Origin of the sequence: Leisingera sp. SS27, assembly GCF_028368855.1 — a bacterium.
Lineage (GTDB): Bacteria > Pseudomonadota > Alphaproteobacteria > Rhodobacterales > Rhodobacteraceae > Leisingera.
The window spans coordinates 1-54,181 of sequence record NZ_JAQNCY010000017.1 but is presented as its reverse complement, the minus strand read 5'-3'; the positions used below and the strand labels follow the sequence as shown (position 1 = coordinate 54,181).

Annotated in this window: 56 protein-coding genes, 1 tRNA gene and 1 pseudogene (1 of these 58 cut by a window edge); 20 read left to right on the top strand and 38 right to left on the bottom strand. The window is 62.2% G+C overall.

Translation table 11 applies throughout. The features are described from left to right. Together N6L27_RS22100 and phaZ are read right to left on the bottom strand one after the other, a co-directional pair. On the bottom strand, positions 1-386 hold the 5' portion of the coding sequence (locus N6L27_RS22100; RefSeq protein ID WP_271909589.1) for a DUF6151 family protein. Its footprint begins 187 nt before the window's first position; 386 of the gene's 573 nt are visible here — the first part of the coding sequence; the start codon lies at positions 384-386; its stop codon lies off the left edge, out of view. 4 nt (positions 387-390) lie between these two features. Beyond that, positions 391-1,665: a polyhydroxyalkanoate depolymerase gene (phaZ, locus tag N6L27_RS22095; RefSeq protein WP_271909588.1), complete on the bottom strand. Its 1,275-nt coding sequence runs from the start codon at positions 1,663-1,665 to the stop codon at positions 391-393. Between the two features lie 133 nt (positions 1,666-1,798). On the opposite strand from phaZ, the gene N6L27_RS22090 reads away from it, so the two are divergent. Together N6L27_RS22090 and N6L27_RS22085 are read left to right on the top strand one after the other, a co-directional pair. Continuing rightward, on the top strand, positions 1,799-3,601 hold the full coding sequence (locus N6L27_RS22090) for a PHA/PHB synthase family protein (protein WP_271909587.1): 1,803 nt from the start codon (positions 1,799-1,801) through the stop codon (positions 3,599-3,601). A 132-nt stretch (positions 3,602-3,733) separates the two neighbouring features. Continuing rightward, entirely contained in the window at positions 3,734-4,183 is a 450-nt protein-coding gene (locus tag N6L27_RS22085) for a phasin family protein (protein WP_039186303.1), read from the top strand. Positions 4,184-4,295: 112 nt separating this feature from the next. On the opposite strand, the gene N6L27_RS22080 is transcribed toward N6L27_RS22085, so the two are convergent. Together N6L27_RS22080 and N6L27_RS22075 are read right to left on the bottom strand one after the other, a co-directional pair. Continuing rightward, positions 4,296-6,044 (bottom strand): adenylate/guanylate cyclase domain-containing protein, encoded by a 1,749-nt coding sequence (locus tag N6L27_RS22080; RefSeq protein WP_271909586.1) that lies wholly within the window; start codon positions 6,042-6,044, stop codon positions 4,296-4,298. Positions 6,045-6,159: 115 nt separating this feature from the next. Beyond that, on the bottom strand, positions 6,160-7,029 hold the full coding sequence (locus N6L27_RS22075) for an NAD-dependent epimerase/dehydratase family protein (RefSeq protein WP_271909585.1): 870 nt from the start codon (positions 7,027-7,029) through the stop codon (positions 6,160-6,162). A gap of 196 nt (positions 7,030-7,225) precedes the next feature. On the opposite strand from N6L27_RS22075, the gene phaR reads away from it, so the two are divergent. Then, positions 7,226-7,780, top strand: coding sequence for a polyhydroxyalkanoate synthesis repressor PhaR (gene phaR, locus N6L27_RS22070; RefSeq protein WP_271909584.1), 555 nt, complete (start codon positions 7,226-7,228; stop codon positions 7,778-7,780). Between the two features lie 94 nt (positions 7,781-7,874). Here the strand turns inward: phaR and N6L27_RS22065 are convergent, their stop codons facing one another. The 17 genes from N6L27_RS22065 to N6L27_RS21985 form a co-directional block, all read right to left on the bottom strand. After that, positions 7,875-8,069, bottom strand: coding sequence for a hypothetical protein (locus N6L27_RS22065; protein ID WP_065266616.1), 195 nt, complete (start codon positions 8,067-8,069; stop codon positions 7,875-7,877). Between the two features lie 53 nt (positions 8,070-8,122). Then, positions 8,123-8,644, bottom strand: a complete 522-nt coding sequence (locus N6L27_RS22060; RefSeq protein ID WP_271909583.1) for a hypothetical protein — start codon at positions 8,642-8,644, stop codon at positions 8,123-8,125. Between the two features lie 94 nt (positions 8,645-8,738). Beyond that, complete coding sequence (locus tag N6L27_RS22055) at positions 8,739-9,944, bottom strand: DegT/DnrJ/EryC1/StrS family aminotransferase (protein WP_271909582.1); 1,206 nt, start codon at positions 9,942-9,944, stop codon at positions 8,739-8,741. Positions 9,945-10,088: 144 nt separating this feature from the next. Continuing rightward, positions 10,089-11,399: an NAD(P)/FAD-dependent oxidoreductase gene (locus tag N6L27_RS22050; RefSeq protein ID WP_271909581.1), complete on the bottom strand. Its 1,311-nt coding sequence runs from the start codon at positions 11,397-11,399 to the stop codon at positions 10,089-10,091. 107 nt (positions 11,400-11,506) lie between these two features. Continuing rightward, positions 11,507-12,865 (bottom strand): glutamine synthetase family protein, encoded by a 1,359-nt coding sequence (locus tag N6L27_RS22045; protein ID WP_271909580.1) that lies wholly within the window; start codon positions 12,863-12,865, stop codon positions 11,507-11,509. Next, positions 12,865-13,545 (bottom strand): type 1 glutamine amidotransferase, encoded by a 681-nt coding sequence (locus tag N6L27_RS22040; RefSeq protein ID WP_271909579.1) that lies wholly within the window; start codon positions 13,543-13,545, stop codon positions 12,865-12,867. The genes N6L27_RS22045 and N6L27_RS22040 overlap by 1 nt, the downstream gene beginning before the upstream one ends. An 85-nt stretch (positions 13,546-13,630) precedes the next feature. Next, entirely contained in the window at positions 13,631-14,950 is a 1,320-nt protein-coding gene (locus N6L27_RS22035; RefSeq protein ID WP_271909578.1) for a glutamine synthetase family protein, read from the bottom strand. A 184-nt stretch (positions 14,951-15,134) separates the two neighbouring features. Further along, positions 15,135-15,941 (bottom strand): ABC transporter permease, encoded by an 807-nt coding sequence (locus tag N6L27_RS22030; protein WP_271909577.1) that lies wholly within the window; start codon positions 15,939-15,941, stop codon positions 15,135-15,137. Continuing rightward, positions 15,938-16,822, bottom strand: a complete 885-nt coding sequence (locus N6L27_RS22025; RefSeq protein ID WP_039186322.1) for an ABC transporter permease — start codon at positions 16,820-16,822, stop codon at positions 15,938-15,940. The genes N6L27_RS22030 and N6L27_RS22025 overlap by 4 nt, the downstream gene beginning before the upstream one ends. Before the next feature lie 111 nt (positions 16,823-16,933). Continuing rightward, positions 16,934-17,641, bottom strand: coding sequence for a transporter substrate-binding domain-containing protein (locus N6L27_RS22020; RefSeq protein ID WP_271909576.1), 708 nt, complete (start codon positions 17,639-17,641; stop codon positions 16,934-16,936). Between the two features lie 39 nt (positions 17,642-17,680). Continuing rightward, positions 17,681-18,460, bottom strand: a complete 780-nt coding sequence (locus N6L27_RS22015; protein ID WP_271909575.1) for an ABC transporter ATP-binding protein — start codon at positions 18,458-18,460, stop codon at positions 17,681-17,683. A gap of 134 nt (positions 18,461-18,594) precedes the next feature. Then, a complete protein-coding gene (locus tag N6L27_RS22010; RefSeq protein WP_271909574.1) occupies positions 18,595-19,368 on the bottom strand; it encodes a phosphate/phosphite/phosphonate ABC transporter substrate-binding protein in 774 nt (257 codons plus the stop codon). Continuing rightward, positions 19,365-19,805 carry a tellurite resistance TerB family protein gene (locus tag N6L27_RS22005; protein WP_271909573.1) on the bottom strand — a complete coding sequence of 147 codons (441 nt, stop codon included), beginning with the start codon at positions 19,803-19,805 and terminating at the stop codon, positions 19,365-19,367. The genes N6L27_RS22010 and N6L27_RS22005 overlap by 4 nt, the downstream gene beginning before the upstream one ends. Next, a complete protein-coding gene (locus N6L27_RS22000) occupies positions 19,805-20,266 on the bottom strand; it encodes a tellurite resistance TerB family protein (protein WP_271909572.1) in 462 nt (153 codons plus the stop codon). Before N6L27_RS22000 ends, N6L27_RS22005 begins: the two co-directional genes overlap by 1 nt. A 42-nt stretch (positions 20,267-20,308) precedes the next feature. Next, complete coding sequence (locus N6L27_RS21995; protein ID WP_271909571.1) at positions 20,309-20,617, bottom strand: DUF1330 domain-containing protein; 309 nt, start codon at positions 20,615-20,617, stop codon at positions 20,309-20,311. Between the two features lie 184 nt (positions 20,618-20,801). Beyond that, on the bottom strand, positions 20,802-23,885 hold the full coding sequence (locus tag N6L27_RS21990; protein ID WP_271909570.1) for a valine--tRNA ligase: 3,084 nt from the start codon (positions 23,883-23,885) through the stop codon (positions 20,802-20,804). A gap of 314 nt (positions 23,886-24,199) precedes the next feature. Further along, complete coding sequence (locus N6L27_RS21985) at positions 24,200-25,201, bottom strand: sterol desaturase family protein (protein WP_271909569.1); 1,002 nt, start codon at positions 25,199-25,201, stop codon at positions 24,200-24,202. Between the two features lie 136 nt (positions 25,202-25,337). Between N6L27_RS21985 and N6L27_RS21980 the strand changes: the two genes are divergently transcribed. Then, positions 25,338-26,219 carry a LysR substrate-binding domain-containing protein gene (locus N6L27_RS21980; RefSeq protein WP_271909568.1) on the top strand — a complete coding sequence of 294 codons (882 nt, stop codon included), beginning with the start codon at positions 25,338-25,340 and terminating at the stop codon, positions 26,217-26,219. 3 nt (positions 26,220-26,222) lie between these two features. Here N6L27_RS21980 and N6L27_RS21975 read toward each other — a convergent pair whose 3' ends face one another. After that, positions 26,223-26,660, bottom strand: a complete 438-nt coding sequence (locus N6L27_RS21975; RefSeq protein WP_271909567.1) for an Lrp/AsnC family transcriptional regulator — start codon at positions 26,658-26,660, stop codon at positions 26,223-26,225. Positions 26,661-26,765: 105 nt separating this feature from the next. Here N6L27_RS21975 and N6L27_RS21970 point away from each other — a divergent pair, with 105 nt between their 5' ends. From N6L27_RS21970 to N6L27_RS21960, 3 genes are read left to right on the top strand one after another with little or no spacing between them, the layout of a single operon-like run. Then, entirely contained in the window at positions 26,766-27,917 is a 1,152-nt protein-coding gene (locus N6L27_RS21970; protein ID WP_271909566.1) for a type III PLP-dependent enzyme, read from the top strand. A 48-nt stretch (positions 27,918-27,965) separates the two neighbouring features. Then, positions 27,966-30,263 (top strand): xanthine dehydrogenase family protein molybdopterin-binding subunit, encoded by a 2,298-nt coding sequence (locus tag N6L27_RS21965; RefSeq protein WP_271909565.1) that lies wholly within the window; start codon positions 27,966-27,968, stop codon positions 30,261-30,263. Further along, a complete protein-coding gene (locus N6L27_RS21960) occupies positions 30,241-31,317 on the top strand; it encodes a DUF2235 domain-containing protein (protein WP_271909564.1) in 1,077 nt (358 codons plus the stop codon). Before N6L27_RS21965 ends, N6L27_RS21960 begins: the two co-directional genes overlap by 23 nt. Before the next feature lie 61 nt (positions 31,318-31,378). Here N6L27_RS21960 and N6L27_RS21955 read toward each other — a convergent pair whose 3' ends face one another. The 3 genes from N6L27_RS21955 to metF form a co-directional block, all read right to left on the bottom strand. Continuing rightward, positions 31,379-31,897 carry a DUF2867 domain-containing protein gene (locus tag N6L27_RS21955; protein WP_271909563.1) on the bottom strand — a complete coding sequence of 173 codons (519 nt, stop codon included), beginning with the start codon at positions 31,895-31,897 and terminating at the stop codon, positions 31,379-31,381. A gap of 88 nt (positions 31,898-31,985) precedes the next feature. Next, the gene (locus N6L27_RS21950) at positions 31,986-32,471 is read right to left on the bottom strand and encodes a PaaI family thioesterase (protein WP_271909562.1); all 486 of its coding nucleotides are present in this window, start codon (positions 32,469-32,471) and stop codon (positions 31,986-31,988) included. Positions 32,472-32,534: 63 nt separating this feature from the next. Next, the gene (gene metF, locus N6L27_RS21945; protein ID WP_271909561.1) at positions 32,535-33,404 is read right to left on the bottom strand and encodes a methylenetetrahydrofolate reductase [NAD(P)H]; all 870 of its coding nucleotides are present in this window, start codon (positions 33,402-33,404) and stop codon (positions 32,535-32,537) included. A 100-nt stretch (positions 33,405-33,504) separates the two neighbouring features. Here metF and N6L27_RS21940 point away from each other — a divergent pair, with 100 nt between their 5' ends. Further along, entirely contained in the window at positions 33,505-34,410 is a 906-nt protein-coding gene (locus N6L27_RS21940; RefSeq protein ID WP_271909560.1) for a LysR family transcriptional regulator, read from the top strand. A gap of 97 nt (positions 34,411-34,507) precedes the next feature. On the opposite strand, the gene N6L27_RS21935 is transcribed toward N6L27_RS21940, so the two are convergent. Then, positions 34,508-35,527 (bottom strand): NADP-dependent oxidoreductase, encoded by a 1,020-nt coding sequence (locus N6L27_RS21935; RefSeq protein WP_271909559.1) that lies wholly within the window; start codon positions 35,525-35,527, stop codon positions 34,508-34,510. A 191-nt stretch (positions 35,528-35,718) separates the two neighbouring features. Between N6L27_RS21935 and N6L27_RS21930 the strand changes: the two genes are divergently transcribed. After that, on the top strand, positions 35,719-36,504 hold the full coding sequence (locus tag N6L27_RS21930; RefSeq protein ID WP_065266592.1) for an inositol monophosphatase family protein: 786 nt from the start codon (positions 35,719-35,721) through the stop codon (positions 36,502-36,504). 84 nt (positions 36,505-36,588) lie between these two features. On the opposite strand, the gene N6L27_RS21925 is transcribed toward N6L27_RS21930, so the two are convergent. The 3 genes from N6L27_RS21925 to putA form a co-directional block, all read right to left on the bottom strand. Further along, positions 36,589-36,966, bottom strand: coding sequence for a GFA family protein (locus N6L27_RS21925; protein ID WP_271909558.1), 378 nt, complete (start codon positions 36,964-36,966; stop codon positions 36,589-36,591). Positions 36,967-37,166: 200 nt separating this feature from the next. Then, positions 37,167-37,937 carry a rhomboid family intramembrane serine protease gene (locus N6L27_RS21920; RefSeq protein WP_271909557.1) on the bottom strand — a complete coding sequence of 257 codons (771 nt, stop codon included), beginning with the start codon at positions 37,935-37,937 and terminating at the stop codon, positions 37,167-37,169. A 53-nt stretch (positions 37,938-37,990) separates the two neighbouring features. Beyond that, the gene (gene putA, locus N6L27_RS21915; RefSeq protein WP_271909556.1) at positions 37,991-41,404 is read right to left on the bottom strand and encodes a bifunctional proline dehydrogenase/L-glutamate gamma-semialdehyde dehydrogenase PutA; all 3,414 of its coding nucleotides are present in this window, start codon (positions 41,402-41,404) and stop codon (positions 37,991-37,993) included. Positions 41,405-41,529: 125 nt separating this feature from the next. Here putA and N6L27_RS21910 point away from each other — a divergent pair, with 125 nt between their 5' ends. The 4 genes from N6L27_RS21910 to N6L27_RS21895 all read left to right on the top strand — a co-directional run bounded on the left by N6L27_RS21910 (position 41,530) and on the right by N6L27_RS21895 (position 43,758). Next, positions 41,530-42,000 carry an Lrp/AsnC family transcriptional regulator gene (locus N6L27_RS21910; RefSeq protein WP_271909555.1) on the top strand — a complete coding sequence of 157 codons (471 nt, stop codon included), beginning with the start codon at positions 41,530-41,532 and terminating at the stop codon, positions 41,998-42,000. Positions 42,001-42,138: 138 nt separating this feature from the next. After that, positions 42,139-42,654 (top strand): tetratricopeptide repeat protein, encoded by a 516-nt coding sequence (locus N6L27_RS21905; protein WP_271909628.1) that lies wholly within the window; start codon positions 42,139-42,141, stop codon positions 42,652-42,654. 108 nt (positions 42,655-42,762) lie between these two features. After that, a tRNA-Leu gene (locus N6L27_RS21900) sits at positions 42,763-42,848 on the top strand. A gap of 178 nt (positions 42,849-43,026) precedes the next feature. Continuing rightward, positions 43,027-43,758: a helix-turn-helix domain-containing protein gene (locus N6L27_RS21895; RefSeq protein ID WP_271909554.1), complete on the top strand. Its 732-nt coding sequence runs from the start codon at positions 43,027-43,029 to the stop codon at positions 43,756-43,758. Here the strand turns inward: N6L27_RS21895 and N6L27_RS21890 are convergent. The 6 genes from N6L27_RS21890 to N6L27_RS21865 form a co-directional block, all read right to left on the bottom strand. Continuing rightward, a complete protein-coding gene (locus N6L27_RS21890) occupies positions 43,735-44,424 on the bottom strand; it encodes a hypothetical protein (RefSeq protein ID WP_271909553.1) in 690 nt (229 codons plus the stop codon). The genes N6L27_RS21895 and N6L27_RS21890 overlap by 24 nt on opposite strands. A 235-nt stretch (positions 44,425-44,659) precedes the next feature. Then, a complete protein-coding gene (gene queF / locus N6L27_RS21885; RefSeq protein WP_271909552.1) occupies positions 44,660-45,124 on the bottom strand; it encodes a preQ(1) synthase in 465 nt (154 codons plus the stop codon). 16 nt (positions 45,125-45,140) lie between these two features. Beyond that, a complete protein-coding gene (queE, locus tag N6L27_RS21880) occupies positions 45,141-45,848 on the bottom strand; it encodes a 7-carboxy-7-deazaguanine synthase QueE (protein WP_271909551.1) in 708 nt (235 codons plus the stop codon). Further along, positions 45,845-46,198, bottom strand: a complete 354-nt coding sequence (queD, locus tag N6L27_RS21875) for a 6-carboxytetrahydropterin synthase QueD (protein ID WP_271909550.1) — start codon at positions 46,196-46,198, stop codon at positions 45,845-45,847. Before queD ends, queE begins: the two co-directional genes overlap by 4 nt. Further along, positions 46,198-46,899, bottom strand: coding sequence for a 7-cyano-7-deazaguanine synthase QueC (queC, locus tag N6L27_RS21870; protein WP_271909549.1), 702 nt, complete (start codon positions 46,897-46,899; stop codon positions 46,198-46,200). Before queC ends, queD begins: the two co-directional genes overlap by 1 nt. Positions 46,900-47,051: 152 nt before the next feature. Further along, positions 47,052-47,942: a LysR family transcriptional regulator gene (locus tag N6L27_RS21865; RefSeq protein ID WP_271909548.1), complete on the bottom strand. Its 891-nt coding sequence runs from the start codon at positions 47,940-47,942 to the stop codon at positions 47,052-47,054. Positions 47,943-48,052: 110 nt separating this feature from the next. Here N6L27_RS21865 and N6L27_RS21860 point away from each other — a divergent pair, with 110 nt between their 5' ends. The 3 genes from N6L27_RS21860 (at position 48,053) to N6L27_RS21850 (ending at position 50,124) form a co-directional block, all read left to right on the top strand. After that, complete coding sequence (locus N6L27_RS21860) at positions 48,053-48,811, top strand: class II aldolase and adducin N-terminal domain-containing protein (RefSeq protein WP_271909547.1); 759 nt, start codon at positions 48,053-48,055, stop codon at positions 48,809-48,811. A 23-nt stretch (positions 48,812-48,834) separates the two neighbouring features. Further along, positions 48,835-49,839 (top strand): sterol desaturase family protein, encoded by a 1,005-nt coding sequence (locus N6L27_RS21855; protein WP_271909546.1) that lies wholly within the window; start codon positions 48,835-48,837, stop codon positions 49,837-49,839. 96 nt (positions 49,840-49,935) lie between these two features. Then, on the top strand, positions 49,936-50,124 hold the full coding sequence (locus tag N6L27_RS21850; RefSeq protein WP_271909545.1) for a hypothetical protein: 189 nt from the start codon (positions 49,936-49,938) through the stop codon (positions 50,122-50,124). Positions 50,125-50,130: 6 nt separating this feature from the next. Here the strand turns inward: N6L27_RS21850 and N6L27_RS21845 are convergent, their stop codons facing one another. Beyond that, positions 50,131-50,889 (bottom strand): alpha/beta fold hydrolase, encoded by a 759-nt coding sequence (locus tag N6L27_RS21845; protein WP_271909544.1) that lies wholly within the window; start codon positions 50,887-50,889, stop codon positions 50,131-50,133. 103 nt (positions 50,890-50,992) lie between these two features. Here N6L27_RS21845 and N6L27_RS21840 point away from each other — a divergent pair, with 103 nt between their 5' ends. The 4 genes from N6L27_RS21840 (at position 50,993) to N6L27_RS21825 (ending at position 53,148) form a co-directional block, all read left to right on the top strand. Continuing rightward, a complete protein-coding gene (locus N6L27_RS21840; protein WP_271909543.1) occupies positions 50,993-51,358 on the top strand; it encodes a hypothetical protein in 366 nt (121 codons plus the stop codon). A gap of 66 nt (positions 51,359-51,424) precedes the next feature. Next, entirely contained in the window at positions 51,425-52,021 is a 597-nt protein-coding gene (locus N6L27_RS21835; protein WP_271909542.1) for a TetR/AcrR family transcriptional regulator, read from the top strand. 93 nt (positions 52,022-52,114) lie between these two features. Then, positions 52,115-52,792, top strand: a complete 678-nt coding sequence (locus N6L27_RS21830; protein ID WP_271909541.1) for a PspA/IM30 family protein — start codon at positions 52,115-52,117, stop codon at positions 52,790-52,792. Positions 52,793-52,860: 68 nt separating this feature from the next. Then, on the top strand, positions 52,861-53,148 hold the full coding sequence (locus N6L27_RS21825; RefSeq protein ID WP_271909540.1) for a hypothetical protein: 288 nt from the start codon (positions 52,861-52,863) through the stop codon (positions 53,146-53,148). Positions 53,149-53,215: 67 nt separating this feature from the next. On the opposite strand, the gene N6L27_RS21820 is transcribed toward N6L27_RS21825, so the two are convergent. Beyond that, positions 53,216-53,749, bottom strand: a complete 534-nt coding sequence (locus N6L27_RS21820) for an RNA 2'-phosphotransferase (RefSeq protein WP_271909539.1) — start codon at positions 53,747-53,749, stop codon at positions 53,216-53,218. Between the two features lie 269 nt (positions 53,750-54,018). Beyond that, a pseudogene (gene glyA, locus N6L27_RS21815) lies at positions 54,019-54,181 on the bottom strand (serine hydroxymethyltransferase); the annotation flags it as partial.

The following is a 54,181-nucleotide window of genomic DNA, read 5'->3' as shown; positions in this document are numbered from 1 at the left end:
GGGATGAAGGCCCTGGCGCGGATCTTGCCCAAGTCGGCTTTGTCCTGAAACAAGTCAGAGCGCATGCCCGCAAAGGGCAGTCCGGGTTTGGCCAGAGTATTGGCAAAGGGTGTGCCGCAGCAGGATGCATACCAGCGCAACGGCCCGCGGGGGCCTAGGCGGAGCGCCTTCAGATGCTCCGCACCTTGCGTGATGGAGATTGTATCAGGGGCAAGCTGAAAAAGATCGACAGGATCGGGGGCCGGATCGGGTTGGCCGTGGTACAGCTCATTGGCGCGGCAGTCTGCGCAATAGCAGACAACCCGGGTGCCGGTCTTGATGCCTTGCGCTGCGACTTCACCGCGCAAGGCCCCGCAATTGCAGGAAAACGCCAGCCCGTCTGCCATGCGGTCAGGCCGCGGTGTTCTTGTTGGCGGGTTTGCGGGCCGGCTTCTTGCGGCTGTTGGCGTTCATGAAGTCGATCACCAGCGGGCGGATATTGTTGCGCCAGCTGCGGCCTGCAAAGATGCCGTAATGGCCGGCACCCGGTTCCACATGGCTCGCCTTTTTTTCTTCTGGCAAGCCGGTGCAGAGATCCAGAGCGGCGATGCACTGGCCAGGGGCGGAGATGTCGTCCTTGGCGCCTTCGACGGTTTTCACTGCCACATCGGTGATCTTGGAGAAATCGATCTTATGGCCGTTCACGACGAACTCGTTGCGGGCAATCTCTCGGTTCTTGAAGATGCGTTCGACGGTGGACAGGTAGAACTCCGCCGTCATGTCCATCACTGCCAGGTACTCGTCATAGAAGCGGTTGTGGGCGTCGTGGTCGGAGGCTTCGCCGCGGGACACACGCTGGATCTGGTCCATGAAGGCCTTGGAATGCCTTTCGCCGTTCATCGACATGAAGGACGCGAGCTGCAAGAGGCCCGGGTAGACCTTGCGGCCCACGCCGGGGTATTTGAAGCCGACGCGCTGGATCATGGTTTCCTCGAGCTGGCCCATGGTGACGCGGCGCCCGAAATCGGTCACTTCGGTCGGGGTTGCGTCCGGGTCCACCGGGCCGCCGATCAGCGTCAGCGACGACGGTTGCGCCTTGGGATCCTGCTCTGCCAGATAAGCGGTGGCGGCCAGGGTCAGCGGCACCGGCTGGCAGACGGCAACCACATGGATGTCGGGGCCCAGCTCGCGCATGAAGTCGACGAGATAGAGCGTGTAGTCCTCAACGTCGAATTTCCCTGCGGAAACAGGGATGTCGCGGGCGTTGTGCCAGTCAGTCACATAGACTTCACAGTTTCTGATCAGACTTTGCACGGTAGAGCGGAGGAGGGTGGCGTAATGGCCGGACATCGGGGCAACCAGCAGCACCTTGCGCGGCTGTTCCTCGCGTCCGCTGACCTTGAAATGGATGAGGTCGCCGAAGGGGCGCTCCAGTACATTGGAGATTTCAACGACATGGTCCTTGCCGTCTTCGCAGGTGAAGGAAGGGATGCCCCAATCGGGTTTCACCACCATGCGCTGATAAGTACGTTCCGTCACTTCGCCCCAGGCGGCCATCCAGCTGAGGGCAGGGTTTGGCAAGGCGGAAAAGACCGGGTAAGATGCCATGGAGAGGGCGGTGGCGCCCAACCATTGGTTGGTGTTCCGGACGGTCTCCATCAGGTCGTAGGTCATCATGTATCGCATGCGCGTCTCCTTCGGGCTTTGCCCCAGCGTCATCGGACCAATAAATCCGACACATCGGACCAATCGCCGCTTTGCCCTGAAAAATGCAGAACAGTATTCTGCATAGCAGAAAGCCTATGAGGGATTCATTTATATGACAACTAGTGACGAACTATCCGCAGCGGCCAATTCTGAAAGCATTGAAAAGCTGAAGGAAAACATGAGCCGTGTGGAAGAGCTGAGCAAGCGCCTGGCCGATGTCATGTCCCGGAAGGTGCCGCACAACCCGGCTTTGGACGGTCCGAATCAAGAGCTTTATGCACGCGCAGCAACCGCCTATTGGGCGGAAGCGATGCAAAACCCTGCCAAGATCCTTGAGCAGCAGGTCGAGTACTGGAGCAAGTCTGTGCTGAATTTCGCCGAAGCGCAGAAGGCCCTGGCTGGAAAACTGGAAAATACGGACAACGGCGGCCCCAAGGACCGCCGTTTCTCGAATCCGTTGTGGGAAAGCAGTCCTTACTTCAATTTCGTGAAGCAACAGTACATGACCAACGCCGATGCGATCCGCAACGCGGTGCAAGACGCTGGGGATCTGGACCGCAAGGACAAGCAGCGGCTGTCCTACTTTGCCGATCAGATCATAGAGATGATGGCGCCGACCAATTTCCTGCCTACCAACCCGGATGCGCTGGAGAAGGCGGTGGAGACCGAAGGCCAGTCTTTGATCGACGGTCTGGAGAATCTGGTCACCGATCTGGAGGCCAACAACGGCGAGCTGGTGGTTCGGCTGGCAGATGAGAGCGCCTTTGAGCTGGGCAGCAATATCGCCACAACACCGGGAGACGTGGTCTACCGCAACCGGATGATGGAGCTGATCCAGTACAAGCCTGCAACAGAGACCGTGCATGAAACACCGATCGTGCTGTTCCCGCCGTGGATCAACAAGTTCTACATCCTCGACCTCAAGGCGCAGAACAGCCTGATCAAATGGGTGACCGAGCAGGGCTATACGCTGTTTGTTGTGTCCTGGGTTAATGCGGATGCCAGCCACGCGGATGTCGGGATGGAGGACTACATCCAGGAAGGCTTCCTGACTGCGATCGAGACCGCCAAGGAGATCTGCAAGGTCAAGCAAGTGAATGCGGTGGGCTATTGCATCGCGGGCACCACGCTGAGCCTGACCCTGTCGCTGCTGAAACAGCGCGGCGACAAGTCGGTGAAATCGGCGACCTTCTTTACCACCCTCACCGATTTCGGCGATCAAGGCGAGTTCACGCCGTTCCTGCAGAATGATTTCGTCGACGGTATTGAGGCCCAGGTGGAAGAGGAGGGGCTGCTGCGGTCTTGGGTGATTGCGCGCACCATGTCGTTCCTGCGCTCCAAGGATCTGATCTATGGTCCCGCGGTCAAAAGCTACATGATGGGTGAAACGCCGCCTGCTTTCGATCTTCTCTACTGGAACGGTGATGGCGCCAATCTTCCGGGCCGGATGGCGGTTCAGTATCTGCGGGGCCTTTGCCAGAACAACGAGTTTGTCGGCGAGGGGTTCGAGTTGATGGGCCACAAGCTGCATATCAAGGACGTGGATGTGCCGCTGATGGCGATCACCTGCGAAACCGACCATATCGCCCGCTGGAAGGACTGCTATGCCGGCGTGCAGCAGATGGGGTCGCGCAGCAAGAGCTTCATCGTGTCGGAGTCCGGCCATATCGCCGGCATCGTCAATCCGCCTAGCAAGAAGAAGTATGGCCATTACACGAACGAAGACTTGAAGGGCGACCAGGAGGCCTGGATGGCGGGGGCCGAGTTCCACGAGGGGTCATGGTGGCCGCGCTGGAACAACTGGCTGAAGAAACGTTCCGGCAAGCAGGTTCCCGCCCGCGAGGTGGGGGATTCGGGGTATCCCTCTTTGATGCCGGCCCCGGGATCCTATGTGAAGGTGAAGGCGAACCGTTGATTTTGCGGGTGCAGTAAATTTTTTTCTGCACTGCAGCAAAAACATCTTGAAATGCTGCAGTGCGGCACGCATATTCCCCCCATGCTAAGAGCGCAGGATGGTCCTGCTGCAGCTTTCTGAGGAATTAGAACTATGGCAAAGACCCAAGACTTCACCGCGATGATGAAAGACTTCATGGGCGCCTTCCCGGTCGACACCAAAGCGATGGAAGACGCATTCAAGAACACCGCAGCTCTGAACGAGAAGCTGTCCGCTGTTGCACTGGACGCAGCCGGCAAATCCGCCGAGATCTCCAGCAAGTGGACCAAAGAAACCATCGCCAAGCTGGGCGACGTTTCCAAAGTCAAGGCAGAGCCGGCCGATTACGCCAAAGCCGCCACCGACTTCGCTTCCGCTTCCGCTGAAGTGGCTGCCGAGAACATGGCTGCATTTGCCGAGATCGCCAAGAAAGTCCAGATGGACACCGTTGAGCTGCTGATGGCTGCTGGCAAAGACGCAACCGAAGAAGCAACCGCTGCCGTGAAAAAGGCCACCGAAGAGGTGACCACCGCAGCGAAGAAAGCTTCGGCAGCAGCCAAGTAAGAACGACCACGATCCGGCCCTCGCTCTCCTCCCTGAGGGTGCCGGACCGTGAAGAAGGGCAGGCCGCAAGGCCTGTCCTTTTGCATTTCAGGGATCACTCAGACTTCATCTCTCACTCGGGCAGCCCGGCACGGCGCAGCCCGTCGCAGTAATGGTCCAGATCTTCCGTTCTGGCAAAGGGCAGTGTCTCGCGAATGCGGCTGACGGAGAAACCGGGCTCCAGCTGCAGGATATTGATGCATTCCTGAGCCGCAGATTCCTTGTCGCCCAGCTGGCCGTAGCAGGCCGCCAGGTGGCGGCGTGGTGCCGGGAAGCCCGGAAACAGCCCGACGGCCTTGTGGACTTCTGAGATGCCGGGCTCATATTCCCGGCACATGTACAGCGCCAGTCCCTTGAACCAATGGAAATAGGTTGGATGGAACGGGTTGCTTGCGGTGGCCTCCTCAAGCTCGGCAAGCGCTTTTTCCGGCTTGCCCTCATAGACCATGGCGAGGCCGCGAAAGGCCATGGCGTCGGTATCATTCGGGTTAAGCGCCAGAGCGCGCTGGAAATGATCTTCCGCCAGGGAAAATTCGCCCTTGAACAGGTGCATGACGGCCAGGCGGCGCTGCACCACGCTGTCCAGGGGGTCAATCCGGGCGGCGCGGCGCAACAGCGGGAAGGCCCGGTCCAGGGTTTCGGCAGGCGACTTGCCCCAGCCGCTCATCCATTCCACCAGATAAGTCAGCGCGAGGCCGGAACAGGCCGCGGCATTGCCGGGGTCGGCGCCGCTGGCCTGCTGGTACAGGCCGCGGCACTGCAGCAGCGCGTCGCGGGTATCCAGGATCAGCGCCTTTGCCTTCAGCACAAGATCCCTGGCGGTCATTGGGGTTTCGTTTGCCGCAAGCGCGGCCGATTTCCGTTTTGCGGTGGCTTGCAGCTGTCCTGCCAGCGTCTGCGTGATCTGCCGGGTCAGGGCATCCTGCTGAGCAATACCGGTGCCGGCCTCCAGATGGTATTGTTCGCTCAGCAGCGTCGTGCCACTGATCCCATCCGCCAGTGAGACCGCCACTCTCAGTTTCCCAGGCAACTGCCGTACCATGCCTTCGGCAAGGTAACGCACTCCCAGCTCGACTGCAGCGAGAGAGGTCTCAGTGGCTCTGCTGGCATAGCGCAGCACTGTTGTCCGGGAGATTACGCGCAGTTCGCGAAAGCGGGAGAGGCCGATTGTGATGTCTTCAGTGAGCGATTCCGCTAGGGAGACTGAGCCGTCCGCAGCGGCGGGCTTGGTGTCAAACGGCAGCACCGCGACCGATATTTCATAGGCTGGGCCTTCTGGCTCCAGTTGCGGCATGGTGTTTTCAGCAATACGGAAGATCCGCACGGGATCGGAGATGTTGCGGATAACCTGAAGGCCCAGGTCATCAAAGGCTGCATTGATCCGCCCGCGGACCTGCTCCTGCACGGTGCCGGAGACACAGATTTCACCGGGCCCGGCAAGGCTTTCGAGCCTTGCTGCGATGTTGACGCAGTTGCCAAACAGATCGTCTCCGGATGAGATCACATTCCCAGAGTGGATCCCCATGCGCAGTGCCAGACGCATGTGGCCAAGGCTGGCGGCCCGGCCTGTAGCTTTTCGGGCTATCAGCAAGGCGGCTTTCACAGCCTGAAGGGAGGAGGGGAATTCCAGCAGGAACCCGTCCCCCAGTGTTTTGACAAGCTGGCCTGAATACTGACGCGCTGCGGGCACGATGATCTCGTCCGCCAGTTTGCGCACGGCCGCAACGGCCTTGGTTTCCCCGGTTTCCACCATCGCGGAAAACCCGGCCACGTCAGCGATCAGAATGGCAGCTTGTCTCTGTCTGTCCCCTTGGTCAGCCATATTCCCTGCCACCACAGACTCAAAGACCTGATGACTATTATATCATATTGAGAGTCTTTTCGAAAATTTAGATGCAAAAAATATGATACTTTGTTCAAGGGGTTCTGCACGGGTTTTAAAACTGCGCATCACGGAAGCTGCCGAATTGCGGTCGCCAGCCGGTTAGATTGCGCAGCTTGCCGGAGCCCATCTGCTGGTCCAGCGTGGGGCCTTCGGCCCAGTCGCCGTATTTGATCAGCACATGTTTCAGGCTGCGCACCACGTAGCCGCCGTCATGGCTGCGGCGGCGGGCGATCTCGCGGGTGATCTCAGCCACCGGCACGCCATCCTGGGCGCTGGCGTTGAAGTGGCCGGTGAGGTTCGTGTCTTCCAGCAGCAGCCGGTAGGCACGGGCCAGATCCTCGCGCTGGATCAGCGGCCAGCGGGTGGAGATGCTACCCCAGATCTCGAACGGTTTGGCTTCGCTGGCAGCCTCCAAATAGCGGGAGAAGGCGCCGCCGTCTTCGTGATAGACCAATGCCGGGTGGATCACCGCCGCCGAGACGCCCCGGGCGTCCAGCACCGTGCGGGCGTTCTGTAGCATCCAGGCAAACGGCTTGATCGGCCGCATCGGGCTGGTCTCATCGGCAACGCGGCTGCCAGTGGCGCCATAGAGCCAGCATCCGCCGGTGTAGATCATCCGCAGCGGCTGCGGGCGCAGGGCGGCTTGCCGCAGGATTGCGTTGATGGCTGCGGTATCGGCCTCAGCCATGTCATCTTCAAAAGTTGCGGCCAGCTGGATCAGGCCATCCGTAAGGGCCGCTTCGCGCACCCAGGCGCCGGGACTGCGCAGATCGCCCCGCAGGGGGCGGGCACCCAGGGTCTCCAGTTTCCGGTCCGAGACCTCGGACCGGCTGAGGCCGGTGACAGTGTGGCCGTGGCGGACCAATTCCCGTGTGACGGCAGTGCCGATGGAACCGGTGCTGCCAAGGATCAGGATGTTCATAGCTGTGTGCTCCCGCTCAAAAACCTGTTGCGGGGGTACTGGTAAAAGCTCAAGCCCGGTTCAGGTCAAGCGGCTTTTGATGCAGATGCTGCAAGGGTGTACAGAACAATTGTTGCGGAAAACACGCCAAGGCTTCCCTTTTGTTCTGCGCTGGCATAGGCTTCGCTGCAATGCGTCATGACCGGGGAGGGAACACATGGCAGATCAGGACAAACCCTTGCTGATCAAACGGTATGCGAGCCGGCGGCTCTATAACACCGAGACCAGCGATTATGTTACGCTGGAAGATATCGCGGGGTTCATCCGGGAAGGCCGCGAGGTGCAGATCGTCGACCTGAAGACCGGCGACGACCTGACCCGTCAGTACCTGCTGCAGATCATTGCGGAGCATGAGAGCCGCGGTGAGAACGTGCTGCCTGTCAATGTGCTGAACGATCTGGTGCGCAGCTACATGGTGCCGGGCGGCGGGGTGATGCCGCAGTTCCTGCAGACGTCATTTGACATGCTGCGCGAAAGCCAGTCGAAGATGATGGAAAACATGAATGCAATGAATCCGATGGCACAGATGCCGGGGTTCGAAGCGATGAAGGCGCAGCAGGAGGCATTCCTGAAGGCGATGACCGGCGGTTTCGGTGCTGCGGGCTGGACTGGCGGTGCTGAGGAAGAAAAATCCGACAGCAGTGGCGAAGATCTGGATGACATCAAGAAACAGCTGGCAGCGCTGCAGGAAAAACTGTCGAAGATGAAATGACGCGCAGCGCCCGGCGCTGAGATCCAAAGTTTCAGACAAGCCCCTGTCCGGTTCGGCGGGGGCTTTTTGATGCGCGGTTACTTACGGGTGCGGATCAGGAGCCTGCCTCTACCTTCAGCACATTGTGCAGGCGGTGATAGGGGGCGTTCTTCACGATCTTGTCCAGATCTTTTGCCGCTGGCTGCGGACGCGCACGCATGAAAAGATAGGCACTGGCGCCAAAAGACAGGGCGCAGGCGCCGATGATCGTGCTGACGATGACAGTCTCAAGTCCCATGGCTTCAAACATGCGTTTCTCCGGTTGCACTGCCAATATAGGGGAAGAAAGCTGAAAATTCCATATCACTTCCCCTCCTTCTTCAGTTTGCCTGCTTCCAGCACATGGCGGGCCAGCGAGTCGGCGCTGTCCCGGTCTTGCGCGCGGCGTCGCATCTTTCCCCGCCCGCCGATGCGGGAGGCGGTTGCGAAAACAAAGCCCGAAAATGACAGCAGTGTGAGGCCGAAGGCCAGCCCGCCGGTCACTGTGCCGGCAATTGCTGCACCAAAGCTTGCAAGCAGTGCGCCGGCGGCCAGACGCTGCGCCCACTGGCCGATTACCTGATCGGCGTCACGGGCCTGGGCCTCAGCTTCCGCCGCCTCAGAGGCATAGGCAGTCAGCAAGTCTGCAACAGCCAGACCGCAGTCCGGATCGTTGGCGGTTCGGATGGCCGCCAGCAGTGCGGCGCGTTCCGCGCGGTCGGACACAACTGCGGTGATGATCTGGCGCAGCTCCCCCCCGGGGACGGCATCCCCCATGCTCAAGGAGTTTGCCATGGCCACCAGCGCGGTGGCCGGGCGCCGTTTGAATTTCAATGGGCCTTTCATGAGCGGCACCGTGGAGGGCACAAGCCTGGATTGCAATCGCGAAAAAGCCCCGGCACGTGTGCCGGGGCGGGAACTCGCTAAAGCACTCTCGTTCTCAGGCGGCAGCTTTGCCCGCGGTCTCTTCTGCGGCCGCCAGCAGGATATCAGCAATCACGTCCAGCTCCGCCCGGGTCAGACGGACGGGCAGGCGCACGTCACAGGCTTTCATCAGCATGGCACGGGTCTGCGGCAGATCGGGCTGGTCGCCCAGAAACTGCCAGTTCCAGAAGGCGCGGGCGTTGTCGCTGGACAGGCCGAAGACCTGCACCTTGACGCCCTTTGCTTCCGCCGCGGCGGCGAAGGCGCGGGTCTGCGCCTCGGTGAGGCCGGTCAGGTTGAACTGGATCGAATCCGGTGCGCGGCGTTCCGGCCCAAGCGGTGCGGGCACGTCGAAGAAGGAGGAGGTGTTCAGCCGCTCCGCAACATAATCGTGGTTGGCCAGCCCGTCGCGCACCCGGCGCGCCAGTTCCGGCAGCTGCGGGCGGATCACAGCGGCGGAAAGGTTGCTCATCCGCAGGTTATAAAGCGGCAGCTGGTTCTGCCACTTGCCAAAGGCCTGTTCCAGGTCCGGGGTGTTTTCGCCGTGCGGGCCTTTGTGTTTTTTCCAGTTATGTTCATAAGCGCCGGACATGATCACGGCGCGGGCAATCAGGTCGGCGTCGTCGGTGATCAGGATGCCGCCTTCGCCGGCGTTGACCATCTTGTAGGACTGGAAGGAGAAGCAGCCGACCATGCCGATGGTGCCGATGTTCTTGCCGTTCCAGGTGGTGCCAAGCGAATGGGCCGCGTCCTCGACCACCGGGATGCCGCGGGCATCGCACAGCGCCATAATCGCATCCATGTCGGAGGTATGGCCGCGCATATGGCTGATGATCACCGCCTGCACGCTGTCCAGCTTGGCCTCGAAATCAGCCATGTCGATACGGTAGTTGTCCGCCACCTCGCACAGCACCGGCACACAATCGGCATGCACGACGGAGGAAGGCACAGCGGCAAAAGTAAAGGCCGGGATTAGCACGCGGGCGTCCCGCGGCAGGCCAAGCGCCTTCAGCGACAGGAACAGAGCCGCCGAACAGGAAGACACCGCCAGTGCATATTTGCTGCCCAGAAGCTCTGCATATTCCTGTTCCAGCAACGTGACCGGCGCATTCTCCGACGCGGTGTAGCGGAACAGGTCGCCCGATTGCATCAGGGCGTCGATGGCGTCGCGGGCGGCTGCGGGAATGGGTTCAGCGTCATGAACGTTGGGCGGCAGAGCCATATTTCAATATCCTGAATTGTTGTTTCAGGAAATGTAAAACTGGAATGTGGAGATTCCAAGGCCGGATACGAAGGAAACTCCAGCATCCGGCGAAATTTCACAGAATTGTTGCGGAGTTGCGCGGAATCCGGCTCAGGCCACTACTTAGACACCCAGACGGTCGCGCATGGCAAACCAGGTCATCGCCAGCACCAGCAGTGGCGAGCGCATCCGCGGCCCGCCGGGGAAGCGCGGGGCGGGGACGCGGGCCAGGGTATCAAACCCCTCGGCCTGGCCCTGAATGACCTGCGCCATCAGCTGGCCCGCATGGGTGGCAGTGCCGACACCGTGGCCGGAGTAGCCGGAGGCGGTCAGCACGTTGGGTGCCAGCCGAGCCAGGTACGGCATCCGCTTCATGGTGATGCCCAGCGTTCCGCCCCAGGCATAGTCGATCTTCACATCCTTCAGATGCGGGAAGATCTCGGCCATAGGCTTGCGCACGGTAGCCTGGATGTCGGAGGGGAAGCGGTAGCCATAGCTCTCGCCGCCGCCGAACAGCAGCCGCTTGTCATGGCTGAGGCGGAAGTAGTTGACCACAAACTTGGTGTCGGCGACGGCCACGTCACGGGTCAGCACCCGGGCGGCGTCATCGCCCAGCGGTTCAGTGGCCACCACGAAATTGTTGATCGGCATCACCCGCGCGGCGACCTGGCCGTTTAGCCCGCCGAGGTAGCCATTGCAGGCCAGGATCAGGTGATCCGCTGTCACAGTGCCGCCCGCGGTGCGGATGCGCAGCTGGCTGCCTTCCTGGACATCCAGAACCTCGCTGCCCTCGTGGATGACGGTCCCGGCAGCGGCGGCTGCGCGGGCAAGGCCAAGCACATAGGCGAGCGGGTGAAGATGGCCCGCGCCCATGTCGAGGGAGCCACCGGCGTAGGCAGGCGAGGGGCAGAGCGCCTGCATCGCGTCCCGGTCCAGCAGCTCGATCTGATCATAAGCGTAGCGGGTTTGCAGATGTTCGGCATAGGCGTGTTCGTGCGCGGTCTCGCCCTTGGAGAAACAGGCATGCGCGACGCCAGGCTTCAGATGGCAGTCGATGCCGTGGCGGGCCACCAGATCCTTGACCAGGTCCTTGGCATCTTCGGCCAGTTCCCACAGCTTGCGGGCATCATCCAAACCGACCAGCTTTTCCAGCCCGTCCTGTTCCATCCTCTGGCCGCTGCCCAGCTGGCCGCCGTTGCGGCCCGATGCGCCAAAACCGACCCGCTGCGCTTCCAGCAGCACAACGGACATCCCGGCCTCCGCCAGATGCAGCGCAGCAGACAGGCCCGTATAGCCGCCGCCGACGATGCACACGTCCGCCTTTGCATCGCCATCCAGCGCCGGAAATAGCTCCAGCGGCGCGGCGGTGGCCGCATACCAGCTGTCAGGATATTCACCCTTGCGGTCATTGGAATAGAGCAGGTTCATCGCCATCCCGCACCTCACCTGTTGGCGGCAATTCCCGGAAGGGATCCCGCTGTTCTTCTTTGCCCAAATTCTCAATTGCACAGGCGCTGCACCGGGGCGCAGCGCCTGCGGAGTCAGACGTTCATCAGCAGATGCTCGCGCTCCCAGGGGGAGATCACCTGCAGGAACTCCTCATACTCCGCGCGCTTCACGATGGAGTAGACGCGGGCGAAGTCCGGCCCCAACACCTCGTGCAGCTCCGTGGCCTCGTCGAACAGATCCAGCGCCTGGCCCATCACCTGCGGGATATCGCCTTCGCCCTCATAGGCGTCGCCCTTGAACTGCTTGCGCGGGCGTTCTTCGTTGACCAGGCCGAGATAGCCGCAGGCCAGCGACAGGGCGATGCCCAGATACGGGTTGCAGTCCATGCCGGCGATGCGGTTTTCCACCCGCCGGGCCTCGGGACCGGACAGCGGCACGCGGATGCCGGTGGTGCGGTTGTCGCGCGCCCATTCCAGATTGATCGGCGCGGCGTGATCCTTCACGTAGCGGCGGTAGGAGTTCACATAGGGTGCCATCACCGCGAGCCCGGCGGGCAGGTGGTTCTGCAAACCTGCGATGAAGTTGTAGAACGCATCCGTCTCGCCGCCCTGCGGGCCGGAGAAGATGTTCTGCCCGGTCTCCATATCAAGGATCGAATGGTGGATGTGCATGGCAGAGCCGGGCTCATCCTCGATCGGCTTGGCCATGAAAGTGGCAAAGCAGTCATGCCGAAGCGCCGCCTCGCGGATCAGACGTTTGAAATAGAACACTTCATCCGCCAGCTTGACCGGGTCGCCGTGCAGCAGGTTGATCTCCAGCTGACCTGCGCCGCCTTCCTGCGTGATGCCGTCGATCTCGAACCCCTGCGCCTCGGCAAAGTCATAAATGTCGTCGATGACAGGTCCGAATTCGTCCACTGCGGTCATCGAATAGGCCTGCCGCGCCGCCGCCGGGCGGCCGGAGCGGCCCATCATCGGTTCGATTTCCTTGGCCGGGTCGATGTTGCGGGCAACCAGAAAGAACTCCATCTCCGGCGCCACAACCGGCTTCCAGCCCTTGTCATGGTACAGCTGCACCACGCGCTTCAGCACGTTGCGCGGAGAAAAGGGGATCGGCTTGTCATCGCGGTCGTAGGCATCGTGGATCACTTGCAGCGTCCAGTCGCCAGTCCAGGGGGCAGCTGTTGCAGTGGACATGTCCGGTTTCAGGGTCATGTCCTTTTCGATCCAGCCGTCGTCATCCGCGGCATCCGCCCAGTCCCCGGTTATGGTCTGGTAGAAGATGCTGTCGGGCAGATGAAAATAGTCGGTCTTTGCGAATTTCGATGCCGGTACCGCCTTGCCTCGGGCGATACCGGGAAGGTCCGAGATAACGCATTCGACTTCGTCGAGACGACGCCCCTCCAGATAGGCTTGTGCTGCTTCGGGAAGGGTGTCGAGCCAGGCTGACATCAGGTCCTCTCTTTCCGGTAAAACTCTGCGAGGAAGGTTGCGATATCTTGGTTGTCCACGGGGGCGTCCAGCTCAGCGGCTGCACGGTCCAGCAGGTCGTCGGGCACTACGCCGCGGCCGCGTTTTTCGATCAGGCCGCCGACGAAGGCATTGGGGAATTCCGGATGGGGCTGCCAGGAGATGATGTGGTCGCCATAGGCGAGGATGCCATTGCGGCAGAAATCATTGCCGCCCAGCACCCGCGCGCCCTCGGGCAGATCCACCACCTGGTCCTGATGCCAGGCGTTGAGGGTGAGGTCCTTGCCGTCGACCTTATAGGTGACACGGCCCACGGCCCAGCCGCCCTCGAACTTTTCGACCTTGCCGCCGAGTGCCTGGGCGATGATCTGATGGCCGAAGCAGATGCCGGCCAGCGGCTGCTTGCGGGTGTGGATGGCACGGATCAGATCCTCCAGCGGCGGGATCCAGGCATGGTCCTCGTAGGCGCCGTGCTTGGAGCCGGTGATCAGCCAGGCGTCGGCGTCCTGAGGCCCGTCAGGCAGGATGCCGTCCACCACCGCCCAAGTCTGAAACTCAAAGCCGTTGCCGTCCAGCATGTCGCGGAACATGGCGTCGTAGTCCCCGAAACTGCCGAACAGGTCTTCGGGGGAGTGGCCGGTTTGCAGGATGCCGATTTTCATAAGTCACCAAATTTGATCAAATTGAGCCTAGCCGAGGATGCAGGGGCGGGCAAGAGCCTTGCCGGACGCCGCGGGCAAAGCGGGTTTATACCGCTTCCAGCCAGGACAGCCAATGGCTCTCCCTTGGGCGTTCCGCAAAGCCCTTGAGCTCCTGCCGCTTGGTCATCACCAGGTTGCGGATGGCGAGTTCCGGCAGAATGCGGGCAATCAGCGGGTCGGTGTCGAACCAGTTGATTGCGGTCTCCCAGTCGGCGGCCAGCTGCGGCAGCCCCTCGATCTCGTAGATGTTGCCCTCGGACGGTGCAGGCGGCTGCATCTTGTCCTCGATCCCGGCCAAAGCTGCACCCAGCACTGTGGCCAGCATCAGGTAGGGGTTGATGTCACCGCCTGCGACCCGGTGTTCGATCCGGCGCGCCTTGGGGCTGCCGCCGGGGATACGGATGGCGGCGGTGCGGTTTTCATAGGCCCAGGCGGCGCTGACGGGTGCATGTGCGCCCGGCACCAGCCGGTCATAGGAATTGCCGTGCGGTGCAAAGATCAGCGAGCTGGCGGGCATCGCCGCCAGGCAGCCCGCGACGGCATGCATCAGTTGGTCAGACCCCTTATCGCTGCCGTCGTTAAAGATGTTGTTGCCGTCCTGATCTTCGACCGAGAAATGCACATGCATGCCGTTGCCGGCCTCTTCGGCATAGGGCTTGGCCATGAAGGTCGCGGCAAAACCGTGTTTGCGCGCAAGCCCTTTTACAAGCGCTTTAAACAGCCAGGCATCATCCGCCGCCCGCATGGCTTCCTGGTGGAGGAGGTTGATTTCGAACTGGCCAAGGCCGGCCTCTGAGATGGCGTCCTGGGCGGGAATGCCCATTGCCTCGGCACCTTCGTAGAGGTCAGAGAAGAACTCGTCAAAGGCGTCCAGTTCGGCAATCGACAGCACCGATTGCTGATCCAGTTCACGGCCAGTCAACGGGTCAATCGGCGGTGCCGGGCGGGCGCCGCTGTCGTCCAGCAGGCTGAACTCCATCTCAGTGGCGGCAACAACGGTCCAGCCGTGCGCGGTATAGCGTGAGAGCACATCTGCCAGCACATGGCGGGGGTCGCCTAGGAAGGGGGAGCCATCCTCCCAGTACATCGCCATCGGCACCAGCGCAGAGGCGGTCTTGAGCCAGGGCATCGGCACCGGGCCGCGTTCTGTGGGCAGCATTACGCCATCTGCATCGCCGGTTTCAAACACCAGCGGGCTGTCTTCCACGTCGCGGCCCCAAAGGTCGACATTGAGGGCAGAAACCGGCATCCGGGCACCGCCGCTCTCAAGCTTGCCGGCCTGGCTCGCGGGCAGCCGCTTGCCGCGCATCTGGCCGTTCATGTCACAGGCGGCAATGCGGATTGTCTTCAGTCCGGGCAGGTCCATTTGGGGCTCCATAAGTGCGTTGCGCCAACCCTAGCCTAAGGAAATCCATTCGCCAAGATAATTTGATCAAAAGATTGATGCGGCAGCGGAAGGGCGTGTTGCAGCGGTTGCTGCCCGGCTGCTTGATGCTCAGCAAATTTGCCTGCATCCAAAGAAAATGGCTCCCGAAGGAGCCATTCTGCTTTTAGCGGATCAGGCTTATCCTCAGCCTGGGCTTAGCGCGCCGTTCCTGCGGCAGATGCCGGTTCAGCCGCCGGTTCACAAAGCCGAACAGGCTGATAATTACCAGCGTCAGCAGGATGAAGTAGAAGGCCAGGATCGGGTAGGGGACAAAGGGGTTGAAGGTCTTGTCGGCGAAATAGCTGGCGTAATAGAGTGCGTCGCCTTGCTGCCGCCAGGCCGGGAAGCCGGAGAAGAACACCAGTGTGGTGGCGTGGAACAGGAAGATCGCCTCGTTGGTATAGGCCGGCCAGGCCAGCCGCAGCATGGTCGGGAAAGTGATGCGGCGGAAGCGGTTCCAGCCGGTCATGCCATAGGCATCGGCGGCCTCGATATCGCCCTTGGGGATCGACAGGAGGGCGCCGTAGAAGATCTCGCCCGAGTAAGCCGCGGTATTGCAGAACAGCACGACCAGCGCGCCGAGCCAGGCTGAAGTGAACGGGTCAAAGAAGCCCGAGACGCCCTTGAGGCTAAGGAAACAGGCGTAGGCAAAGAAGAACTGAATGAACAGCGGGCTGCCGCGGAACACGAAGATGAACCACTCCGCGGGCTTGCGGAAGAGCGGGTTGGGGCTGAATTTGCCAACCGCCAGCGCCACCGCCAGGAAGAAGCCGGTCATCAGCGCCAGCGCGCCGAAATAGACATTCCAGATCAGGCCGGAGCCGATCAGGGTGAAATGCTCGCACAGGGTGTACTCGCCGCGCGGCAGCAGCCGTTCGCCAAATCCCAGGGAGCGGAAGGCATAGGCCTGGATCGTTTCAACGCAACTCATGCCGCTGCCTTTCTTTGTGCTTCACCTGCTGCTGTGGCTTGGCCCTTGGTCAGGCGGGTCATGATGCGGTCCAGAACAACTTCGGACACTTTGGTGAAGCAGAGGTAGAACACCAGCAGAGCGGCAAAGTACCAGACGTGCCAATTCGGGTGCGGGTAGTCGGTGAAGCGCGCGGTCTTGGTGCCGCCCAGTTCCCGCGCCCAATAGACGATGTCTTCAACCCCCAGCAGGAACAGAAGCGGTGTGGACTTGATCAGTACCATCCACAGGTTTGACAGGCCGGGCAGGGCATAGACCCACATCTGCGGCACCAGGATGCGCCAGAACGCCTGGCGGTGTGTCATGCCATAGGCCTCAGCCGTTTCGATCTGGGCGCGCGGCACGGCGCGCATTGCGCCGTAAAGGACGTTGGCGGCAAAAGCGCCAAAGACGATGGAGAAGGTCAGGACAGCCAGGAAAAAGCCATAGGTTTCATGCACCCACTGCGGCGAGGTGGAGAGCGGCAGCTTGGCCGCGTCGCAAACGACAAAGTCGATGCCCTGGCGGATCGGCTGGTCCCAGTCCGGGCATTTCACCTTATGACGCATCCATTCGAACGCCTGATCGAGTGCGATGACGAAGAACAGGAAGAAGGCAATGTCTGGCACGCCGCGCACGATGCTGGTGTAGCCCTTGCCGAACCAGCGCAGCGGCAGGAATTTGGAGCGGGCGGCGCTGGCCGCGCCGAAACCGAACAGCAGTGCAACCGGCGCGGTGATCGCCAGCAGGGTCAGCACCACGAAGACCGAGATGTAGAGGTTCACATGCTTGCCGGTGGTTAGATAGCAGCTGAGCCAGCTCAGCCCCTCAAGCGTGGATGGGTCCGTGCAATAGGAAAACATATGTACCCTGTCTTTCTGTGCTCACGCCCGGGGCAGAAGGTACCGGAAGTGAATGAATGAGGCCCGCGCGCTGCGGCTCGCGGGCCTGCAAGATCCCGAAACAGGATCAGATTACCACTGGGAGGACACTTCCCACTTGGCGATCAGTTCATTGAGCGAACCGTCATCTTTCATCGACTGGATTGCCGCGTCGAACTTGCCGCGCAGGTCTGCATCCGACTCGCGGAAGCCCATGCCAACGCCGCCGCCCAGGGATTCGGATTTCTCCAGCATCACCAGATCGTCACCGAGAACGGTGTCGAGGAAGCTCTTGTCGGCCAGAACCGCGTCAGCTTCGCCGTTGCGCACGGCTGCGACGGTTTCTTCCGGGGTGGCGAATTCGACCAGGGTCCAGCCCTGTTCAGCGATGAAGGCCGCCTGAATGGTGGTGGCCTGGGCTGCGATCACGCCGCCTGCCAGGTCGACGTCAGCCGACTGCGCCACATATGCGGACGGATCCGGCGGCGTGTAGGGCTGGGTGAAGTCGATGACTTCGTCGCGCTCGTCGGTGATCGACATGCCGGCGATGATGGTGTCGTAGTTGCCGGAAACCAGGTTCGGAATGATCGAATCCCAGTCGTTCTTGACCCACTCGCAGGTCAATTCGGCGCGCTTGCACAGCTCATCGCCCAGCTCGCGCTCAAAGCCGTCGATCTCGCCGGCGTCATTGACGAAGTTCCACGGCGCATAGGCGCCCTCAGTGCCCAGGCGTACGGTGTCCGCCAGGCCCATGCCCGCGGTCAGCGCCAGGGCGGCGGTGCCAAGGATCAGTGATTTCATAAAGTTACTCCCATTTTTGGTTGGTTTTTGATTTGGTTGTTATTGCTCGTGGCGGGTCGATGACAAGAACGCCCGCAGCCGCTCAGAGCGGGTGCCGCCAAAGACGTCATCCGGCGTGCCCTCTTCCTCGATCAGGCCCTGGTGCAGGAACACAACATGGCTGGACACATCAGCCGCCATTTTCATGTCGTGGGTCACGATCAGCATGGTACGGCCCTCGGCGGCCAGATCCTTGATCACCTTGACCACTTCCTGCTCCAGCTCAGGGTCCAGCGCCGAAGTGGGCTCGTCGAACAGCAGCGCCTCCGGTTCCATGCACAGGCCCCGGGCAATCGCCGCGCGCTGCTGCTGGCCGCCGGACAGCTGCGCCGGGTAGACGTCGCATTTATCACCGATGCCGACCTTCGCCAGATAGTGGCGGGCCTTTTCCTCGACCTCAGCCTTGTCGCGGCCCAGCACTGTGACCGGGGCCTCCATCACGTTTTGCAGAATGGTCATATGGGCCCACAGGTTGAACTGCTGGAACACCATCGACAGGTTGGTTCGGATGCGCAGCACCTGCTTGGCGTCAGCGGGGCGGCGCGCCAGCCCCTGACCGGACCAGGTGATTGGCTCGCCCTTAAACAGGATTTCCCCCTGCTGGCTGTCCTCCAGCAGGTTGCAGCAGCGCAGCAAAGTGGACTTGCCAGACCCCGAAGATCCGATCAGCGACACCACGTCGCCCTTTTTGGCGGTGATGTCGACGCCTTTGATCACTTCCAGCTCGCCATAGGATTTATGCAGGCCGCGGATTTGCAGAACGGGCGTTGTATCGGTCAAGGTGTCGTTGTCCCTGTGCGTGGAAATTCGTTCTTATTGGACCGAAAAAAAGACCGAATGCAACGTTCAAACCGCACAAGCTGGCACCTCAGGTGTCAAAATGGCGGGTCCGGCGGCCCATTTCGGAAGGGGCGCTACGTCAACTCTGCTGCGCGGATGCGCTGTTCGGTCAGCGCCGGGCCGGGGGGCGTCGGCACCGCCAAATAGTCGCTGGGAGTAAACCGCACCAGACCGTTCAGGTGCAAACACGCCTTGGTGTCCGCATCCAATTCCTGGATAGCGGCCTCTATCGCGGTGAATAGCTCACCCGTGTCCCGGCCAAGGGCGGTGATAAAAGGCAGGGTGGGCGTGGGCGCTGTTCGCTCAATCTCACAAAGGCCCGCCGCAAAATCATCATATTCGCGGATCAACTCCCAGGACAGGGCATCAAGCGCGGCAAAGTCGGCGCGGCCTTCGGCAACAGCCTCGGCAGACCGCCGGTGGCCGCCGGTTTCAACCAGCGAGCCGGGCAGGATGCTGCGGTCGTGCAGATGCACCATCGGCGCGGCCCAGCCTGATTGCGACAGGGATTCGTTGTAGGCAAACCGGCGACCGCCAAAGGCGGCGATCGGCTGGCTTGCGTCCTCCTGACGGGCCACAAAGACGCTGTTGTAATAGCCAGGCTCGCAGCCTGGCAGGCCGTAGTCCGGGGTGCCCACAAGCTCCACTTCGCCGTACAGCCGGGTGCGGTAGGGGCAGCCGCAGGTTTGCGACAGCAGCAGGTCCGGGGATTTCCACACCCGCCAGAAATCTGCATCACGGGTCAGCTGGTCCGGGCCGCTGCCCAGATGCTTACGGATCCCGGCCCAGAACCTGTCGTTGGCCACAGCGGTTTCCGGGCGGTCATACATGCCAAGATGGGCAATCATTTCGCGGCCTCCGCCCGTTTGCGCGCCAAGGCGCTGTCCACATCGGAGACACCCAGCAGGCTGGCGGACAGCCGCAGCAGCGCGTCCTCGTTTTCATCCCTGTGGCCGTCGGCCAGGGCCACTTGCCACAGCGCCTCAATGACGCCGGTGCGGTCCTCATAAGCCACCGCGTCCTTGATGGCGCGGGTGAAGCGGACAGTGTCAGGCGCCTCAGCCTCCATGGCCTCCGCCTGTTCGCGCAGGATCAGCGCGCCGCCGGTGTCCAGTCCGTAGCGGGTGGTCAGAATACGGTCGATGCGGTCCTTCTCCACCTCGGAATAATTGTGGTCAGAGCGGGCAATCCGCACCAGCAGTGCCGTCAGGGCCAGTTTTGCGCCTTCGTCGTCCAGCTGTGCAGGCGCAGGCTCCAGCAGCCGGTTCAGCAATTCCTTGAACATCAGCTGTCCTCCGCTGTGGGGCTGAATTTCGCCACCGCGCGGGCGCGGGCTTTTTCGCTGTCGGCATAGGACAGTCCCATCGCCTTGCGGGCGTCTTCGATGATGGTGATTTCGCCCTCATGCTCATTGCCGTCAGCCAATACGACCTCCCACAGCGCATCCAGTGCCGCCAGCCGTTCCTCAAGCCCGGTTGTCTCGCGGATCAGCCGGCCGAAAGTGTCTGTTTCGGGCGCAGCGGCGTGCAGTTTCTCGCAGGTGGCGCGGACCTTGGCGGCTTCGATCGCGTTGTGCTGATAGAGCCGCGCCAGAATGCGGTCGATCAGGCTTATTTCCTCCAGCTTGTAGTCCCGGTCAGACTGCGCCACCCGAACCAGAAGCGCCCCCAGCGCCAGTTCTGCGTCCGGATCAGGCAGGGCAGGCGGTTCAGAGGGGCGGAACGCTTGAAAAAGCTTCTTGAGCATAGGCATCGGCAGACCTCAGGCAGAGCGGCAGGGAAAACGGGGTCAGCCCGCATACCCTTCGATGATGTGCATATCACCCGTCGAGACCAGATCGCGAAAGGCCTTGGCGTCTTGATAAGCCACGGAATCATAGCAGGCTTTGGCGGTTTCGAAATCCTTGAATTCAAGGACAACAGTGCGGGCCCGGAAGGCGCCTTCGCGGACTTCCCGCTCGCCGCCGCGGATCAGAAATTTTGCATCGTATTCTGCCAGAACAGGACGGGCAGCGTTGATATAGGCCTGATAGCGCTCCATGTCGCGCACATCCACATGGGCCACCCAATATCCCTTAGGTGCTGTTTCGTCGGGCATGGGCTGCAGCCTCCCTTGTTCTTATGGTTGCGGGCAGGCTGATACAAATCTTCTGCAAAGACAATGGGGTGGTTGTCAGGAAATTCCCCGTATTTCTGGAAATGCGTTTGGTTTCAATAAAATGCGGCAAGAAGTGAAACGCCCACCGGACAGGCGGGCGTTTCAGTGTAGCTTTACAACAGGATCAGCCGATCTCGGCCAGGCGCGCCAGCGCCTCCTTGACCTTGGCTTCCTCTTCCTCGCGCGCGGCCAGGTTCGCCTTGGCTTCCGCAACCACGTCTTCGGGCGCGGAGGCCGCGAATTTCGGGTTGTTCAGCCGTCCGCGCAGGCCGCCCAGCTCTTTGGTGAGCTTGCCCAGGGTTTTCTCCAGCCGGGCCTTTTCGGAGTCCACGTCGATCACGTCAGCCAGAGGCAAGCCAAAGGATGCACCCGGTGCGGCCACGCTTGCGCAGCCTTTGGGGAAACTCTCCACCTGTTCCAGGGCGGTGATGCGGGCCAGTTTCTGGATCATCGCCTCGTTCTTCTCCCAGGCCGAGCGGGCCTGATCGGAGAACTCAGTGACCACCATTGGTATCTTGGCTCCTGCAGGCACATGCATCTGCGCGCGGGTGGAGCGGATGTTTTCAATCGCGGTGATCACCCAGTTCATCTCGGCGTCAGCCTCGGCGTTGATCAGTTCAGGGCCGTAGGCGGGCCAATCCGCGTGCACCAGCATCTTCTCGCGCTTGGCGGTGTTGCCCCACAGCTCCTCAGTGATGAAGGGCATGATCGGGTGCAGCAGGATCATGCACTGGTCCAGCACCCAACCCAGCGTTTGGCGGGTCTCGGCGATCACCGCCTCATCCTCGGAGCCGAACAGAGGCTTCGACAGCTCGATGTACCAATCGCAGACCTTGCCCCAGACAAAGGCATAAAGCGCATTGGCCGCGTCGTTGAAACGGTAGGCTTCCAGTGCGGCGTCGACCTCAACCCGCACCTTGGCGGTCTCGCCTACGATCCATTGGTTCACGGCCGCCTTGGCGTCCGGGCAGGCATAGGCCGGGACGGTCTCGTCGTAGACGTTGTTGAAATGGGCAAAGTTCACCGCATTCCACAGTTTGGTGCCGAAGTTCCGGTAGCCCTTGAGCCGCTCCATATCCAGTTTCAGCACACCGCCAAGCGCGGCCATAGCAGCGGAAGAGAAGCGCAGCGCGTCGGCGCCGAATTCGTCAATGATCTCGAGCGGGTCGACCACGTTGCCGGTGGATTTCGACATCTTCTTGCCCTTGGCGTCCCGCACAAGGCCATGCAGGTAGACGGTATCGAAGGGGATGCGTTCCTTGACCGGCAGGCTGTCGTCCAGCACCGCCAGCTGCATCATCATCATCCGGGCGACCCAGAAGAACAAAATGTCCTGACCGGTGACCAGGGTCGAAGTCGGGAAATATTTTTGGGTTTCCGCTGTCCACTCCGGCCAGCCCAGCGTACCGATCGGCCAGAGACCGGAGGAGAACCAGGTGTCCAGTACATCGGGATCGCGCTGGAGCGCGATAACACCGTCCAGCGTGCGCGAGATCGGAGACGCATCTGTTTCGCGCTGGTAGGCATGGCTCAGAAACTCGATCTTCCAATCCGCCCCGTAGTAGTCAGCAGCCATCCGCTCTGCTTCTTCGGCGGACGCGGCGCAGAAAGTTACCTGGTCCTGAACCACAAACGGGGTCGCTCCGTCGTGTTCCTTGAAGGCGGCAATCTGGTCCTTGCTTGGCCCGTACCAGACGGGGATCTGGTGGCCCCACCACAGCTGGCGCGAAATGCACCAGGGCTCGATGTTTTCAAGCCAGTGGTAATAGGTTTTCTCGCCGCTTTCCGGCAGGATCTTCACATCGCCGTTGCGGACGGCGTCCAGCGCCGGGCCGACAACCTTTTCGGCGTCCACGAACCACTGGTCGGTCAGCATCGGCTCAATCACAACCTTGGAGCGGTCGCCAAAGGGCTGCATGATCGGCTTGTTCTCGACGAAGGGCTCCCGGACTTCGACGTCTTCGCCGGTCTCGGGATCGGTTTTGGTGACCGTCTTCATCACCGCCAGCCCCTCGCTGGTGATCTGCTCCACCACCCGCTTGCGCGCTTCAAAACGGTCCCGGCCGCGCAGGTCGTCCGGCACCAGGTTGACGGTGTCGGCCTCGTTTGCGGACAGGGTCTGCTCGCCCTTGGCCACCGCCATGGCTATGCCCGCCGCCTCGGCATAAGGCGCGCCGTCTGTCCGCATTGCACCCTTCATGTCCATCAGGCGGTACATCGGAATGCCTGCGCGACGGGCGACCTGATAGTCATTGAAATCATGCGCGCCGGTGATCTTCACCGCGCCGGAGCCAAAGTCCTTATCCGGGTACTCGTCAGTGATGATCGGGATCAGACGGCGGTGCTCCTTGGGGCCGACCGGGATTTCGCACAGTTTGCCGACGATGGGCGCATACCGCTCGTCCGAGGGGTGCACGGCCACCGCACCGTCGCCCAGCATGGTCTCGGGCCGGGTGGTGGCGATGGAGATATAGTCGCGCTCCTCCTCGAGGGTCACGTTGCCGTCTTCGTCCTTTTCCACATAGGTGTAGGTGGCACCGTTCGCGAGCGGGTATTTGAAGTGCCACATGTGGCCCGCAACCTCAATGTTCTCGACCTCAAGGTCGGAAATCGCGGTCTCGAAATGCGGGTCCCAGTTCACCAGCCGCTTGCCGCGGTAGATCAGCCCCTTGTTGTACATTTCCACAAAGACCTTGATCACGGCATCGTGGAAGTTGGGAGAGTTTTCGTGGCCCGTTCGGGTGTCGCCCGCAGCACCTGCCATGGTAAAGGCGGTGCGGGAGAAATCGCAGGAAGCACCGAGGCGTTTCAGCTGTTCAACAATGGTGCCGCCGGATTTTTCCTTCCATTCCCAGACCTTTTCCAGGAACTTTTCGCGGCCGAGTTCCCGGCGGGACGGCTGCTGGTTCTTAGCCAGCTCGCGCTCCACCACCATTTGCGTTGCGATGCCTGCGTGGTCTGTGCCCGGCTGCCAAAGGGTGTCGTATCCCTGCATGCGTTTCCACCGGATCAGGATGTCCTGCAGTGTGTTGTTGAAAGCATGGCCCATGTGCAAGACGCCGGTGACGTTCGGCGGCGGGATCATGATGCAAAAGGTGGAGGCTTCAGGCTTGGCGTTGGCGCCTGCCTTGAAGCAGCCAGCCTCTTCCCAGGCCTTGTAAAGGCGGCTTTCGGCTTCGGCCGCGTTAAATGTCTTTTCCATCGCCATGCGCTAGGTCCTGCGTGCGTGTCATTTCGGGTCGGGCTATCCCTTACCGAAAGGGGCGGCAAAGGGAAAGTGCCCTGTGGCGCGGCAGCTGGCAGGCAAAGCTTTCGTGTGCCGGAAGATGCGGTTTTCCGGGAACCAAAGGCAGGCTGCGGCGTTGAACTTCCACTATGCACCCCGCTGTACCGCTGGGTGTGCTGGATTTCAGGCGCCCGCGGCGGGCGCCGCACCCAAAGCCGCCCGGCCCCTGCTGACGCGCATTCCGCGGTATGGGCCGGGCGCACGATTTTCACTCTCCGCACGGAATTTAGGGGCCTTCAGCCCGTGTTCCAAATCTTGCGCCGGCGTTCCTTGACCATTTCATTGCCCTCTTCGGTGCCGTCATGAAAGGTGTTGAACCACTCATCCCAGGGTGTCTCCCAGGTGCCGTAATTGCAGTCAAAGAACCGGTGGTGCAATTGGTGGAAGAAATCGCCGACCAGGAATTTGGCCTTGTTGCCGAGTTTCAGATGCTCGAACCCTGCGTGCGAGGTCGGGGCGCCGATGCCGTGGTGGAACAGTAGGAAGATCGCCAGCACCGGATGCCCCGGCAGCAGGAAGAAGATCATCGTGTCGAACATCAGGAAAAAGCTCTCCACTGGATGCATCGCCAGGCCGGACCAGGGGCCGGTGTTGATGTTGCGGTGATGCCAGGCATGCACCTTGGTATAGAGCACACCCACATGCAGCAGCCGGTGCAGCCAGTAGAAGTGAAAGCCCGCCCATATGGGGATGAAGATGGTCATCAGAACGAAAGTGACGGGATCTTCCTCAAGCGTGATCATGGTGACCCAGCCGTTGGCATAGGCGTAAAGGATCAGGCTCTCCCAGAAGGTCCAGAAGGTGAGTGCCGGGCCAAGGGTCCAGAACATGTTGTCCCAGACCTGGTTCTTGAAGGTGAAGACCTTGGCGCCTTTCATCATCGGGCGCATGTCATAGCGGTATTCATCCGCTTGCGTCCGGTACTTCCAAAGCGCCAGATGCAGCCCGCCGGCCACCACCATCAGGATGCAGAAATTGCGGAACCAGATTTCAGCCACCCAGTCCCAGCTGAAGGTGGCGATGCGGTCAAGCGGCGGGGTGAAGAAAGCCCAGGTAACGATGGCGAAACCCAGCAACAGTGCCCGCAGCGCCAAAGGGTTCCAGCTCTGCAGCAGGTACTTGATCGAGGCCAGCGGCCTTAAAGGCCAATCCCAATAGGGGGAGGTCTGGATCGGAAGCGCGGGGGTGAAGTTCCAAATCTTGCGCTTGGGGCGCGGCGCATTGGCGGGACTGGTCATGTCTCGTCTCTCGTCTGGCTGGTGGTGCGGCTGCTGCCGTGGGGGCTGTTCGCTGCCATGAACCCTAGGGGAGGGGTGGAAAATCCCAGCACGGTATGTCTTGCCGGTGAGGGTAAGTTTTGCTTAGCCTTACTGCATGGCGACCCGGATTCCCTCCCTGAACTGGCTGCGTGTGTTCGAGGCCGCAGCGCGCACTGAAAGCTTTGCCCGTGCGGCGGCGCAGCTGAACATGTCGGCTGCTGCCGTCAGCCAGCAGGTAAAGGCGCTGGAGACGCAGCTGGGCACGCCGCTGTTTCACCGGCATGCCCATGCGGTGACGCTGACAGAGGCCGGGCGGGCCTATCTTCCCTCGGTCCAGCAGTCGCTGCTGATGCTGGAAACCGCCACCACCGGCCTGTTCGGGGAAAGCCGCGAGCAGCGGCTGTTTGTGCAGTCGGTGCTGCTGTTTGCACACGGGGTGCTGGCACGCCGGCTGCCGGAATTCCAGGCCGCGCATCCGCAGGTCAGCCTGGCGCTTAGCACCGGCAATATGGCGGCGGATTTTGCCAACCAGTTTACTGACTTGCAGATCGTCTTCGGCAACCCGTCACTGTTCGGGACCGAGGGTGACGAACTGCTGCGCGAGGTGCTCTATCCGGTGGCCCCGCCAGAAATTGCTGCGCAAATCCCTTCTCCGCAGGATCTCTTCCGTTTTCCCTTGATCGAGGTGTCCACGCATCGGGCCAGTTGGGTGCAGCTGTTCGAAAGCCTGCGTCTGCCGCACGGTCAGGCACGTTATTTCTTTGCAGATAATTCGCTGATGGCGGCAGAGCTGTCGGCACAGGGGATGGGGATTGCGCTGGCACGCGCCCCGGCTTCGGATGCTGTGGTGAAGGCCAGCGGGCTGGTGCGCTGCCTGCCGGAGGTGGAAGTGCAGGGGCAGGAGGCCTATCACCTGATCTACCCGGATGGTGGCGCTCTGCGTCCCGCTGCAAAACTGTTCCGGGACTGGCTGCTGGATTACGTGGCAGCCGTCTGAGCCTTACTGCCCGGTGCGGTCCAGTTTGGTGGCCAGGTGGATCAGGCTTTCGGAGGAGCGCACACCACGGGCCTCCGCAATTCTGTCGATTGTGTCGTCCAGTTCTGCGGTGCTTTGCGCCACTACCTGCGCCAGCAGGTCAAAGCGTCCAGAAGTTGTGTGCACCACCTCCACCCCAGGCAGGCTGCGCAGGCGTGCCAGGACTTCCGGCCCCGATCGCGGCTCAATCGACATCAGCACTGTGGCCTGCAGCGGCGGGCGGGCAGCTGAAGAGGTCTTGAGCGTGTAGCCGGTGATTACACCTGTGGTTTCCAGCCGCTCGATCCTCGCCTGAACTGTGGTGCGGGCAAGGCCAAGCTGGCGGGCAAGCTCCGCCACCGGGCGGCGGGCATTCTCGCGCAGAAGGGTGACAAGGCGCTGATCTGTTTCGTCGGATTGCATAGGATGCCTGCGATGTGACGGTTGATTTCGGCACTATAGTAAATATGCCGACCGAAATCGACGAAGAATTCGCGGAAAATATGTAAAACGAATGAGGGTTACCCGATGCAGCAGATTCCTCCGCTCTGGCTTTCGCCTGAATCCCACCTTTCCCGCAGCGCGCCGGATCACCCGATCCTGTATTTCTCGCCGCGTGTCCTGCATGAGGTGGCGCGGCGGTTCCGGGCGGGCTTCCCGGGTCTGGTGACCTATGCTGTCAAGGCAAACCCGCATCCGGCGGTTTTGTCCAATCTGGTAGCGGCAGGGATCACCGCATTTGACGTTGCCTCGCCCGCGGAGATGGAGGCGGTGCGCGCCGCCAGCCCGGATGCGGTGATGCATTACAACAACCCGATGCGTTCAGAGGCGGAGATCGCTGCTGGCATCGAACATGGCGTTGCCAGCTGGTCGGTGGATGAACTGAGCGAGCTGGAGAAACTGGACGCGGTGCCGCGCGCCTGTGAAATCGCGGTGCGCTTCGCGCTGCCGATCGCAGGCGCGGCCTATGATTTCGGCAGCAAGTTCGGCGCTGAACCTGAAGAAGCGGTTGCGCTCCTGAAGCAGGTCGCCGCCCGGGGCTGGACACCGGCGCTGTGTTTCCACCCCGGCACCCAGTGTGAAGACGAAAGCGCCTGGGTCGAGTATGTCCACGCGGCCAAGCGGATCATCGATCAGGCCGGCGTGAAAATCGCCCGTCTGAACGTCGGCGGCGGATTTGCCGCCAACCGCGATGGCGTGGCGCCGGATCTGGAGAAGGTCTTTGCCGCCATCGGCGCGGCGACGGATGCAGCCTTTGGCGACGAAAAGCCCAGGCTGATCTGCGAGCCGGGCCGGGCAATGGTTTCCGAAAGCTTCACCCTTGCGGCGCGCATCAAGGGGATGCGCAAGGCGGGCGAGGTGGTGTTCCTCAATGACGGAATTTATGGCGGGCTTGTCGATATCCGCGACATGGGCCTGCCAGGCCGGGTTGAGGTTGTCGGCTCGGATGGCAAACGCCGTGCTGGAGAACGCAAGCCGCGGGTGGTGTTCGGCCCCACCTGCGACAGCCTCGACCGGCTGCCGGACGGGCTGCCGCTGCCCTGCGATGCCGCCACCGGCGATTATGTCCTGTTTCCGGGACTGGGCGCCTATTCCTCTGCCATGAGCACGCAGTTCAACGGCTATGGGCTCAGTGACGTGGCGACGGTGATTGAGCTGGCTGGACAACCGGCCAGCTAAGGGTACTCTCGCCCCCGGACAGCCAGTCAGCGCGGACAGGGGGCGAGCATGGACAAATTCGGGAAAAGCCAGCCGGTAAAACGGGTCGAGGACGTCAGGTTCCTGACCGGGCAGGGCAACTACATCGAAGATGCCGCCCCGGCGGGTGCCTTACGCGCCTGGGTGCTGCGCAGCCCGGTGGCGCATGGGGTGATCACGGCGCTGAACACCGAGGATGCGCTGGAAGCGGAAGGCGTCCATGCAGTGATCACCCTGGCGGATCTTGAGGCCGCGGGCGTCAACGTCTCCATGGACGGCACCACGGTCAAGAACCGGGACGGCTCAGACGGCGCCTCGCCCGAACGCCCCATGCTGGCCCGCGACCGGGTGCGTTACGTCGGGGAGCCGGTGGCTGTGGTTGTCGCCGAGACACTGGATATGGCCCGTGACGCCGGTGAGCTGATTGAGCTGGAGATCGACGACCTGCCGATTAAGCTGGACCTGATGCCCGGCGGCGAACCGCTGCACCGCAGCGTGCCGGACAATAAGGCCTTTGACTGGGGCATGGGGGATGAGGCGGCTACGGCTGAGGCCTTCCGCACCGCCGCCCATACTGCCGCCCTGCAGGTTGAGGACAACAGGGTTATCGTGAACTCAATGGAGCCGCGCGGCTGTTTCGCGGAATGGCAGGACGGACGGCTGTTTTTCAGCTTTGGCGGGCAGGGCGTATGGATGATGAAGTCCCAGCTGGCAGCCAAACTGGGACTGGAGGAAAAGGACGTCCAAGTTGTCATTCCCGATGTGGGCGGAGGTTTCGGAATGAAAGCTTTTCCCTATCCGGAATATTTTGCCGTTGCCCATGCCGCACGGATGCTGAACCGGCCGGTGTTCTGGATTGCCGACCGCACAGAGGCGATGCTGAGCGACAATGGCGGACGCGATCTGACGTCGCTGGCAGAGCTGGCTTTTGACGAAGACCTTAAGATCACCGCATACCGGGTCAGCACCCGCTGCAATCTCGGCGCTTACAACTCCCATTTCGGGCAGCCGATCCAGACCCAGCTGTTCAGCCGGGTGCTGGCCGGTGTCTATGACATCCAGACCGCTTGGCTCCAGGTGGAGGGGATCTATACCAACACGACCCAAGTGGACGCCTACCGCGGCGCCGGGCGGCCTGAGGCGATCTATGTGCTGGAACGGGTGATGGACCGCGCGGCGCGCGAATTGGGCGTTGACCCGCTGGAGCTGCGGCGGCGGAACTTTATCAAGCCGGCAGCCTTTCCCTATGGGACCGTGACCGGGGAGACCTATGACGTCGGCGACTTCGATAAGATTCTGAGCCGTGCGGCAGAAGAGGCGGATCTGAAGGGATTCGCAGAGCGCCGCGCCGAAAATGGTAAACGCGGCAAGTACCGGGGCGTTGGGGTCTGTTACTATATCGAAAGCATTTTGGGCGATCCTTCAGAAGGCGCGGAAGTGGAGTTTCTGGAGGATGGCCGGGTGAACATCTATGTCGGCACGCAAAGCAACGGGCAGGGGCATGAGACCGTCTATGCCCAGTTCCTTGCCGACCAGAGCGGTATCCCGGCGGAAATGATCCAGGTGATCCAGGGCGACAGCGACCGTATTGCCCAGGGCGGCGGCACCGGCGGTTCGCGTTCTGTCACCACCCAGGCCAACGCGACGCTGGCTGCAGTGGAAACGATGATTTCCGCCTTTACCCCGTTCCTTGCGGAAGAGATGGGGGTGGAAGAGGATACCGTCGAGTTTGACGGTGATACCTTCCGCGCACCGGGATCCAACTTGACCCCATCCATGCTGGAAGCGGCAGAGATGGCCCGCGCGCAAGGCCGCACCGATCTGCAGCGTCACGCGGCGCGGGCCCGGCTGCCGGGGCGCTCGTTTCCGAATGGCGTACATATTGCCGAAATTGTTATCGATCCGGAGACTGGGCAAGCAGACGTGGAGCGCTACACTGTAGTTGACGATTTCGGTAATCTGATCAACCCGATGCTGGCCGAAGGCCAAGTGCATGGCGGGGTGGCGCAGGGGCTGGGACAGGCCATGCTGGAGCGGGTTGTCTACGATGAGGACGGGCAACTGCTCACGGCTTCGTTCATGGACTATGCCTTGCCGCGGGCCAGCGGCGTCCCCATGATTGGTTTTACCTCCGAGCCGGTGCCTTCGACACAGAACCCGATGGGGATGAAGGGCTGCGGCGAGGCGGGCACCGTCGGTGCGCTGGCAGCAGTTGCAAATGCGGTGCAGGACGCGGTCTGGGACCGCGGCGTGCGGCAAGTGGACATGCCGTTCACCCCGCTGAGGATTTGGGAAGTGCTTAGGGATGTTTCTGAAGCAGCTGAGTAAGAGGGTTTTAGGGTGGCTTGGACGGCCGCTGCGCTCGGAGCATTCCGGCGAAACCAAGCTGCGCGGGCCGCATGCCCATGTGATCATCCTGGATGGCACCATGTCGACGCTGGAGGCGGGCCATGAAACCCATGCGGGGCAGCTGTACCGGCTGTGCCAGGAAATGGGCGGCCAGGTGTCGGTCTTCTATGAATCCGGTGTCCAGTGGAAGGGATGGGGCAGCGCCCCCGACGTGATGATGGGGCGCGGCATCAACCGGCAGATCCGCCGCGCCTACGGCTATCTTGCCTCCCGTTACCGTCCCGGCGACCGGATCTATCTGTTCGGCTATTCCCGCGGTGCCTATGCCGTGCGCTCTCTGGCCGGTGTTATTGACCGGATCGGCCTGTTGAAACCCGAACATGCCACCGTCCGCCACATCCGCACGGCCTACCGTCACTACCGGCTGAACGGGCGCTCCAATTCCGGGGCTGCCTTTACCGCCGCCCATTGCCACGACGCGGTCGAGATCGAGATGGTGGGCGTCTGGGATACGGTCAAGGCGCTGGGCCTGCGGCTTCCGCTGCTGTGGCGCTGGGCGGAACGGCAGCACAACTTTCACAACCACACCCTGGGTCCGCATATCAAAAGCGGTTATCACGCTTTGGCGCTGGATGAGACACGCGATGTGTTCAGGCCGGTGCTTTGGGATTGCCCAAAGGGCTGGAACGGCCATGTGGAACAGGTCTGGTTCCGCGGTGCCCATGGCGATGTCGGTGGTCAGCTGGGCGGCTATGAAGACGCGCGGCCGCTGGCCAATGTGTCACTGATCTGGATGCTGGAGAAAGCCGAGGAACGCGGTCTGCCGCTGCCGCTGGACTGGCGTATGCGGTTCCCGGTTGATCCTAAGGCGCCCTCTGTCGGCACCTGGCAGGGCTGGGGCAAGATCTTCCTCCTGCGCAGCCGCCGCCGGGTTGGTCTGGACGCCAGCGAACGTTTGCACAGCAGCGTCGGTGCAGGCAAGCAGAAAGCGTCCGCCGCGGGCGGTTGGCTGGCCAGGTTTTCCAAGACTTGAAGGCGGCGGGCCGCGGCCGGACAGCAACGGCAGATCTGGCAAGCCCGGTGAGGCTGTGGCGCTACCGGACGGCAGCTTGGCGCTGCGTCAGTTCTCGTCCCAGCCGCTTCAGGGAATGCGACACAATCAGTTTGTGCGCCGGGCGGACGGGCAGCATGTAGATGCGGCCGAACAGGTTGTGAGTTTTCACTGATGAGGTGATGCTCAGCACGCCGCTGTTGCTGGTGACGCAGGTCATGACATCCAGATGCCGGTCCCGTACCGTAAGAGTCAGGATCTGATCCGAGATCGCTTCCACCAGAAAGAAATCCAGCTTGTCGCCGGCCGAAACATTCTGACGCTGCCGCCCGGAAAACCCGCCGATCCGTCTGACCCCGAACAGGGCTGAGATAGCGTCGCGCAGCCGGAAGGCCAGTTTCATGCCGGGCAGTGGCTGCTGGTGCATGATGTTCCAGGCTTCAAGCGGAGTGACCGGGGCCGGCAGAACCAGCGACTGGGTGTCCAGGAAATCCAGCTCCCTGGCCGGGGCGAGAACCTGGATGCGGGCGGTCGCTGCGCGGGCGAGGCTGTTTGGCGGCATAACCTGCCTTTCTGCGGGTTTTTGATATTCTTGCAGTTACTTAGGCAGAAAGCCGCCGCAGGCAAGGGGACGGGAACGGCCCAAGTGCTCAGCGCGGGGCGATTTGCATCACAATGCAGGTGGTGGAGCCGGTTGCGTAGAGCTTGCCGTCCTCCAGCCCGCGGATTTCGCCATGCGCCACGCCGGTGGAACGGCCCACATGGTCGATGCTGCCAGTGCAGTTGATGGCGGTGCCCAGCGGGATCGGCCGCAGAATATTGATCTTGTATTCCAGCGTTGTGTAGACGGCGCCCAGCGGCACCTTGGTCATCACTGCGCAGGCCATTGCGCTGTCCAGCAGTGTTCCGTACCAGCCGCCATGCACGGTGCCCATCGGATTGCAAACATGAAATTCCGGCGTGCCTCGGAACACCACCTGGCCGTCCTCGACACTGTGCAGATAATAGCCCAGGGTTTCGGCAATCGGCGGGCCGGGCAGGCGGCCTTCCAGGATCCCCCGCATGAAATCGAGCCCGGATATCCGGGCGATCTGATCGATTGTCAGCAGGTCAGAGGGGTGTTTGGCATAGAACATGGCGCGCGGGTCCTTGGCGGTCAGATGCCGCCATTAGAAACCGCGCGCCTTCCGGCGCAACGCTTACGCCACGTTCTGGAGCGACACTTTGGGGGTGACACCCAGGGCAAAGCAAACGTCGCGGGTCAGCTCCGGCCGGTTCAGCGTGTAGAAATGCAGCTTGTCAACACCGCCCTCCAGGAGGTCGGAGCAGAGTTCAGTGCAGATGGCTGTCGCCAGCAGTTCCTCGCGGCCGTCCCGCAGGGCCTTGTCAAAGGCATTCTCGACCCAACCGGGAATGACGGTGCCGCAGCGCTTGGCAAAATTCCGGGCGCCTTTCCAGTTCTCAATCGGCAGGATGCCGGGGGTCAGTTTGTCCCCGTCGATCCCGGCCTTCTCGCAGGCGTCGCGGAAGCGGAAGAAGGTTTCAGCCTCGAAGAAGAACTGGGTCAGCGCCTCATCCGCACCGGCATCCAGCTTGCGCTTCAGCCATTCCACATCTGCTGCCTGATCGGCTGCGTCCGGGTGGCGGTCCGGGTAGGCGCCGACCTTGATGCTGAAATTGCCGCGCGCCTTCAGCCCTTCAATCAGCTCAACCGAATTGGCAAAACCTTCGGGGTGCGGGGTGAACTTGCCTTCTCCCTTGGGCGGGTCGCCGCGCAGGGCCACAATCTCGGTCACGCCTGCCTCGGCAAACTGGTCCGCGATCTCAAGCGTTTCCGCCTTGGAGGCATTCACGCAGGTCAGATGCGCCGCCACATTCAGACCAGAGGAATTGTGCAGCGTGGCCACCGCGTCGCGGGTCAGGGTGCGGGTGGTGCCGCCGGCGCCATAGGTGACGGATACAAAGCGCGGACCCATCGGAGCGAGGACCTGCACGGTGTCCCAAAGCCGGAAGGAGGCTTCGAGATTTTGCGGCGGAAAGAATTCAAAGGAAATCTTGGGCGTCGTCATGCTCGGGGTCTCTCGCTAGGTTGATGTCACCTCTTGTTGCATGCGCAGCAATGTGAGACAATTTCATAATACTCAAGATTAACATGAGCGATCTTATAGGATGCATATTGAATTCCGCCATCTCCGCACCATTAAGGCCATCCATGAGGCCGGCGGTCTGGCCCGCGCTGCCGAGCAGCTAAACATCACCCAAAGCGCGCTGAGCCATCAGGTGAAGGGGTTGGAGGATCAGGCAGGCGTTGAGCTGTTCATCCGCCGTTCGAAGCCGATGAAACTGTCGCCTGCAGGTTTGCGGCTGCTGCGTCTGGCGGATCAGGTCCTGCCGCAAGTGGAAGCGGCGCAAGCGGAATTCTCCTCTTTGCGCGACGGCAACACCGGCCGGATGCACATCGCCATTGAATGCCATGCCTGTTTCGAATGGCTGTTCCCGGTTCTGGAAGGCTTCCGTAAGAACTGGGGCGATGTGGATGTGGATATCCGCCCGGGTCTTGCCTTCGACGCGCTGCCAGCACTGCTGAAGGAGGAGGTGGATCTGGTGGTCTCTTCCGACCCGGAGGACATCAGCGGCATCGAATTCATCGAATTGTTTGATTACAAACCTGTTTTTGTCGCTTCAGCGCAGCATCCTCTGGCAGAGAAACCTTATGTGGAAGCCGAGGATTTCATCGGCCAGAACCTGATCACCTATCCGGTGGACAAGGTCCGGCTGGATGTTTTCAGCCAGCTGCTGATCCCAGCCGGGGTGGAGCCTGCCTCGATCCGGCAGGTGGAGCTGACGGCGGTGATCCTGTTGCTGGTCGCCTCCAACCGCGGGGTGTCGGTGCTGCCGGACTGGGTGGTGCGGGAGGTGAAGTATTCCTCTGACTATGTGACCCGGCCGCTGACCAAGTCCGGTATAACCCGCAGCCTCTATGCGGCGATCCGCACGGAGGACCGCGGGAAACCCTTTATGCAGGAGCTGATCCGCCTGGCCAAGGTCGAGGCGCGCAAGCTGCAGCATCAGTAGATCCTCCAGCCGGGAAAGGCGCGGAGCGGCCTGCGCCGTTCCGGCGCCGGTGCCCGCTCCGCGCGGTTGCGTGATCCGGCATAGGCCGGTCCCTGGTTCAGACCAGTTTGACGATCTGCTTGCCGGTATTGCCGCCCTGCATCATCGCCAGGAAGGTCTTGGGGGCGTTCTCCAGCCCCTCGGCAATATCCTCCAGATACTTGATGTCCCCGCTGGCAATTTTCGGGGCTACGTCACGCAGGAACTCGCCATAACGGTTGTAGTGGTTGAAAATGATGAAGCCGTTCACGGATAGAAACTTGGTCAGCACTGAACGCCAGATGGCGGGGGCCGTCAGATCGGTCTCGGCGCTGTTGTACCAGGCGATCATGCCGCAGACCGGGATGCGGCCAAAGTTGTTCATCAGGGGCAGCACCGCCTCCAGAACCTTTCCGCCGACGTTTTCATAATAAATGTCGATACCGTCCGGACATTCCGCGGCCAGTGCCTCACTCAGCGCTTCGCCACTGTCATAGGCGCGGTGGTCGAGGCAGGCGTCAAAGCCAAAGGTCTCCACCGCCAGCTTGCATTTGTCCGCGCCGCCCGCGATGCCGACAACCCGCAGGCCCTTCTGCTTGGCAAGCTGGCCGACCATGGAGCCGACCGGGCCAGTTGCGGCGGCAACCACCAGGGTTTCGCCTGCCTGCGGGCGGCCATAGGCATCCAAGCCATGCCATGCGGTAAACCCCGGCATGCCGAGAACGCCAAGCGCGGTGGTGAGCGGAGCCAGATCCGGATCCAGCTTGCGCAATTCAGAGGCCTTGGCGCAGGCGTGGCTGGCCCAGCCGAACATGCCCAGGGCAAAGTCGCCGGGCTGGAAGCCGGGGCTGCCCGAGGCGATCACCTCACCAACGCCGCCCGCCGTCATGGTCTCCCCGATCTCTACCGGAGGGGCATAGGATTTGCCGGCGTTCATGCGCCCGCGCATATAAGGATCCAGCGACATATAGTGAACTTTTACAAGCACTTCTCCATCACCGGGCTGGGGCAGGTCCACACTCTCAAATCGGAAGTTTTCCTCGCGGGCCTCTCCTTCGGGGCGGCTGGCCAGCACGATACGCTGCATCTGGTCGGGCATGGGGGCACTCCTTGTTCTGTTTGCACAGAAGTGTGAGCGTCCAAGCGGCGGAATTCAACCGGGCCAGCCGCAGTAACCAGGCGTCACGGCTGTTGGCCGCTTTGGGGCATAACCCCTTGGCAACGGCGGGCTGGGCGCGTATAGGCACGGCTTGACCCGGCATCTCCCCGACGTGACAGGATTCTGCAGACATGATTGGCAGCGCAAACCTCAATGTGATGATCAAGGCCGCCCGCAAGGCAGGCCGTTCCCTGGTGAAGGACTTCCGCGAGGTGGAGAACCTGCAGGTGTCGATGAAAGGCGCGGGCGACTTTGTCTCCAAGGCCGACATCGCCGCCGAGAAGATCATCAAGGAAGAGCTGCGCAACGCCCGCCCGACCTATGGCTGGATCGCCGAAGAGGGCGGCGAGATCGAAGGTGAAGACCCGACCCGCCGCTGGATCGTCGACCCGCTGGACGGCACCACCAACTTCCTGCACGGGCTGCCGCACTGGGCGATTTCCATCGCGCTGGAGCACAAGGGCAAGATCGTCGCCGGCGTGGTCTATGACGCCGCTAAGGACGAGATGTTCTTTGCCGAGAAGGGCGCTGGCGCCTGGATGAACGACACCCGTATCCGCGTCTCCGGCCGCCATCGGATGATCGAGTCGATCTTTGCAACCGGTGTGCCGTTCGGCGGCCGCGCCGACCTGCCGCTGACGCTGCAGGACCTGGCCCGCCTGATGCCTGCCTGCGCCGGCGTGCGCCGCTGGGGCTCGGCCGCGCTCGACATGGCCTATGTGGCTGCCGGCCGCTACGAGGGCTTCTGGGAGCGCCGCCTGAATGCTTGGGACCTGGCCGCAGGCATCATCATCGTGAAAGAGGCCGGCGGCCTGGCCGAGGCGATCGACCCGGAAGCGGGCATCATCGACAGCGGCTCGGTGGTTTGCTCGAACGAGCCGATCTTCGAGAACTTCGCCAAGGTGATCCGCGGCTGAATTGGCCCGGAACTATGAGCATTGGAAACGCGGCTATTGAGCCGCGTTTTTTTGTCGGCGGTGCTGCCCGGCCTGCGGGCAGGATCACTGATCTGACGGATGGTTCACCCCGTCATTCCAGGGGATCTCCCCATAGGTATCAGGGTGCCTCCGCGGATTGGCGCCCTTAATGCACCCCAGATTGACGCCGCATTCGTTTGGATCAGAGCGGCGCTGGTGGTGGGTGTAGATGCCGCAAGTCTTGCAGAAGTAGTGCTTCGCGGTGTGGCTGCCCCAAGTGTAGAGGCTGAGGCTCTCCCGTCCTTTCAGCACCTTGAGGCTGGCGGTCAGGGCGGTCACGGCAGCCGCTCCACGGCGGCGGCAGAAGGAACAGTCGCAGCGCGCAGCGGAGGCGAGACCCTCGGGAAACTCCGCCTCAATCTCAACGGCGCCGCAGTGGCAGGTGGCTTTCAAATGTGTCACGGCTATTCTCCTTGCTTGGCAAGTTTTGAGTAAAACCTTCGATAATTCCCCGTAATTTTCTCCGGAGCAAATCTACCATTACCTGACCCCGATGCCCGTCGGGGTGGCGGCCTGCGTGTTAATCAGTAGCCTGTTCCCATGGTTCCGCAGGCCGTCTTGATACTTCCTTTCTGGAAACAAATACCGGAGGGATCGGTGCTTCATTTCCCCCACGGTCCAGGATTGCGCTTCTTGCGCGGCAGTTTGGGGATGCGGCTTGCGGAGTATTCGTACTCATTTTCAGGATGCGGCGGGGTGCCATGTGTTCGGTCCCAGAACGCCGGGCCGCCGCGGCGCAGCCACAGCGGCAGGCACAGGACCAGACCGACCGCAAAGCCGCCCGCATGGGCCCAGTAGGCGACGCCGCCCTGATCGGGATCAGAGCCTAGCCCGCCGAAGAATTGCATCGCCAGCCATGCTCCCAGCATCACGAAGGCGGGAATGGTGAAGATGCGGAAATAGATGATCAGCACCAGCAGGATGTCGACCCGTGCCTTTGGATACATCAGCAGGTAACCGCCCATCACACCCGCGATTGCGCCGGAGGCACCGATTGTGGGCACCATCGAGCCTGGTGCGGACAGCACATGGATCAGCCCGGCGCCAAAGCCGCTGAGGAGGTAGAACAGAAGGAAGGGCAGGTGGCCCATCTCCTCCTCCAGGTTGTCGCCGAAGATCCACAGGAACAGCATGTTGCCGCCCAGATGCATCAGCCCGCCGTGGATGAACAGGGAGGTGAACAGCGTCTCATACCCGTAGCCGTGACTTATCTCGGCCGGGACAACGGCATAGGCGTCGTAGAAATACTGCAGGGCGCGGGGCGAGACGTAGCTGGCAGAATAGTAAATATAGGCCAGGATATTCGCGGCTATCAGCGCATAGACGACATAGGGCCTGCGGCCGGACGGATTGTGGTCGCGGATCGGAAACATGGGGGAACGCTGGGCCGGAAACGGCCCAGCGTCAAGTGCTTAGCACGCAAAGCTCAGGCCATGCCGCCCAACAGCTGCGCGTTGCCGCCCGAAGCAGTCGTATCGACGCAGACATGGCGTTCGGCCAGCACGCGGGCGCGGTCGGGCTTGCCTGGGATCAGCGGTACGATCGCGCCGTCGCGATTGGCAAGAGCCTGTTCGATCTCGCGCCCCGTCTCCTCTTCGCCCCACCACAGCACACCGGCAATGCCCTGGATGCTCTCCAGCTGGCTGAGGTCCAGCAGGCCATGTGCCTCAATCGCGGTGCCGCCGAGGCTGATCACCTCCCTCGCTTGCGCAGCAGCGGCCTCGGCACCGGGCCCCATGCACAAGAGCGGCGGGCGGGCAGAGACGGTCAGGCGGTTCGATTCACCGGTCGGGCCGGGCAGGGAGGTGGTGACAGGCTGGCTGGGCACGCCGCTGGGGGCCTGCAGCTCTGTGATACCGCTGTCCCAGTCGCTGGCGCTGGACTGGCGGTCCGGTGCGCAGAACCGGCTGAGGTAGAGCGGGCCGCCAGCCTTGGGGCCGGTGCCCGACAGGCCCTCGCCGCCGAACGGCTGGCTGCCGACGATGGCGCCGATCTGGTTGCGGTTCACATAGATGTTGCCCGCATGCACCCGGTCGCAGACATGCTGCACCCGGTCGTCGATCCGGGTGTGCAGCCCGAAGGTGAGGCCATAGCCGGTCGCATTGATGTCGGAAATCACCTGATCCAGCTGCTGAGACTTGAACCGTGCCACATGCAGGACCGGGCCGAAGATCTCTTCTTTCAGATCGCTGATGCCGGATACTTCGATCATAGTGGGCGCAACAAAAGTGCCGCCCTGCGGCGCGCGCATTTCCTTCAGCACCCGGCCCTCGGCTCGGGCCTTGCCGACATGGGCCAGAATGCCGGCGCGAGCGCCTTCGTCGATCACCGGACCGCTGTCTGTCGACAGGTTCCATGGGTCATCCAGCTGCAGGCAGTCCATCGCGCCTTTCAGCATTTTCAGCACGTTGTCGGCAATGTCGTCCTGCAGATAAAGGCAGCGCAGCGCCGAGCAGCGCTGGCCGGCCGATTGGAACGCGCTTTCGATCACCGCCTGCACTGCCTGCTCCGGCAGCGCGGTGGAGTCGACGATCATCGCGTTCAGCCCGCCGGTTTCCGCAATCAGCGGCGCCCCCGGCTGCAGGTTGCCGGCCATTGCCTTGCGGATGCGCAGGGCGGTGGCGGTGGAGCCGGTGAAGGCCACGCCATTGACGCGCGGATCTGAGGTGATAGCGGCGCCAACCACGCTGCCGCGGCCAGGCACCAGCTGCAGGGCGCTGCGCGGCACACCTGCCTCATGCATCAGCTGCACGGCACGGTGAGCAATCAGTGGCGTCTGGTCGGCGGGTTTCGCCAGCACGGCGTTGCCCGCGGCCAGCGCGGCTGAGACCTGGCCGGTGAAGATCGCCAGCGGGAAGTTCCACGGCGAGATGCAGGAGAAGATGCCCGCGGGGAGCGCATCGGGAATGCGCGCCGCATAGTAGCGCAGGAAGTCCACCGCCTCGCGCAGTTCAGCCACTGCATCGGGAATGGTCTTGCCGGCCTCGCGGGCCAGAATGGCAAACAGCTCGCCGAAGTTTTCCTCATAGAGGTCGGCGGCCTTGTTCAGGATCGCGGCGCGCTCCGCTGCCGGCGCATCCCAAGGGTCTGCCAGCGCCAGCGCCAGTTCGATATCCTCGGGGCTGCACTGGGCGACGGTGCCCACGACGCTCTGGTCGGTGGGGCTGGTCACGTCCTTGGCGTCTTCCCGATCGGCAACGCCCGCCAGCAGCGGTGCGGCCTGCCACTGGTGGCTGCGCCAGGGCGCGCGGGCCTCTTCGATCCTGGCCAGGGTCGGCGCGTGGCCCAGATCGAACCCATTGGAGTTAGGGCGCTCCGGCGCGTAGAGTTCCGGCCCGGTCGGGATCTTGCGGGACACATCTGCGATGGCCTCAAACGGGTCCGCGGCGACAACTTCGGGCGGCACATTGTCATCTACGATCTGGTTCACAAAGGAGGAGTTGGCGCCGTTTTCAAGCAGCCGGCGCACCAGATAGGCCAGCAGGTCGCGGTGGGCGCCGACGGGCGCGTAGATCCGGCAGTTGGTCTTGTTCTGCTCCAGCACCATCTGGTGCAGGGTCTCACCCATGCCATGCAGGCGCTGGAATTCATACCTCTCATTGCCGATGCCCTCGGCCATATGCAGGATGGCGGCGACGGTGTGGGCGTTATGGGTGGCGAACTGCGGATAGATCCGGTCGGTCATCCCCAGCAGCTTGCGTGCGTTGGAGATGTAGGACACATCGGTCAGCGGCTTGGAGGTGAAGACCGGGAAGCCGTCCACACCCTCGACCTGGGCGCGCTTGATCTCGGTGTCCCAATAGGCGCCCTTGACCAGCCGCACCATGAAGCGGCGGTCATATTTTTCGGCCATTTCATGCAGGGCATCAATTGCCAGGCCGGTGCGGGGGCCATAGGCCTGCACCACCACGCCGAAACCGTCCCAGCCGGCCAGCGCCGGGTCAGAGACCACGGCCTCGATCACTTCCAGCGACAGCGACAGGCGGTCTGCTTCTTCGGCATCGACGTTCAGGCCCATATTGGCCGCTTTCGCCAGCAGTGCCAGCGCCTTCAGGCGCGGCACCAGCGCTTCCATCACACTGTGCTCATGCGCCAGCTCATAGCGCGGATGCAGCGCCGACAGCTTGACCGAAATGCCGGGGTTCCTGCGGATATCGTCGCTGTTGCAGGCGGCTGCAATGGCGGAAATCGCCTTGGAATAGGCCAGGTGATAGCGCGACGCGTCAGCCTCGGTGCGGGCGGCCTCTCCCAGCATGTCGTAGGAATAGGTGTAGCCCTTGGCCTCCATTCCGGCGGCGCGGTTCATCGCGCCTTCGATGGTTTCGCCCAGCACGAACTGGCGGCCCATCTCCTTCATCGCGCGGCTGACGGCGGTGCGGATCACCGGCTCGCCCAGGCGCTTGATGGCGCCGCGCAGCGCACCGATCGGGCTGCGCTCCTCGTCCAGCACCTTGCCGGTCAGCATCAGGGCCCAAGTGGAGGCGTTGACCAGGGATGAGGTCGATTTGCCCAGGTGCTTGCCCCAGTCCGACGGTGCGATCTTGTCTTCGATCAGCGCGTCGATGGTGTCTGCATCCGGCACCCGCAGCAGCGCTTCGGCCAAGCACATCAGCGCAACGCCTTCATCGGTGGAGAGGCCGTATTCGGCCAGGAACACCTCCATCAGCCCCGGCGCCGAATGGCCGCGGATATCCCGCACCAGCGCTGCGGCGTTGGCGCAGATTGTCTTACGGTCAGCATCGGTGAGGGCGGCCTGGGCCACCAGCTGGTCGCGCATCGCGGTTTGATCGGCATAGGTGCCGGCGTCGATCCGGTAGCGCAGCTTGGTTTGAGCGGTCATGCGGGGAACTCCACAAAAGGTGTGCAGGGCTTTTGTTAAGAATACACCCTTTCGAAAAGGACAATCGCCTGAAGATGTGGTAGACGCAGGTCGAATGAGTGAAATGTGAGCCTGGGAAAGTCCAAATGAACTCCACCGACCTTGACCGTTTCGACCGGGCGATTCTGAATGTGCTGAGCGTGGACGGCCGCATCTCAATCGCTGATTTGGCACGGCGGATCGGGCTGTCGAAAACCCCGACCCAGACCCGGCTCAAACGGCTGGAGGCGGAAGGGATCATCACCGGCTACCGCGCTCTGGTCGACCCGATCCGGCTTGGACTCGACCACGTGGCCTTTGTCGAGGTGAAGCTGGACGACACCCGCGAGGCGGCACTGGCCAAGTTCAACGCCGCGGTGGCGCGGCTGCCGGAGATCGAGCAGGCGCATATGATGGCATCGCATTTTGACTACCTGCTGAAGGTGCGGACCCACTCGATGACCGATTACCGCGCGGTGCTGGGCGAGAAGATCTCCTCGCTGCCGCATGTGGCCTCAACGTCGACTTATGTTGCGATGCAGGCGGTCAAGGAAGATGGCGCGCTGGGACCGCTTTAAGGGGCGGGCAGGAAAACACGGCCAGTTGATTTGATTGAAACCGCATTTGTGCGACCATGGGGTATGTTTTTTACTCTGTTCCGTCCCCCTTTTGTTTTAGCCGTGGCTGTCACCGCATCGGCTATTCCGGCGCACGCAATGGAATGCCCGGAAGCGCCCGACCACAGCACCCCGCTGGAGGCGCTGATGGGGGAGGTGCAGGACGCAGAAAGTGAAACCCAAGCGCGGGAAATCGCCAACCGGATGTGGGAATACTGGGCCGATGCACCCAACGCGCAGGCGCAGGCCATTCTGGACCGTGGCATGACCAAACGCTCTGCCTTCGATTTCCTGGGTGCGCTGGCAGATTTTGACCAGCTGATTGCCTATTGCCCGGAGTATGCCGAGGGCTACAATCAGCGCGCCTTTGTGCATTACCTGCGCCGGGATTTCGAATCTGCCCTGACGGACCTGGACCGGGCTTTGGAACTGTCGCCCCGCCACATCGCCGCGATGAGTGGGCGGGCATTGTCGCTTTATGGCCTGTCCCGGCTGGAAGAAGCGCGAGAGGCCCTTGCCGCGGCGCTGAAGCTCAATCCCTGGCTGCCCGAACGCTATCTGGCGGACCCCGGCGGGCCGCTGGCGCCACCCGGCGCCGGGGATGTGGAGTTGTAGCACTGCCCGTGCTGGGGGAAAATTTCTCTGTTCTCGCCGAAAACAGATTGTCCGCGTGAAATCAGGAGGCTAGACCTGCGGCTAGGGCGGCGTCTGACGGCGTCCTGTGCCCGCGTGGTGGAATGGTAGACACCGGAGACTTAAAATCTCCTGGCCGTATGGCCGTGCCGGTTCGAGTCCGGCCGCGGGCACCAGCTTTCTCGAATGACTTGCAGCGCTGTTTTAAGGCAGTTTTTGTGGGAACTGGGGCGCCGCGCCGGTCAGGGACCGCATCTTTTTTTGCTGACCTCTCACACGCTCGCGGTGGGATTGCGTTGCTGTGACGATGATTTTGTGCAAGATATTTCGCGGAATGTGAAAGATCCGGCAAACATGGCGCTCATCCACGAAAAGATTTCAGCTCTTCTGGAGGATATGAACCTGTCCAACCGGCAGGCGGCGCTGAAGTGCGGCATTCCCTATGGCACCTTCAACAGCGCGCTCAAGCATGAGCGCGAGATCGGCTGGAGCACGCTGGACGCGCTGGCGCGCGGGCTTGGGGTGTCGTTCCAGTATTTTTCCTCGGACATGGCCGGGCTGGAGCTGCTGCCGGATATCCGTGCTGACGCGGCAGCGGCAAAAGCATTCGAGATTCTCAATTCCCGCCTGCAGGCCGCTGCCAGAACCCGCCAGTACAGCGGTTGTGACGTGTCGCTGCAGGATTTTCTGGACTGGTGGTTCACCAACAGCGGCCGCCTGGAAGGATTTGACCGGCTGCAGCATGCAGTTGATATGTTCAACCCTCCTGATGCGGAGAACAACCGCATCCAGCCGATCCGCTCTGGTCCGGCCAGCCTCGCCTCCATCTGCTTTGAGGTTTCGGACAGCAGCCAGCTGCGCAGCACTCTGAACGGATTCAGCGACACGGTAAACGCCGAACTGGTGATGGCCCACAGCGAAGCCATCAGCCGGGGCGAACCGGTGATCACCCATCCCTCGCTGGACGTGAAACTGCTGAACGGGCGCCGTTTCACCCGCCAGTACCGCCGCGTGCTGGCACCGGTCTATCTGCCTGACGGTAAGCTGCTGGTGGTCAACTTCTCACAGGACATCAAAACCGGCTAGATCGCTCTGCAGCATGTGCTCCATCTCCAGCCGGGGCGCGCCGACGAACCATTCGGTGCTGCTGCGCACCTCCGGTTCCGGGTCGCGCCATTTCTGCGCCCTGGGGATAGCACGGGTGAAGCCATAGACCAGATCCAGCCGCGCCTGCATGTGGCGGTCGGGGATGAAGGCATAGATCCAGTCCACATCCCATTTCTGAATTGCCAGGATCTGGAAGATCCGCATGAACGGCGCCAGCCGTTCCGCCCGCCGTCCGCGGTGGCCGGGCAGAAAGGTCAGCTCGCCCACATAGGCCAGCCGCCCGCGCACCTCGCGCGCCAGCGGTTCCGCCACGCTTTCCACCCCGCCGCCTGCTTCATTGGGGAACTGGTGGCGCGATGTGCGCAGCAGATACTCCGCCAGCGTTTCCCGGCCGAGATCCTGCAGCATCGAAGCAGCGCCGCCGATATAGCTGTCACCGTCTTTCAGGAACAGCCAGAAGGCGGAGTTTTCGGTGTGGTCGGCCCGTTCGATGGCAAACCCTGGCATCTGGAACTGACGTCCTGACGCCAGGGCGGTTTCGGGCACTTTCTCGAAATCGGTGAGCATTTCGACCTGCAGACCTGCCTGCGAAAGCGCTTGCAGATAGCCCGAAAGCGTTTTCCCCAAGTCCAAAGAGTTCATCATGGTCCCCCGTCATTTTGTTATTTGCCCGGGCTTGCCGGATCCCCGGATGGCGTCGCCAGCCGGGACAGGACCACTAAACTCAAAACTACTTTTGCGGTAAATTGTTAGTTTGTTTGAGGTTGCACCGCGCCAAGCCGCAACAGGGGTATGACGGCAGCAGGACGCGGTTTTGCAAAGAAAAAGCCCGGCAGCGCTGCTGCCGGGCTGATCCGTGTGATGCGGGCTCTAAGTTGTGTCAGCCGCGGCCGCGGTAGGGCGGAACCCCCTGATCCGGGATCCAGACGCCCTCGGGCATCGGGCCGGTCTGCCAGAACACATCAATCGGGATGCCGCCTCGCGGGTACCAGTAGCCGCCGATGCGCAGCCATTTCGGTTCCAGGAAATCGGCCAGGCGGCGGGCAATGGAGACTGTGCAATCTTCGTGGAAGGCGCCGTGGTTGCGGAAGGAGGTGAGGAACAGCTTCAGCGACTTGCTCTCCACCAGCCATTCGCCCGGCACATAGTCGATCACCAGATGGGCAAAATCCGGCTGGCCGGTCATCGGGCAGAGCGAGGTGAACTCCGGCGCGGTGAAGCGCACGTTGTAATCCACGTCGGCCTGCGGGTTCTGAACCCGCTCCAATTCCGCCTGTTCCGGGCTTTGCGGCACGATGGTGTCGCCGCCCAGCTGCTTAAGATTGCTGTAGATGCTGTCAGACATGTCAGGGTTCCTATGTTCAGACGCCGCGCTTGTTGCCCCAGACCAGCACATGCAGCTGGGGCAGGACGCGGGGAGTGAACCAGCTGTCGCCGGTCACTTTTTCAATCAGCCACAAAAGGCGGTCGGTGGCTTGGTTCAGATCAACCGGCAGCTCCGGATCGACCTCCGGGTTGCCGGGTTGCAGATACAGCGGCAGGTCGGGGTGGCGCTCTGCGGCAGTCTTGGCCCAGGCATAATCGGTGTCGTCAAACACCACGATCTTCATCACCTTCTGGCCGCAGCCCCGGGCCTGATTCAGGCAGCGGGTGAACTTGTGCCAGTCGGTTTTTTCACCGCTTGAAGGCGGCTTGGGGCTCAGCACCAGCGTGTCCAAAGCGCCGAACCATGGCTGCGAGACTGAGCCCTGGGTTTCGCAGGCAAAGCGGTAGCCTTCTTCCTTGCCAATCGCGATCACCGGGCCAAAATCCTGGATCGCCGGGTTGCCGCCCGAGATCGAGACGGTCAGCGGCTTGCCACCTGACATGCGGCGCACTTCGCTCATTACATCCTCGGGCGTCATCACCGCCCAGTCGTGGCGGTAGGCGCTGTCGACAGCATGCATGCTGTCGCACCAGCTGCAGCGGTAATCGCAGCCGCCCGCGCGCACAAACACCGTGGGTTCCCCGATCAGGGCGCCTTCGCCCTGGATGGTGGGGCCAAAGATTTCGGCGATGCGCAAGCTCATGGCCGGTACTCCGCCCAGGTCTTGGGGGTCTCCGAGACTTTCACTGCCGTCACTTCCGGCCAGCGCGCATGGCACCAGTCGTAGAAATGCCTGGCCATGTTCTCTGCCGTCGAATACCCCTCCAGCACATCGTTCAGGTGCCGGTGGTCGAAGGTCTCGTCGATGTAGTCCTTCAGCGGCTTCAGTTCGTGATAGTCGCGCACGAACCCATCGCTGTTCAGTTCCTTGGCCGCAAGTTCCACCACCACGACATAGTTGTGGCCGTGCAGCCGGGCGCATTGATGGTCCGGCGGCAGATGGGTCAGCTGGTGGGAGGCGGAGAAATGGAACTCCTTGGTTATCCGGAACATCAGGCGCTATCCTTGGCGGCAATCGCCGCTTTCCAGAAATCCGGGTCTGCGTACTCCGTCGGATCTTCAACGCCGGCCAGATGGAAGGCCTCGCGCCGCTCCACACAGGTGCCGCAGCGCCCGCAATGCTTGTCGCCGCCCTTGTAGCAGGACCAGGTCTCGGCGAAGGGGGTGTCGTGCCTGGCGCCGGCAGTCACGATGTCGCCCTTGGTGCGGTGCACAAACGGAGTGTACAGCCGCACGTCCGCATAGCCGTCCAACGCCGCCCGCTGCATGGCGTCAAACGCTTCGGTAAAGGCCGGGCGGCAGTCCGGATAGATAAAGTGATCGCCGCCATGCACTGCGGTCGCCACAGCGTCATCGCCGTTTGCGGCAGCGATGCCATAAGCAATGGTCAGCATGATTGCGTTGCGGTTCGGCACCACGGTGACCTTCATGGTCTCTTCCTCGTAGTGGCCGTCCGGCACGTCGATGTCATCGGTCAGGGCAGAGCCCGAAAGCACGGCACCGATGCCCCTCATGTCGATGATGTCATGCGGCACGCCCAGCCGCTTGGCGGCGGCAGCGGCATAGTCGAGTTCCTTCTTGTGGCGCTGGCCGTAATCGAAGGAGACAAGACGAGTCAGCTGATGCTCCTCAGCGACCATATGGGCAAGCGAAACGGAATCCAGCCCGCCTGAGCAGATAACGATAGTTTTCATTTTTGAACCCTTGTTTTGGTGACCGGGTAGGCTGCGACCGGTGCCGCGCGTATAGCTGCGCATGGCTTAACGCGCAAGAGCTGGGCGGATTGCGCACATTCTTCAGGACTTGTTTGAAAAACTTGAAAGTGGCTATCAGCCGGGCGGGCTTCCTAAACTGGCGGCAACTCCGCCTCAAGCCACTCCAGAAACGCACGCGACGCCGGGGTGCTGGCATGGCTGGGCGGCGGCATCAGAAAATAGTTCTCCAGCAGTTCCGCCGAGTGTTCGCTGGCCCGGACCAGCTGGCCGCTCTCCAAGAGTCCGCCCGCCAGCGTGTCATGCGACATTGAAATCCCAGCCCCGTTTACTGCGGCCGTCATGGATATCACGTAGGTGGAGGCCAGGTTGATCTCGTGGTTGCGGTCAAACGGCAGATCCTGCGACTTGAACCAGGCCCCCCAGGACCCTGTTACGCCAGCACAATCCAGCAGCGTTGCGATGCTGAAGTCCACCTTGCCGTTCTGATAGCCTGGTGCGCAGACCGGGTAGAACCGGTCATAGGTCAGCCGCACCGCCGCTGCTGACATGTCATTGGGACGGCCAAAGCGGATTTCGGTCCCGGCGGAACTGGCATGGCGTTCCGGGTCCCAGATCGGCGTCACGATGTTCAGCACCAGCCAGGGGAACTTCTCATACAGCCGCGGCAGCCGCGGTGACAGCCAGAAGACTGAGAACGCCATGTTGCACTGCAGGACCAGATGCCGCCCCTGATCGCCGCCGGTAAACGCTTGGGTGCCAGCTGCAATCAGCTCAAATGCCTCGCGTACGATCGGCATGTAATTCGCCCCGGCCTCGCTGAGTTCCAGCGCCCGGGTTTTGCGGATGAACAGCTCGCGTCCCAGAAAATTCTCCAGGCTGCGCACATGCTGGCTGATTGCCGATTGGGTCAGGTTCAGCTCCGCCGCGGCGCGGGTGAACGACAGGTGCCGGGCGCTGGCCTCAAAGGCGCGCAGCCAGGTGAGCGGAGGCAGGGAGGAGGGGGGCGGTCCGGGTGTCAGCATCGATGTATGACCTATGCATTAGTTCAATTAATGCATAGCGGCTGAATCAATCGTTTGTCAGCAGGAATTGCGGCTGTCACCACTAGGGAAAGCGGATTTGGAGACCCAAGATGAACAAACAAGCGGACCTCAGCCCGAACCTCACCCATTGGCAGGAGCGCGTGGACATGGCCGCGGCGTTCCGCTGGACCGAACGGCTGGATATGCACGAGGGCGTGGCCAACCATTTCAGCCTGGCGGTGAACGACGATGGAACCCAGTTCCTGATGAATCCCAACCAGGCGCATTTCCGGCGCATCAAGGCCTCGGATCTTTTGTTCCTGGACGCCAACGACCCCAAGACCATGGACCGCCCCGACGCGCCGGACCCCACCGCCTGGGGGCTGCACGGCTCCATTCACCGGCTGTGCCCGCACGCGCGCTGCGTGATGCATGTGCATTCGATTCACGCCACCGTCCTGGCCTGCCTCGCTGACAGTACCCTGCCGCCGATCGACCAGAACACAGCCACCTTCTACAACCGCTATGTGGTGGATGGCGATTTCGGCGGGCTGGCGTTTGAGGATGAGGGCGCCCGATGCGCCTCGATGCTGACCGACCCCAAGGTCAAGACCATGATCATGGGCAACCACGGGGTGCTGGTTATCGGTGACAGCGTCGCGGACACTTTCAACCGGCTCTATTACTTTGAACGCGCGGCGGAGACCTATATCCGCGCGCTGCAAACCGGCCAGAAGCTGCGGGTGCTGAGCGACGAAATCGCCGAGAAAACCGCGCAGGAGCTGGAGGATTACCCGGATCAGGCCGAGCGCCATCTGGCGGAGCTGAAGGCGATCCTCGACGACGAAGGTTCCAGCTACGCAAGCTGAGCGCCAGCAGGGGAGGCAGCACAATGGACGGAACTTTGCACACCGCCGAACGCGACCGCGAGGCCGAGCGCTGGCATTACCACCCCAAGGGGCCGGTGCCGCTCAACCCGCTGTTCAGCTGGCCGCCGCGCCCGGCGGCGGTCCTCAGCTGGTACCGCGGCGCCTGGATGGAGATCACCGCCCTGACGCTTTGTTTCCTGCTGGCGCTGGCGGTTTACGCCTGGATGCTGCCGCCGCTGGCAGAAATGGTTGAATTCCGTCCCGGATGGATGCTGCGGGTCTGGCTGGCTAACCTGCTGCCGCAGGCCGTGGTGGCCGGGGGCCTGCACTGGTGGTTCTACATGCGCAAGGGCCAGGGCATGCAAAAGAAGTTCGACAAACGCGACCTCTCACGCGGAAACGGCACCTTCACCTTCAAGAACCAGGTCTGGGACAACATCTGGTGGACGCTCGGCAGCGCCATCACCGTGGCCACCGTCTATCAATGGGGCATTTACTGGCTGATGGCCAACGGCTGGGTGCCGGTCGTGACCTTCGCAGAGGCGCCTGTGTGGTGCGTGGTCTGGATGCTGTTCATCCCGATGTGGTCCGGCCTGCATTTCTACTGGGTGCACCGGCTGGAGCATCACCCGCGGCTCTACAGGCACGTCCACGCGGTGCACCACCGCAACGTCAACACCGGGCCTTGGTCGGGGATCTCCAACCACTGGTATGAAAACCTGCTTTACTTCACCACCTACTTCATCCACCTGGTCGTGCCCTCGCACCCGCTGCACCTGGCCTTTCACGCGATGTTCCAGCAGGTGAGCCCGGTTCTGTCGCACTCCGGCTTTGAGCGGTTGATTGCCAAGGAAACCGAGGCCGCCAAGGCCGGCGATTTCTTCCACCAGCTGCATCACCGCTATTTCGAATGCAACTACGGCACCTCGGAGATCCCCTTTGACAAGTGGTTCGGCACCTACCACGACGGCTCCGCCGCCGCGACAGAGCGGACCCGGGCTTTCAAGAAGCAGATGTACACCCGCTAGGATTGAGGTTTCCGGAAACTGATCAGGATCAAGGCGTATATATTCGCGAATCCCTATGCCTGACCGCAGGACAGTCAAAGGCATAGGAGAAAGCCCATGTTGCGCCTTGCATCCATCCTTTATTCGCTGATCGGCAGCAGCCTGGCCGGAGCCGGGGTGATTGCGGTTCTGGCGGCCGGGCTGGTCACCACACAGGCGATCATAGGCGCCGCCGCAGCGGGGGCGGTCCTGGCACTGCCAGTGGCCTGGCTGGTGGCGAAACAGCTCTACACCCGCGGCGCCTGAACCGGTTCAGGCGTTCAGGAACACCCGCGCGGCGGCTTCAAACTCCCGCGGTTTCTCGGCGTGCAGCCAGTGACCCGCGCCGGGCAGCTTGGCAAAGCGCGCATTGGGGAAACGCCCGCGGATCTCCTCGCGGTGCTCCGGCAGAACGTAGTTCGACTCTGATCCTGACAGGAACAGGGCAGGCCCGTCCCAAACGGCGTCCGCTGGCGGGAACGACATGATATTCGGCATCTGATCCGCCAGCGTGTCCAGGTTCAGCTTCCATCGCTTGTTCGGCAGGTCCAGCGACTGGGTGAAGAAGCTCTGCAGCGCAGGCTCCACCCCGGCCTCACCCAACTGTGCGGCGGCCTCCGGGCGGCGCTCAATACTCTCGAGATCCAGCGACTTCATCGCATGGATATACTGAATTTGCGTGTGGCCATAAGCAACCGGCGCGATGTCGGCGACAACTAGCCTGCGCACCGCCTCAGGGTGGTTCAGCGCCAGCATCATCGCAGCCTTGCCGCCCATCGAATGGCCGATCACATCCATCTGGCCGCCTTGGGCCGCAATCACCCCTGCCAGATCATCCGCCAGCTCCGGATAGGTATGGCTGTCCGCGCGCGGGCTGTCGCCGTGGTTGCGCATGTCCACGGCCACCACCTGCCGTTCATCCGACAGGCGCTTGGCGATGACGCCCCAGTTGCGGGCAGAGCCATAAAGGCCGTGGGCAATCAGAAGCGGGGTGTTTGCAGTGGCAGAGCCATGAATGATCGTGTTCAGCATGCGCACTTGATAGCCGCGCAGGCGGAGGCTTGCCACCCCCATTGAGGCAACCGCAGGGGCAGGCTAGGGTAGCGCCACAGTGCAGCAACAGGAGAGTGCCGCAATGGCCGCCAGCCTGGATCAGGATATTGAAGACATCCGCACCCTTCTGAAGGAGCGCGAGCACGCATCGGGCGACCTCGAAGCCGCACTGAAACATGTCCGCCGCCGCATTCCGCGGCGGGTCTACAAGCAGGGCATGCGGCTGGCAGCTGCGCTGCCGCTGCTGGCGCACCCCAAGCTGCGGATGACGGTGGACGAAAAGCCGCTGCAGGGCGCCGCCCGCGAGGTAAAGGCGCATCTTCAGAAAATCGACCTTGCCGACCGCCGCAAGGGCTTCTGGCTCGGCGTGCTTGGCAGCATGGCATTTTCCATCCTTTGCGTGCTGATCCTATTGGTGGTGGTGCTGCGCTGGCGCGGCCTGATCTGAATTCCTGCTTTACGCCGCGTCTGCCGGCGGTATTTTGAACGCAGTTCAAGACAAAGGCAGGACGCCATGGCAGGCAAGGTGGAAGCGCGCAAGACAGCGCTGCGGCAGAAACTGGTGGAAGCGGCAGAGATCCGCATCGCGCGCGACGGGGCAGGGGCGCTGCGCGCCCGCGACCTGGCGCAGGATGCAGGCTGCGCGGTCGGGGCGATCTACAACGCTTTCGACGATCTGACCGCCATCATCATGGCGGTGAACGGCCGCACGTTCCAGAAACTCGGCGCCGCGGTTGAGGCCTCGGTAGCGGGCCGCGAGGCGGAACCGCCCACCCGCCGCCTGATCCTGATGAGCAACGCCTACCTGCATTTCGCGGTGGAAAACACCAACCTCTGGCGGGCGATGTTCGACCTGCGAATGACGGCTGAGGACAAGACACCGGAGTGGTACCTGACCGCGCTGGATGACCTGTTTGCCAATATCGCCCGGCCCGTGGGTGAACTGTTCCCGGACAAGGACGCAGGCGAAGCCTCCCTCATGGTGCGGGCGCTTTTCTCTGCCGTCCACGGCATTGTGCTCCTGGGGCTGGAGCAGCGTATCTCCGGCGTGCCGCCGGAACGGATCGAGCAGATGATCGCCCAGGTGCTGGAGCAAATCGGCGGCAAATAGTTTTTGAACAGCGTTCAAGAAAATACTTGAACGACGTTCAGGATATTGTTAAATGATTCCCTGTGAACGATGTTCATGTTTGCGGAGGAAGCAATGTTCAACACTCTGAAGACCCTGATCACCGGCGCCAATGCCCGGGCAGAAGAGCAGCTGCGCGAGACCTATTCGATTGAGCTGATCACCCAGAAGATCCGCGAGGCGGACGCCAATCTGAAGGCGGCAAAGCTAACGCTGGCCAGCCTGATCCAGCGCCAGCGGGCAGAGCAGCGCCAGGTGGAAACACTGGAGGAGCGCGTCCGCGACCTGATGGCCCGGGCAGGCGAGGCGCTGGAGGCGGGGCGCGAGGATCTGGCCAGAAGCGCCGCCCAGGCAGTGGCCGACATGGAGAACGAACTGGTGGTGCGCCGCCAGACCCTGGACCGGCTCGACACCCGCATCCTGCAGCTGCGCCAGTCGGTGGAAACCGCCAGCCGCCGCATTGCCGATCTCAAGCAGGGCGCTATTGCCGCCCGCGCCACCCGGCACGAGCAGGACATCCAGCGCCGCCTGCGCCGCCACACCGGCGGCGACAGCCCGGCAGAGGAGGCCGAAGCGCTGATCCGCGACGTGCTGCAGCGCGACGACCCTTTCGAGCAGGGCGAAATCCTGCGGGAGATCGACGGCGAGCTGAACAACACCTCGATTGCCGACGATCTGGCCGACGCGGGTTTCGGACCCCGCAGCCGCAGCACCGCAGCAGATGTGCTGAGCCGCCTCAAACCCAAGGACTGACCCGTCCTTCTCATTCTACGCGGCCTGCCGTGCCGCACTGACTTCATGGAATTTACCGGAGAAAACAAATGTATACCGACAACACCGACAACAAGCTCATCATTTTCCTGAACACTGCCGGCGTCGCAATCGCCTATGGCATGCTGGGAATTTCCCTGTGGCTCTCGACTGACGTGCCGCTGGCGACCAAGGGCTACTGGGGCATGGCTGTTCTGCTGCTGACGCTGAGCCTCATCAACGTGGTGAAATACCGGTTCGACCACCGCTCCAGCGAGGACCGCATCCGCAAGATCGAGGATGCGCGCAATGAAAAACTGCTGGAAGATGCGCTGATGGACACCAAGAAGGACTTCTGAGTTCAGCCTGTCCGCCCCAGGCCACCCCTGGCCGCAAGCCGCCCGCTGAATGATGCGGGCGGCTGTTCTAGTGCATCAGGTACTGCGCCGGTACCGCAGAGCACAGCCAGACACCATTCTCAGACAGAAAGAATACATGGCCCTCTGCCGCCATGCGTTCTGCATCAACGCTCAGAATGACCGGCTTGCCGTGCCGCATTCCCACAGTCCGGGCTGTTGCGGCGTCAGGCGACAGATGAACATGCTGGCGCTGCATCGGTTTCAGCCCCTCAGACAGGATCGCAGGCAGGGCGCGCTCCGCAGTACCATGAAACAGCGTTGCTGGCGGGCGGCAGGGGGTCAGCCCGAGATCCACGGCAAAGGAATGGCCCTGGTTCGCCCGGATTTTCAGGCCGTCAGGGGAAAACGAAAACCTCTGCTTGCTGCTTGTGCGTACAACCTCTTCAATCTGATGGCGGGTCACGGGTGCTTCGGCCTTGGCCAGGATGCTCTCCACCCTGACCCAGCCCTGAGGGTCCATGTCCAATGCCAGGGCACCGGGGTTGTGCCGCAGAATATAGCTGAGAAATTTGCTGAGCTGTTTCAAATCATTGTCTGGCATCACCGCACTATCGCAGCTTTACCCGGAGCGGTCCAGACAGGCAGTTCTCCCGCCCCTTTCCGGCCTGCCTTCGTCCGGCCTGCAAGCGTTGGGCGGGGCGCCGTGCAGGTGCACGGCGCGGGCAGTGCCCCGCCAGGTGCACTGCCGGGCCCAAGGCCCATGCCGGGGCATCCTTGATGCACAGGCGGGGCGCGGGAGCCTGCCGGGCAACAGAAAACCGCCGCGGCTTTTGGGCCGCGGCGGTTTAATGTGTTCAGTCCCGGAAGGGCTTACAGGTTCGGATAGAGCGGGAACCTGGCGCAGAGGCCGGCGACCTTGGCGCGCACCGCCGCTTCCACATCCGCGTTGCCCTCTTCACCGTTGGCTGCCAGCCCGTCGATCACCTCGATGATCAGGTCGGCGATCTGGCGGAACTCCGCCTCGCCGAACCCG

What these genes read in the sequence shown, in the direction of transcription:
- N6L27_RS21850 (WP_271909545.1), top strand. Translation starts at nt 49,936, where the DNA reads ATGTTGCGCCTTGCATCCATCCTTTATTCGCTGATCGGCAGCAGCCTG.
- N6L27_RS22090 (WP_271909587.1), top strand. Translation starts at nt 1,799, where the DNA reads ATGACAACTAGTGACGAACTATCCGCAGCGGCCAATTCTGAAAGCATT.
- N6L27_RS21920 (WP_271909557.1), bottom strand. Translation starts at nt 37,937, where the DNA reads ATGTTTCCGATCCGCGACCACAATCCGTCCGGCCGCAGGCCCTATGTC.
- N6L27_RS21895 (WP_271909554.1), top strand. Translation starts at nt 43,027, where the DNA reads ATGGCGCTCATCCACGAAAAGATTTCAGCTCTTCTGGAGGATATGAAC.
- N6L27_RS21860 (WP_271909547.1), top strand. Translation starts at nt 48,053, where the DNA reads ATGAACAAACAAGCGGACCTCAGCCCGAACCTCACCCATTGGCAGGAG.
- N6L27_RS21980 (WP_271909568.1), top strand. Translation starts at nt 25,338, where the DNA reads ATGGCGACCCGGATTCCCTCCCTGAACTGGCTGCGTGTGTTCGAGGCC.
- N6L27_RS21975 (WP_271909567.1), bottom strand. Translation starts at nt 26,660, where the DNA reads ATGCAATCCGACGAAACAGATCAGCGCCTTGTCACCCTTCTGCGCGAG.
- metF (WP_271909561.1), bottom strand. Translation starts at nt 33,404, where the DNA reads ATGACGACGCCCAAGATTTCCTTTGAATTCTTTCCGCCGCAAAATCTC.
- phaZ (WP_271909588.1), bottom strand. Translation starts at nt 1,665, where the DNA reads ATGCGATACATGATGACCTACGACCTGATGGAGACCGTCCGGAACACC.
- N6L27_RS21840 (WP_271909543.1), top strand. Translation starts at nt 50,993, where the DNA reads ATGGCCGCCAGCCTGGATCAGGATATTGAAGACATCCGCACCCTTCTG.
- N6L27_RS22080 (WP_271909586.1), bottom strand. Translation starts at nt 6,044, where the DNA reads ATGGCTGACCAAGGGGACAGACAGAGACAAGCTGCCATTCTGATCGCT.
- N6L27_RS22045 (WP_271909580.1), bottom strand. Translation starts at nt 12,865, where the DNA reads ATGTCAGCCTGGCTCGACACCCTTCCCGAAGCAGCACAAGCCTATCTG.
- queE (WP_271909551.1), bottom strand. Translation starts at nt 45,848, where the DNA reads ATGAGCTTGCGCATCGCCGAAATCTTTGGCCCCACCATCCAGGGCGAA.
- N6L27_RS21830 (WP_271909541.1), top strand. Translation starts at nt 52,115, where the DNA reads ATGTTCAACACTCTGAAGACCCTGATCACCGGCGCCAATGCCCGGGCA.
- N6L27_RS21955 (WP_271909563.1), bottom strand. Translation starts at nt 31,897, where the DNA reads ATGCCGCCAAACAGCCTCGCCCGCGCAGCGACCGCCCGCATCCAGGTT.
- N6L27_RS22060 (WP_271909583.1), bottom strand. Translation starts at nt 8,644, where the DNA reads ATGAAAGGCCCATTGAAATTCAAACGGCGCCCGGCCACCGCGCTGGTG.
- N6L27_RS22010 (WP_271909574.1), bottom strand. Translation starts at nt 19,368, where the DNA reads ATGATTGCCCATCTTGGCATGTATGACCGCCCGGAAACCGCTGTGGCC.
- N6L27_RS21940 (WP_271909560.1), top strand. Translation starts at nt 33,505, where the DNA reads ATGCATATTGAATTCCGCCATCTCCGCACCATTAAGGCCATCCATGAG.
- N6L27_RS21950 (WP_271909562.1), bottom strand. Translation starts at nt 32,471, where the DNA reads ATGTTCTATGCCAAACACCCCTCTGACCTGCTGACAATCGATCAGATC.
- N6L27_RS22025 (WP_039186322.1), bottom strand. Translation starts at nt 16,822, where the DNA reads ATGTTTTCCTATTGCACGGACCCATCCACGCTTGAGGGGCTGAGCTGG.
- phaR (WP_271909584.1), top strand. Translation starts at nt 7,226, where the DNA reads ATGGCAGATCAGGACAAACCCTTGCTGATCAAACGGTATGCGAGCCGG.
- queF (WP_271909552.1), bottom strand. Translation starts at nt 45,124, where the DNA reads ATGTCTGACAGCATCTACAGCAATCTTAAGCAGCTGGGCGGCGACACC.
- N6L27_RS22000 (WP_271909572.1), bottom strand. Translation starts at nt 20,266, where the DNA reads ATGCTCAAGAAGCTTTTTCAAGCGTTCCGCCCCTCTGAACCGCCTGCC.
- N6L27_RS21910 (WP_271909555.1), top strand. Translation starts at nt 41,530, where the DNA reads ATGAACTCCACCGACCTTGACCGTTTCGACCGGGCGATTCTGAATGTG.
- N6L27_RS22035 (WP_271909578.1), bottom strand. Translation starts at nt 14,950, where the DNA reads ATGGACCTGCCCGGACTGAAGACAATCCGCATTGCCGCCTGTGACATG.
- N6L27_RS21905 (WP_271909628.1), top strand. Translation starts at nt 42,139, where the DNA reads ATGGAATGCCCGGAAGCGCCCGACCACAGCACCCCGCTGGAGGCGCTG.
- queD (WP_271909550.1), bottom strand. Translation starts at nt 46,198, where the DNA reads ATGTTCCGGATAACCAAGGAGTTCCATTTCTCCGCCTCCCACCAGCTG.
- N6L27_RS22020 (WP_271909576.1), bottom strand. Translation starts at nt 17,641, where the DNA reads ATGAAATCACTGATCCTTGGCACCGCCGCCCTGGCGCTGACCGCGGGC.
- N6L27_RS21835 (WP_271909542.1), top strand. Translation starts at nt 51,425, where the DNA reads ATGGCAGGCAAGGTGGAAGCGCGCAAGACAGCGCTGCGGCAGAAACTG.
- putA (WP_271909556.1), bottom strand. Translation starts at nt 41,404, where the DNA reads ATGACCGCTCAAACCAAGCTGCGCTACCGGATCGACGCCGGCACCTAT.
- N6L27_RS22055 (WP_271909582.1), bottom strand. Translation starts at nt 9,944, where the DNA reads ATGGCTCTGCCGCCCAACGTTCATGACGCTGAACCCATTCCCGCAGCC.
- N6L27_RS22050 (WP_271909581.1), bottom strand. Translation starts at nt 11,399, where the DNA reads ATGGCGATGAACCTGCTCTATTCCAATGACCGCAAGGGTGAATATCCT.
- N6L27_RS21985 (WP_271909569.1), bottom strand. Translation starts at nt 25,201, where the DNA reads ATGACCAGTCCCGCCAATGCGCCGCGCCCCAAGCGCAAGATTTGGAAC.
- N6L27_RS21890 (WP_271909553.1), bottom strand. Translation starts at nt 44,424, where the DNA reads ATGATGAACTCTTTGGACTTGGGGAAAACGCTTTCGGGCTATCTGCAA.
- N6L27_RS21845 (WP_271909544.1), bottom strand. Translation starts at nt 50,889, where the DNA reads ATGCTGAACACGATCATTCATGGCTCTGCCACTGCAAACACCCCGCTT.
- N6L27_RS21990 (WP_271909570.1), bottom strand. Translation starts at nt 23,885, where the DNA reads ATGGCGATGGAAAAGACATTTAACGCGGCCGAAGCCGAAAGCCGCCTT.
- N6L27_RS21820 (WP_271909539.1), bottom strand. Translation starts at nt 53,749, where the DNA reads ATGCCAGACAATGATTTGAAACAGCTCAGCAAATTTCTCAGCTATATT.
- N6L27_RS21865 (WP_271909548.1), bottom strand. Translation starts at nt 47,942, where the DNA reads ATGCTGACACCCGGACCGCCCCCCTCCTCCCTGCCTCCGCTCACCTGG.
- N6L27_RS22005 (WP_271909573.1), bottom strand. Translation starts at nt 19,805, where the DNA reads ATGTTCAAGGAATTGCTGAACCGGCTGCTGGAGCCTGCGCCTGCACAG.
- N6L27_RS21965 (WP_271909565.1), top strand. Translation starts at nt 27,966, where the DNA reads ATGGACAAATTCGGGAAAAGCCAGCCGGTAAAACGGGTCGAGGACGTC.
- N6L27_RS22040 (WP_271909579.1), bottom strand. Translation starts at nt 13,545, where the DNA reads ATGAAAATCGGCATCCTGCAAACCGGCCACTCCCCCGAAGACCTGTTC.
- N6L27_RS21825 (WP_271909540.1), top strand. Translation starts at nt 52,861, where the DNA reads ATGTATACCGACAACACCGACAACAAGCTCATCATTTTCCTGAACACT.
- N6L27_RS22085 (WP_039186303.1), top strand. Translation starts at nt 3,734, where the DNA reads ATGGCAAAGACCCAAGACTTCACCGCGATGATGAAAGACTTCATGGGC.
- N6L27_RS21935 (WP_271909559.1), bottom strand. Translation starts at nt 35,527, where the DNA reads ATGCCCGACCAGATGCAGCGTATCGTGCTGGCCAGCCGCCCCGAAGGA.
- N6L27_RS21970 (WP_271909566.1), top strand. Translation starts at nt 26,766, where the DNA reads ATGCAGCAGATTCCTCCGCTCTGGCTTTCGCCTGAATCCCACCTTTCC.
- N6L27_RS21930 (WP_065266592.1), top strand. Translation starts at nt 35,719, where the DNA reads ATGATTGGCAGCGCAAACCTCAATGTGATGATCAAGGCCGCCCGCAAG.
- N6L27_RS21995 (WP_271909571.1), bottom strand. Translation starts at nt 20,617, where the DNA reads ATGCCCGACGAAACAGCACCTAAGGGATATTGGGTGGCCCATGTGGAT.
- queC (WP_271909549.1), bottom strand. Translation starts at nt 46,899, where the DNA reads ATGAAAACTATCGTTATCTGCTCAGGCGGGCTGGATTCCGTTTCGCTT.
- N6L27_RS21960 (WP_271909564.1), top strand. Translation starts at nt 30,241, where the DNA reads ATGTTTCTGAAGCAGCTGAGTAAGAGGGTTTTAGGGTGGCTTGGACGG.
- N6L27_RS22075 (WP_271909585.1), bottom strand. Translation starts at nt 7,029, where the DNA reads ATGAACATCCTGATCCTTGGCAGCACCGGTTCCATCGGCACTGCCGTC.
- N6L27_RS22030 (WP_271909577.1), bottom strand. Translation starts at nt 15,941, where the DNA reads ATGAGTTGCGTTGAAACGATCCAGGCCTATGCCTTCCGCTCCCTGGGA.
- N6L27_RS21855 (WP_271909546.1), top strand. Translation starts at nt 48,835, where the DNA reads ATGGACGGAACTTTGCACACCGCCGAACGCGACCGCGAGGCCGAGCGC.
- N6L27_RS22065 (WP_065266616.1), bottom strand. Translation starts at nt 8,069, where the DNA reads ATGTTTGAAGCCATGGGACTTGAGACTGTCATCGTCAGCACGATCATC.